General features: G+C 67.1%; 47 protein-coding genes, 1 pseudogene and 1 riboswitch (1 of these 49 running past the window's edge). Of the genes and pseudogenes, 16 read left to right on the forward strand and 32 right to left on the reverse strand.

Annotated elements, in window-relative coordinates:
* Nucleotides 1-111 (forward strand): annotated as a pseudogene (locus DI041_RS16875) (IS110 family transposase); the annotation flags it as partial.
* A gap of 28 nt (nucleotides 112-139) precedes the next feature.
* Here the strand turns inward: DI041_RS16875 and DI041_RS16880 are convergent.
* The 9 genes from DI041_RS16880 to DI041_RS16920 all read right to left on the reverse strand — a co-directional run bounded on the left by DI041_RS16880 (nucleotide 140) and on the right by DI041_RS16920 (nucleotide 8803).
* The gene (locus DI041_RS16880) at nucleotides 140-694 is read right to left on the reverse strand and encodes a hypothetical protein (protein WP_046983455.1); all 555 of its coding nucleotides are present in this window, start codon (nucleotides 692-694) and stop codon (nucleotides 140-142) included.
* Between the two features lie 107 nt (nucleotides 695-801).
* Nucleotides 802-1128: a low molecular weight protein tyrosine phosphatase family protein gene (locus DI041_RS16885; RefSeq protein WP_136639426.1), complete on the reverse strand. Its 327-nt coding sequence runs from the start codon at nucleotides 1126-1128 to the stop codon at nucleotides 802-804.
* A gap of 136 nt (nucleotides 1129-1264) precedes the next feature.
* Nucleotides 1265-3457: a DNA helicase II gene (gene uvrD, locus DI041_RS16890; protein WP_006402493.1), complete on the reverse strand. Its 2193-nt coding sequence runs from the start codon at nucleotides 3455-3457 to the stop codon at nucleotides 1265-1267.
* Nucleotides 3458-3466: 9 nt separating this feature from the next.
* Nucleotides 3467-4888 carry an FAD/NAD(P)-binding protein gene (locus DI041_RS16895; RefSeq protein ID WP_136639427.1) on the reverse strand — a complete coding sequence of 474 codons (1422 nt, stop codon included), beginning with the start codon at nucleotides 4886-4888 and terminating at the stop codon, nucleotides 3467-3469.
* A 45-nt stretch (nucleotides 4889-4933) separates the two neighbouring features.
* The gene (gene cls, locus DI041_RS16900) at nucleotides 4934-6352 is read right to left on the reverse strand and encodes a cardiolipin synthase (protein ID WP_136639443.1); all 1419 of its coding nucleotides are present in this window, start codon (nucleotides 6350-6352) and stop codon (nucleotides 4934-4936) included.
* A 203-nt stretch (nucleotides 6353-6555) separates the two neighbouring features.
* The gene (rpmG, locus tag DI041_RS16905; RefSeq protein WP_170272460.1) at nucleotides 6556-6723 is read right to left on the reverse strand and encodes a 50S ribosomal protein L33; all 168 of its coding nucleotides are present in this window, start codon (nucleotides 6721-6723) and stop codon (nucleotides 6556-6558) included.
* 10 nt (nucleotides 6724-6733) lie between these two features.
* Nucleotides 6734-6970, reverse strand: a complete 237-nt coding sequence (rpmB, locus tag DI041_RS16910) for a 50S ribosomal protein L28 (RefSeq protein ID WP_005411638.1) — start codon at nucleotides 6968-6970, stop codon at nucleotides 6734-6736.
* Between the two features lie 264 nt (nucleotides 6971-7234).
* Nucleotides 7235-7744 carry a DNA polymerase III subunit epsilon gene (dnaQ, locus tag DI041_RS16915; protein WP_136639428.1) on the reverse strand — a complete coding sequence of 170 codons (510 nt, stop codon included), beginning with the start codon at nucleotides 7742-7744 and terminating at the stop codon, nucleotides 7235-7237.
* Between the two features lie 165 nt (nucleotides 7745-7909).
* The gene (locus tag DI041_RS16920; protein ID WP_136639429.1) at nucleotides 7910-8803 is read right to left on the reverse strand and encodes a LysR family transcriptional regulator; all 894 of its coding nucleotides are present in this window, start codon (nucleotides 8801-8803) and stop codon (nucleotides 7910-7912) included.
* Nucleotides 8804-8911: 108 nt separating this feature from the next.
* Between DI041_RS16920 and DI041_RS16925 the strand changes: the two genes are divergently transcribed.
* From DI041_RS16925 to DI041_RS16945, 5 genes are all read left to right on the forward strand, one after another.
* The gene (locus tag DI041_RS16925) at nucleotides 8912-9310 is read left to right on the forward strand and encodes a RidA family protein (protein ID WP_046983449.1); all 399 of its coding nucleotides are present in this window, start codon (nucleotides 8912-8914) and stop codon (nucleotides 9308-9310) included.
* Nucleotides 9311-9471: 161 nt separating this feature from the next.
* Nucleotides 9472-9807 carry a hypothetical protein gene (locus tag DI041_RS16930; protein WP_006402574.1) on the forward strand — a complete coding sequence of 112 codons (336 nt, stop codon included), beginning with the start codon at nucleotides 9472-9474 and terminating at the stop codon, nucleotides 9805-9807.
* Between the two features lie 56 nt (nucleotides 9808-9863).
* Entirely contained in the window at nucleotides 9864-11117 is a 1254-nt protein-coding gene (locus DI041_RS16935; protein WP_046983448.1) for a TolC family protein, read from the forward strand.
* The gene (locus tag DI041_RS16940; RefSeq protein ID WP_046983447.1) at nucleotides 11114-12319 is read left to right on the forward strand and encodes an efflux RND transporter periplasmic adaptor subunit; all 1206 of its coding nucleotides are present in this window, start codon (nucleotides 11114-11116) and stop codon (nucleotides 12317-12319) included. Before DI041_RS16935 ends, DI041_RS16940 begins: the two co-directional genes overlap by 4 nt.
* A 10-nt stretch (nucleotides 12320-12329) precedes the next feature.
* The gene (locus DI041_RS16945) at nucleotides 12330-15539 is read left to right on the forward strand and encodes an efflux RND transporter permease subunit (protein ID WP_136639430.1); all 3210 of its coding nucleotides are present in this window, start codon (nucleotides 12330-12332) and stop codon (nucleotides 15537-15539) included.
* A gap of 133 nt (nucleotides 15540-15672) precedes the next feature.
* Here the strand turns inward: DI041_RS16945 and DI041_RS16950 are convergent, their stop codons facing one another.
* The 9 genes from DI041_RS16950 to DI041_RS16990 form a co-directional block, all read right to left on the reverse strand.
* The gene (locus DI041_RS16950) at nucleotides 15673-17445 is read right to left on the reverse strand and encodes a DUF885 domain-containing protein (RefSeq protein WP_169050356.1); all 1773 of its coding nucleotides are present in this window, start codon (nucleotides 17443-17445) and stop codon (nucleotides 15673-15675) included.
* A 313-nt stretch (nucleotides 17446-17758) separates the two neighbouring features.
* A complete protein-coding gene (locus tag DI041_RS16955; protein WP_046983511.1) occupies nucleotides 17759-18106 on the reverse strand; it encodes a lipid-A-disaccharide synthase N-terminal domain-containing protein in 348 nt (115 codons plus the stop codon).
* Nucleotides 18106-18828 carry a glycosyltransferase family 2 protein gene (locus tag DI041_RS16960; RefSeq protein WP_136639431.1) on the reverse strand — a complete coding sequence of 241 codons (723 nt, stop codon included), beginning with the start codon at nucleotides 18826-18828 and terminating at the stop codon, nucleotides 18106-18108. Before DI041_RS16960 ends, DI041_RS16955 begins: the two co-directional genes overlap by 1 nt.
* A gap of 89 nt (nucleotides 18829-18917) precedes the next feature.
* Nucleotides 18918-19883: an NAD-dependent epimerase/dehydratase family protein gene (locus tag DI041_RS16965; RefSeq protein WP_046983444.1), complete on the reverse strand. Its 966-nt coding sequence runs from the start codon at nucleotides 19881-19883 to the stop codon at nucleotides 18918-18920.
* A 46-nt stretch (nucleotides 19884-19929) separates the two neighbouring features.
* Nucleotides 19930-20661 (reverse strand): suppressor of fused domain protein, encoded by a 732-nt coding sequence (locus DI041_RS16970; RefSeq protein ID WP_046983443.1) that lies wholly within the window; start codon nucleotides 20659-20661, stop codon nucleotides 19930-19932.
* A 126-nt stretch (nucleotides 20662-20787) separates the two neighbouring features.
* The gene (locus DI041_RS16975) at nucleotides 20788-21711 is read right to left on the reverse strand and encodes a ParB/RepB/Spo0J family partition protein (protein WP_046983442.1); all 924 of its coding nucleotides are present in this window, start codon (nucleotides 21709-21711) and stop codon (nucleotides 20788-20790) included.
* On the reverse strand, nucleotides 21711-22508 hold the full coding sequence (locus DI041_RS16980; RefSeq protein WP_046983441.1) for a ParA family protein: 798 nt from the start codon (nucleotides 22506-22508) through the stop codon (nucleotides 21711-21713). The genes DI041_RS16975 and DI041_RS16980 overlap by 1 nt, the downstream gene beginning before the upstream one ends.
* 112 nt (nucleotides 22509-22620) lie before the next feature.
* Nucleotides 22621-23259, reverse strand: a complete 639-nt coding sequence (gene rsmG / locus DI041_RS16985; protein WP_032128471.1) for a 16S rRNA (guanine(527)-N(7))-methyltransferase RsmG — start codon at nucleotides 23257-23259, stop codon at nucleotides 22621-22623.
* A 39-nt stretch (nucleotides 23260-23298) separates the two neighbouring features.
* Nucleotides 23299-23898: a 4'-phosphopantetheinyl transferase family protein gene (locus DI041_RS16990; RefSeq protein WP_046983440.1), complete on the reverse strand. Its 600-nt coding sequence runs from the start codon at nucleotides 23896-23898 to the stop codon at nucleotides 23299-23301.
* Nucleotides 23899-23982: 84 nt separating this feature from the next.
* Here DI041_RS16990 and DI041_RS16995 point away from each other — a divergent pair, with 84 nt between their 5' ends.
* The gene (locus DI041_RS16995) at nucleotides 23983-24234 is read left to right on the forward strand and encodes a GlsB/YeaQ/YmgE family stress response membrane protein (protein WP_012512507.1); all 252 of its coding nucleotides are present in this window, start codon (nucleotides 23983-23985) and stop codon (nucleotides 24232-24234) included.
* 72 nt (nucleotides 24235-24306) lie between these two features.
* Here the strand turns inward: DI041_RS16995 and xth are convergent, their stop codons facing one another.
* The 4 genes from xth to DI041_RS17015 all read right to left on the reverse strand — a co-directional run bounded on the left by xth (nucleotide 24307) and on the right by DI041_RS17015 (nucleotide 30073).
* Nucleotides 24307-25074: an exodeoxyribonuclease III gene (gene xth / locus DI041_RS17000; RefSeq protein WP_136639432.1), complete on the reverse strand. Its 768-nt coding sequence runs from the start codon at nucleotides 25072-25074 to the stop codon at nucleotides 24307-24309.
* A 267-nt stretch (nucleotides 25075-25341) separates the two neighbouring features.
* Nucleotides 25342-26751, reverse strand: coding sequence for a coniferyl aldehyde dehydrogenase (locus tag DI041_RS17005; RefSeq protein ID WP_136639433.1), 1410 nt, complete (start codon nucleotides 26749-26751; stop codon nucleotides 25342-25344).
* Between the two features lie 154 nt (nucleotides 26752-26905).
* Entirely contained in the window at nucleotides 26906-28567 is a 1662-nt protein-coding gene (locus DI041_RS17010) for an MFS transporter (protein WP_136639434.1), read from the reverse strand.
* 78 nt (nucleotides 28568-28645) lie between these two features.
* On the reverse strand, nucleotides 28646-30073 hold the full coding sequence (locus tag DI041_RS17015) for a DcaP family trimeric outer membrane transporter (protein ID WP_046983432.1): 1428 nt from the start codon (nucleotides 30071-30073) through the stop codon (nucleotides 28646-28648).
* A 245-nt stretch (nucleotides 30074-30318) separates the two neighbouring features.
* On the opposite strand from DI041_RS17015, the gene acs reads away from it, so the two are divergent.
* From acs to DI041_RS17030, 3 genes are all read left to right on the forward strand, one after another.
* Nucleotides 30319-32262: an acetate--CoA ligase gene (gene acs, locus DI041_RS17020; protein ID WP_100469970.1), complete on the forward strand. Its 1944-nt coding sequence runs from the start codon at nucleotides 30319-30321 to the stop codon at nucleotides 32260-32262.
* Nucleotides 32263-32342: 80 nt separating this feature from the next.
* A complete protein-coding gene (locus DI041_RS17025) occupies nucleotides 32343-33008 on the forward strand; it encodes a response regulator transcription factor (protein WP_046982592.1) in 666 nt (221 codons plus the stop codon).
* A gap of 233 nt (nucleotides 33009-33241) precedes the next feature.
* Nucleotides 33242-33331: riboswitch (yybP-ykoY riboswitch) on the forward strand.
* Between the two features lie 88 nt (nucleotides 33332-33419).
* Entirely contained in the window at nucleotides 33420-33995 is a 576-nt protein-coding gene (locus tag DI041_RS17030) for a manganese efflux pump MntP (RefSeq protein WP_046982591.1), read from the forward strand.
* 156 nt (nucleotides 33996-34151) lie between these two features.
* Here DI041_RS17030 and DI041_RS17035 read toward each other — a convergent pair whose 3' ends face one another.
* From DI041_RS17035 to glyQ, 6 genes are all read right to left on the reverse strand, one after another.
* Nucleotides 34152-37598: a hybrid sensor histidine kinase/response regulator gene (locus tag DI041_RS17035; RefSeq protein WP_046982590.1), complete on the reverse strand. Its 3447-nt coding sequence runs from the start codon at nucleotides 37596-37598 to the stop codon at nucleotides 34152-34154.
* A gap of 135 nt (nucleotides 37599-37733) precedes the next feature.
* Nucleotides 37734-39881, reverse strand: a complete 2148-nt coding sequence (locus tag DI041_RS17040; RefSeq protein ID WP_136639435.1) for a S46 family peptidase — start codon at nucleotides 39879-39881, stop codon at nucleotides 37734-37736.
* A gap of 170 nt (nucleotides 39882-40051) precedes the next feature.
* Nucleotides 40052-43915, reverse strand: a complete 3864-nt coding sequence (locus DI041_RS17045; protein ID WP_136639436.1) for a translocation/assembly module TamB domain-containing protein — start codon at nucleotides 43913-43915, stop codon at nucleotides 40052-40054.
* Nucleotides 43912-45708 (reverse strand): autotransporter assembly complex protein TamA, encoded by a 1797-nt coding sequence (locus DI041_RS17050; RefSeq protein WP_136639445.1) that lies wholly within the window; start codon nucleotides 45706-45708, stop codon nucleotides 43912-43914. Before DI041_RS17050 ends, DI041_RS17045 begins: the two co-directional genes overlap by 4 nt.
* Before the next feature lie 256 nt (nucleotides 45709-45964).
* On the reverse strand, nucleotides 45965-48040 hold the full coding sequence (glyS, locus tag DI041_RS17055; protein ID WP_136639437.1) for a glycine--tRNA ligase subunit beta: 2076 nt from the start codon (nucleotides 48038-48040) through the stop codon (nucleotides 45965-45967).
* Between the two features lie 71 nt (nucleotides 48041-48111).
* A complete protein-coding gene (glyQ, locus tag DI041_RS17060) occupies nucleotides 48112-49023 on the reverse strand; it encodes a glycine--tRNA ligase subunit alpha (protein WP_006403404.1) in 912 nt (303 codons plus the stop codon).
* A gap of 83 nt (nucleotides 49024-49106) precedes the next feature.
* On the opposite strand from glyQ, the gene DI041_RS17065 reads away from it, so the two are divergent.
* From DI041_RS17065 to DI041_RS17075, 3 genes are read left to right on the forward strand one after another with little or no spacing between them, the layout of a single operon-like run.
* Nucleotides 49107-50942 (forward strand): GspE/PulE family protein, encoded by a 1836-nt coding sequence (locus DI041_RS17065; RefSeq protein WP_136639438.1) that lies wholly within the window; start codon nucleotides 49107-49109, stop codon nucleotides 50940-50942.
* Nucleotides 50914-51660 (forward strand): glutamine amidotransferase, encoded by a 747-nt coding sequence (locus tag DI041_RS17070; protein WP_046982584.1) that lies wholly within the window; start codon nucleotides 50914-50916, stop codon nucleotides 51658-51660. The genes DI041_RS17065 and DI041_RS17070 overlap by 29 nt, the downstream gene beginning before the upstream one ends.
* 51 nt (nucleotides 51661-51711) lie before the next feature.
* Nucleotides 51712-52623, forward strand: a complete 912-nt coding sequence (locus tag DI041_RS17075; RefSeq protein WP_046982583.1) for a BPSS1780 family membrane protein — start codon at nucleotides 51712-51714, stop codon at nucleotides 52621-52623.
* 14 nt (nucleotides 52624-52637) lie between these two features.
* On the opposite strand, the gene tatC is transcribed toward DI041_RS17075, so the two are convergent.
* The 4 genes from tatC to DI041_RS17095 form a co-directional block, all read right to left on the reverse strand.
* Nucleotides 52638-53387: a twin-arginine translocase subunit TatC gene (gene tatC / locus DI041_RS17080; protein WP_136639439.1), complete on the reverse strand. Its 750-nt coding sequence runs from the start codon at nucleotides 53385-53387 to the stop codon at nucleotides 52638-52640.
* Complete coding sequence (gene tatB / locus DI041_RS17085; protein WP_136639440.1) at nucleotides 53384-53881, reverse strand: Sec-independent protein translocase protein TatB; 498 nt, start codon at nucleotides 53879-53881, stop codon at nucleotides 53384-53386. The genes tatC and tatB overlap by 4 nt, the downstream gene beginning before the upstream one ends.
* Before the next feature lie 15 nt (nucleotides 53882-53896).
* Complete coding sequence (tatA, locus tag DI041_RS17090; protein WP_012512521.1) at nucleotides 53897-54124, reverse strand: Sec-independent protein translocase subunit TatA; 228 nt, start codon at nucleotides 54122-54124, stop codon at nucleotides 53897-53899.
* Nucleotides 54125-54199: 75 nt separating this feature from the next.
* Entirely contained in the window at nucleotides 54200-55093 is an 894-nt protein-coding gene (locus DI041_RS17095; protein ID WP_046982581.1) for a lipid-binding SYLF domain-containing protein, read from the reverse strand.
* Between the two features lie 165 nt (nucleotides 55094-55258).
* Between DI041_RS17095 and hemH the strand changes: the two genes are divergently transcribed.
* The 3 genes from hemH to DI041_RS17110 form a co-directional block, all read left to right on the forward strand.
* On the forward strand, nucleotides 55259-56221 hold the full coding sequence (gene hemH / locus DI041_RS17100) for a ferrochelatase (RefSeq protein WP_046982593.1): 963 nt from the start codon (nucleotides 55259-55261) through the stop codon (nucleotides 56219-56221).
* Nucleotides 56218-57072 carry an alpha/beta fold hydrolase gene (locus DI041_RS17105; RefSeq protein WP_136639441.1) on the forward strand — a complete coding sequence of 285 codons (855 nt, stop codon included), beginning with the start codon at nucleotides 56218-56220 and terminating at the stop codon, nucleotides 57070-57072. The genes hemH and DI041_RS17105 overlap by 4 nt, the downstream gene beginning before the upstream one ends.
* A 290-nt stretch (nucleotides 57073-57362) precedes the next feature.
* On the forward strand, nucleotides 57363-57671 hold the 5' end (the start) of the coding sequence (locus DI041_RS17110) for a methyl-accepting chemotaxis protein (protein WP_136639442.1). 1797 nt of this gene lie beyond the right edge of the window; only the first 309 of its 2106 coding nucleotides appear in the window; the start codon lies at nucleotides 57363-57365; its stop codon lies beyond the right edge, outside the window.

The following is a 57671-nucleotide window of genomic DNA, read 5'->3' on the forward strand; positions in this document are numbered from 1 at the left end:
GTCAAGCAGGGCAAGCCGGGCAAGGTGGCTTTGGTCGCGGTGATGCGCAAGATGCTGGTGATCCTCAACGCCCGCAAAAGGGATGCGGAGGCCCAGATGGCCTCCGCCTGACAAGACAGTTGCTACATCAAGCCTGCCCTCAGGCGATCTGCACCACGCGCGCGTTCTGGCACAACGGATAACTGCCGACGAATTCAGCGATCGCATCACGCATCGCCTCGAACGATTCGCCGTACATGTACAGCGCGGTCTCCGTCGGGCCCTGCCACCAGCTGCAGATCTCGCCGAGGCCATCGATGCGCTCGGACAGCTGCTCAAACACGTGGTTGGAATCGCACTGCTCGTAGACCTCGTCCGGCAGGGTCAGGCCATCCAGGTAGATGCCCAGGCCCTCGGTCACGCCGAAGCTGCGATCAGCCTCACCCGCACCCTGCAGCTGCGAGCCCTTCGGCGCGCCCAGCTGCTCCAGCAGGTCGATCAGCTTCGGCACGCCCGCAGCGTCCACCAGCGCCACTTCGATGTCGCCGTATTCGACCTCGCCCTCGTCGGACATCGCGGTGCCACCGCCAGTGATCCCGCCGACCTCGGCCGCCTGCAGCAGCGCGTCAAGCGGATCTTCGAACAGCTCATGGCGATGCTCGGGCTGCAGCTTGGCGTTCAACTTCACGGTGACGTGCAGCGTGGGTTCGGTCATCGGGGCGTTCCTGGAAGAAGTGCCGCCTATTGTAGAGCCGAGCCCATGCCCGGCTGCTCTTTCCCACCAGAAGCAGCCGAGCATGGGCTCGGCTCCACAACAGCCCGTCAACGCAGGAACGGCGCCACCTTGCGCTTGAGCAACTCCACCAGCACCGGGTCCATGTAGTCGTAGTCATCCGGGATATCCAGGCAGATCACCTGCTTGCCCTTCAGCCCTGCCTTATAGCGGCTGGACAGCCGATTGCGGTGGATCTTCTCCATCACGAACACCAGGTCGGCCCACTGCAGCAGCTCGGGGCTGAGCACTTCCTCGGCGTCGGCCAGCAGCCCGGCCGAGGCTGTTTCGATGCCCGGCCAATTGGCAAAGACCTGCTCGGCCGTCGGGCTGCGCAGGCGGTTCTGACTGCAGAGGAAGAGCACGTTGCGGGTCATGAGCGCAGCGTATCGGGGTCGGATCCCTTTTCCAACGGAGGCCGCGATTGCTGTAGAGCCGAGCCCATGCTCGACTGGGTTTTCCCGCAATGGCGTCAGAGCCCTCCCCGCGGGAGGGATCCGACCCCGGCAGTGATCAGATCACCGTCAGGTTGGCGTAGGCCATCACCAGCCACTTGCTGCCGGCGTCGGCGAACTCGACCTGCACGCGGGCGTGGGCGCCGTTGCCTTCGTAGTCGGTCACCATGCCTTCGCCGAACTTGGGATGGGTGACCAACGCGCCGAGCTTCAGCGGCGGCGCCTCGATCGAGGCATGGCCCATTACCCGGCTCGCGCCCATCGAGGCCGGCCGCGAGACCTGCACCTTCGGGCGCACTTCGTGCAGCAGCTCACGCGGAATCTCGCGCAGGAAGCGCGACGGCAGACTGTAATTGTCCTGGCCGTGGATGCGGCGCGACTCGGCGTAGCTCAGCACCAGCTTCTGGCGCGCGCGGGTGATGCCCACGTAGGCCAGGCGGCGCTCTTCTTCCAGCCGCCCGCTTTCCTCCAGCGAACGTGCGCTGGGGAACAGGCCTTCTTCCAGGCCGGCCAGGAACACCAGCGGGAATTCCAGGCCCTTGGCCGAGTGCAGGGTCATCAGCTGCACGCCTTCCTCGCCGGCCTGCGCCTGGCCCTCACCGGCCTCCAGCGCGGCATAGGCCAGGAACGCGACCAGCTCGTCCATGTCCTCGCCCACTTCCTCGATATCGTCGGCGCGGCGCACGAAGCGCGAGGCCACCGAAACCAGTTCATCGAGGTTGTCGGTGCGCGATTCCGAATCCAGCGCGTTGCGGCTTTCCTTGCTCCAGTGCTCGCGCAGCTGCGAGCGGGCCAGCACGTGGTCCACGCGCTCGGCCAAGGTCATGTGCAGGGTCTGCGCCTGCAGCTCGTTGACCAGCACCAGGAAGCCGGCCAGCGCGTTGCGCGCGCGTGCGGCCAGCGCGCTGCCCTGGGTGACCAGCATGGTCGCTTCCCACAGCGAGATACCCTGCGCGCGCGCCTCGCGGCGCACTTCGTCCAGCGTACGGTCGCCGATGCCACGGGTGGGCGTGTTGACCGCGCGTTCGAAGGCGGCGTCATCGTTGCGGTTGGACAGCAGGCGCAGGTAGGCCAGCGCGTCCTTGATTTCGGCACGCTCGAAGAAGCGCATGCCGCCATACACGCGGTACGGCACCTGCTCGCTCAGCAGTGCTTCTTCCAGCGCGCGCGACTGCGCGTTGCTGCGGTAGAGCACGGCCACTTCGGTGTAGCTGCCACCATCGCGCACCCACTGGCGGGCACGCTCGACGATGTAGCGCGCTTCGTCCATCTCGTTGTACGCCGCGTACAGGTCGATCGGCTCGCCGTCGCCGCTGTCGGTCCACAGTTCCTTGCCGATGCGGTCCGGGTTGTGCGCGATCACCGCGTTGGCGGCGCCTAGGATGTTGGCGGTGGAGCGGTAGTTCTGTTCCAGGCGGATGGTCTGCGCGCCTGGGAAATCGCGCAGGAAGCCCTGCACGTTCTCGACCTTGGCACCGCGCCAGCCGTAGATGGCCTGGTCATCGTCGCCGACCACGAACACGTGGCCGGAATCGCCGGCCAGCACGCGCACGAAGGCGTACTGGATGGCGTTGGTGTCCTGGAACTCGTCCACCAGGATCTCGCGGAAGCGCGCGCGGTAGTGCGACAGCAACGCCGGGTTGTCACGCAGCAGTTCGTGCGCGCGCAGCAGTAGTTCGGCGAAGTCGACCAGGCCGGCGCGGTCGCAACGCGCCTGGTACTCGATGTAGGCCTGACGCATGGTTTCCAGCCATGCATCGTGCGGTTCCGGCTGGATGTGCTGTGGGCGGCGGCCTTCGTCCTTCTGCGCGTTGATCCACCACGCGATCTGCTTGGCCGGGTACTTGCCGTCATCCAGTTCCAGCGCCTGCACCACGCGCTTGACCAGCCGCAGCTGGTCGTCCGAATCCATCACCTGGAAGCCTTCCGGCAGCTTCGCGTCCTGCCAGTGCAGGCGCAGCAGGCGGTTGGCCAGGCCGTGGAAGGTGCCGATCCACATGCCGCGGCTGCCGTTGGGCAACTGTGCGTCGATGCGGTGGCGCATTTCGCCGGCCGCCTTGTTGGTGAAGGTCACCGCGAAAATGCCGTGGGTCGGCACGCCATCGACTTCATGCAGCCAGGCGATGCGGTGGGTAAGTACGCGGGTCTTGCCGGAACCGGCACCGGCCAGCACCAGGTGGTGGCCGGGGGGAGCGGAGACGGCTTCGCGCTGGGCCGGGTTCAGGCCATCAAGCAGGTGGGAGACATCCATGCCCCCATTTTACGGCATCGCCGTCGCGGCTCCTGCGACCACCTGGGTTGCAAGTGCGTGTGCCTGCTGACGCAGTTCAGGCACCGCCAGGCTTTCCCACAGGCTGCCGATGCGCAGGCTGCCGAGCACGCCCAGCCGTGCCTGCGGCTGGCCACCGGCGGCACGCAGGCGGTCGCCCGGGACCGTGCTGTCCAGGCCCAGCCCATGCGGTCCGGGGCGTGCCATGCCGTCCACCTGCAGCTGCTGCAGCAACGGATTGCGCAGCGCGCTGGCGCGGGTTTCCACGCCGGTGGCGTTGATCACCCCGCTGATCGTCCACTGTTGTTCATTGCCCGAGGCATCGCGGCCGGACAGCTGCAGCGCATCGCCGTCGCGCCAGACGCGTTGCAGGCGGGACCGGTGGATACGCAGCTGGCCGCTGTCCTGTAGCGCCTGCAGCTGCGCATCCACTTCTTCGGCGATGCGGTGGCGATGCACGTCCCAATAGCGCACCACATGGCGCAGGAAGCGACGCTGGTCGGCCTCATCGAGGCTGCACCACAGCGCCTGCCCGTGCGGACGGATGCGGTCCATCACGCCCTGCCACGGCAGACCGTCGGTCTGTGCCTGGCGTGCGAACCCGCGCAACGCGCGCAGGCGCTGGCGCAGGTTCATCGGCAGCAGTAAAGCCGGATCAAACGTGGGCAGACCCCCGTGCGCATGCGGCAACGGCAGCAGGCCATGGCGCGAGATCACATGCAGCGGACCGGTGTGACCGGCGGCGACCAGCGCCAGCACGGTGTCGGCCATGCTCAGGCCGGACCCGACAATGGCGACAGTCTGCTCGCCGGCCAGGGTGCGTACGCCGTCGTAGTCCCAGGCCTCGATCACGTCATCGGCGGGTAGCGCCTCGGCACCGGCCACCGGCAGCGGGCGCATGCTGTTGCCGAGGGCCAGTACCGCCTGCGCGGCGTGCAGCGCAGCGCCATCACCCAGCTGCAGCCGGTAACCATGGTCATCCGGCTGCAGGCCCAGCACCGGCTGCGCGATCACCTGCAGCTGCGCGGGGCTGGCTGCGGCAGCTTCCTGCAGCCGCTGCTGCAGGTAGGCGGCAAAGAAGTGGCGGCACACATAGCGCTCGCCCAGCACCTCGCGCGCCTCGCCCGGGTAGGCGTTGGCAGCCATCAGGTAATCGAGGAAATCACCGGGTTGGTCGGCAAATGCACTCATCTTCGCCGCCGGCACGTTCAGCAGATGCTCCGGCCACGGCGTGGCATAGGCGATGCCCTGGGCCAGCTGCGAGGCCGGTTCGAAAATGGCCAGCGCCAGCGGCGCGTGGGCCTGGCGCAATACCTGGATCGCCACCAGCACCCCGGCCGCACCACCACCGATGATTGCCAGGTCCAGTTCGCCATTACGCGGTGAATCAGTCATGTGCCGATTGTAGGCCATCGGCGATGACAGGCCGGATTGCCGAAATGGGCGGCCGGCATTGCCTTACATCAACGCATCGGCCAGCCGTGCGATGCCCTCGCGGCTGCGCCGCCACGTGGGGCGGCTGCGCCACTGCTGCAGATCCAGCTGCCGCGACTCACGCAGATAGCCATCCTCGATCTCGCACAACTGCTTCACCAGCGCGCGGTCGTAGCAGATCAGGCCGATTTCGGCGTTCAGCGCGAACGAGCGGATATCCATGTTGATCGAGCCGAGCACGGCGATATCCTCGTCCACGCTCATGTGCTTGGCGTGCAGGAACTGTGGTTCGTACAGGGCGATGCGCACGCCACAGCGCAGCAGTTCGTCGTAGTACGCCTCCTGCGCCCATGAGGTCAGCCGCTGGTTGTTGCTGGCCGAGAGGATCAGCTGCACCTGCACGCCGGACAAGGCCGCAATGCGCAGTGCGCTCAGCGTGGCTTCGTCGGGCACGAAGTATGGCGTGACCATCACCAGCCGGCGCCGCGCCAGGTGGATCAGTGCCGCGACCGCATCACGCGCGTTGCTATAGGGATATGCCGGGCCGCTGGGCAGCAGCTGGGTGGCGATGTCGTCGCTGCACTCGGGCACATCGGCGATCACGTCCAGGCGCTGGCCGGTTTCCATGTACCAGTCGCTGGCGAACACGGCTTCCAGATGCGCCACCGCCGGGCCACGCACGCGCGCCACCAGCTCGCGGTTCGGGTGGCCGGGCACGAACTGCGGGCCTGCCAGGTTCTGCGAACCGACATAGGCCACTTCGTTGTCGATCACCGCGATCTTGCGGTGGTTGCGCAGATCCATGCGTCCGCTGCGGCGCCAGCGCAGGCCGCCGGGCAGCATCGCGCGCACTTCGATGTCGCGCGCCTGCAGGCGCTTGCGATAGGCGCGCAGGCCGCGCTTGGCACCCACCGCGTCGAGCAGCACCCGGCACTGCACGCCACGCGCCGCTGCACGCTGCAGTGCCTCGACCACCGCCTCGCCCACCGCGTCGTCAAACATCAGGTAGTACAGCAGGTGCACGCGGTCTTCGGCCTGGTCGATGTCGGCGATCAGCGTGTGCAGCGATTCGTCGTAGTCGGTCAGCAGGTCCACCGCGTTGCCGTGTACCGGCATGAAGTCGCCCTGGCGCTGCACCAGCGGTACGATCTCGGCACAGGCGGTATCCGGCCACGGCGTCCAGCGCAGGCGGTGCTGCAGCGCCTGTTCCTCGCGGATGACCTGCGAGGCTTCGGCCTGGCGGCGGATGCGCTCGCGCGACAGCCACGGGTGGCCGAACAGCAGGTACAGCGGCAGGCCCAGCAGCGGCACGAAGCCGACCAGCAGCAGCCAGCTGCGCGCCGCACCCGGCGTGGTGCGGGTGGGGATCCAGCACAGCGCGACCAGCCGGATGAGCCAGTCGATCAACAGCAGGTAGGAACCCAGCAGCCACTCGAACAGCATCGCGTCGCCCGTCGGGAGGTGATGGGCCATTCTGCCCAGCCTTCCGCCAACGTGCCAACCAAGGTTGGCACCTACCGTGTGTTGGAAGAGCGTGCCGACCAACGGTCGGCACCCACCACGGGAACACCGGGCATGAATACCGGGCATGAAAAAACCCGCCACAAGGGCGGGTTTCTTCGGAGGCGATCAGCAATCCTTGCGGATTACTTGATCTTGCCTTCCTTGTACGGGACGTGCTTGCGCACAACCGGATCGTACTTGGAGAATTCCATCTTCCCCGGGGTGTTCTTCTTGTTCTTGTCGGTCGTGTAGAAGTGACCGGTACCAGCGGTCGAAATCATACGGACCTTATCGCGCTTGCCTGCCATGATCGTCTACTCCTCAGACCTTTTCGCCGCGCGCACGCAGCTCAGCCAGAACGGAATCGATACCGTTCTTGTCGATGGTGCGCAGTGCATGCGCGGAAACACGAAGCTTCACCCAGCGGTTTTCGCTGGCAACCCAGAAGCGGCGCTCGTGCAGATTCGGCAGGAAACGACGACGGGTCTTGTTGTTGGCGTGCGAGACGTTGTTACCCGTCTGCACTCGCTTGCCGGAAACCTGGCATACGCGGGACATTGCGCACCTCGATAGTAAGTTGTGTCAGCCCGTAGCCCGGGAGACGGCGGCCTCGATGGTTGCCCACCACACGTCAAGAGAATCAAAGGGTTACGCTGGCGTTGGGCGGCCGGGGACGTGCTCCCGGGGGCGCCGCCCGGTAGAAAACCGGACACAGCGAGCCGCGCATTATGCACGGGTTCAAGCACTTGCGCAAGTTACCCACAGGCTGGGGCTGGACGCGACGGCCGCTCCCCCTGTAAAGCCGGGCCGGGCCGGGCCGGCTCAGCGCAGGTGCGAAACCACCTGGGCAAGCAGGTGCGCGTCCTTCAACGCGCCATGCAGGCCCCGGTTGCTTGGGATGCGCAGGCGCACAAGCAGGTCGTCCAGCTTGTTGGGCATGCCGGGCCAACGACTACGCGCCAGCTTCAGGCTGCAGGTAATGCGGCAATGCTGGGCCAGACTGGCGGAGATGCCGGCCAGGCGCAGCTCGTTGTCCAGGAAGCCCACATCGAAGGTGGCGTTGTGCGCGACCATCTCGCTGCCGCGCAGGAAATCCAGCAGTTCGGCGGCCTTGCTGGAGAACAGCGGCTTGCCCACCAGCATTGCGTCGCTGATGCCGTGCACGCGCTGCGCGCCCCAGTCCACCTTGCGCTGCGGCTGCAGATAGGTGTGGAACTGGCGACCGGTCAGCTGGCCATCGATCAGTTCGACGGCACCGATTTCGATGACCCGGTGCCCCAGGCGGTGGGAGATGCCGGTGGTTTCGGTATCCAGTGCGACGATGCGACTCATGAGTAGCGATGTTTCCTGTTGCGTGCCGTGATGATTTTCGCATGCCTGCAGCAGGAAGCCCCCTAAAGAGCCGAGCCCGCGCTCGGCTGGCGCGCGAAGCGCGGGCCCTGAACGTTGCAGCCAGAAGCAGCCGAGCGTGGGCTCGGCTCTGCAGACAAGCGGATTTCACCCCAATACCTCCACCACCCAATCGATGAACACCCGCAACCGCTGGCTCATGTGCCGGTTCGGCGGGAACATCACGTGCATCGGCATCGGCGGCAGCTGCCAGTCCTGCAACACCGGCATCAACTCGCCACGCGCCACGTGCGGATCGGCCATGTAGCTGGGCAGCGCGACCACGCCCAGCCCTGCCAATGCAGCCGCCAGATACGCATTGCCGTCGTCGAAACCGACCGTGTAGCGGCCCTGCACCTCGATGCGCTCATCGCCACGCTGGGCGTTGAACACCCGGGCGCGGCCACTGCGCGGGCTGAGGAAGCCGACCATGTGGTGATCCGGGCCTTCCAGCGCGCGCGGGTCGGTCGGCATGCCGAAGCACTGCACGTAGCCGGGGCTGGCATGAAAACCGATCGGCAGTGCAGCCAACGGCCGCGCCACCAGCGCCGGATCGGCCGGGGTGCCACCACGAATCACGCAATCGACGTTGTCGGCGATGACATCCACCTCGCGGTCACTCACGCCGATGTCCAGCTGGATCTCCGGGTAGCGTGCCTGGAAATCCGGCAGCGCCGGCACCAGCCGCAGCCGCGCGTAGGGTCCAGGCACGTCCACGCGCAGGCGCCCACGCGGCCGCGTGGCGGCATCGCCCAGCCCGCCCTCCACCTCTTCCAGCTCGGCCAGCAGGCGAGCGATGCGCGGGTAGTAGGCCGCGCCATCGGCGGTGACGCTGACCCGGCGCGTGGTGCGGTTGAGCAGGCGCAGCCGCAGATGCGCCTCCAGCTGCTGCACCAGCTGGGTGACCGTGGTGCGGCTGACCTGCAGGGTGTGCGCGGCATGGGTGAAGCTGCCGGTTTCCACTACCCGGGCAAACGCCCGCATCGCCTCGAAGCGGTCCATGGTGGGCCATGATTGTTTGGAATTTACAATCAATCTAGGCCGATCATCGCCGTTTATCCAGACAGCGTTGGCGCGGAGGATGGCATCCTCTCCCACGGGATCTTCTCCATGTCACAGCGTGATGTCGTTTTCCCCGCCGGCCGCCAGGCCCTGTACGAGCGCAACCGCTACTCGCCGGCGATCCGATCCAACGGCTTCCTGTTCGTCTCCGGCCAGGTGGGTAGCCGCGAGGACGGCTCGCCCGAGCCGGACTTCGAAGCGCAGGTGCGCCGCGCCTTCGACAACCTCAACGCGGTGTTGGCTACCGCCGGCTGCACGTTCGATGACGTGGTCGACGTGACCGTGTTCCTGGTCGATCCGGAAACCAACTTCGAGAAGGCCTGGGCGATCGTGCCCGAGTATTGGGGCGAGGCGCCGCACCCGACCCTGACCGGCATCGGCGTGACCTGGCTGTATGGGTTCCAGTTCGAGATCAAGGTGATCGCGAAGCTGCCTGCAGACCGGTAGTGCCGGCCGCTGGCCGGCAGCAATGTGCCGGGGTCAGAGCCCGTTCCAGAGGAACGGGATCCGACCCCACGCCCGGCCCACCTGAACGGGAGGTTCCGACGAATTCCCGAGGTGGCCATTGATATTGTATCCGGCGAAAACCGCTTGCTAGCCTCCCCTCCATGCGCCGGATCACCCGCCAACTGCGTACGTACCTGATGATGCTGCTGATGGCGGCATTCGTGGTCGTGCCGGTGGCCGACGCACTGGTGTGTGCGGTGGAACCGCATGCCAGCAGCGCCCATGTCGAATCCCTCGCGGACGACGCAGGCGGTGACAGCGACAGCAAGCACACCGGTGCCTGCACGCATAACCACTGCCACCACTCCACGCTGAGCCTGCCAGCGAACGATTTCGCCGCCTTCGGTACGCCGCTGCCGGCGCGCTGGATGAATGCCGGCGACGTGGCGACCTATGCGGTCGCCCAGGATGAATTGACGCGTCCCCCCCGGGCGTGAGTTGAGCGCGTCCCGCAATCGCGGGCTCCCGTTTCACTCACAACCGGAATCCCCCTATGTCGATCCTGACACCTCGGTCGCCGCGTGCGGCCGGGCTGGTCGTCGCTGTGTTGCTGGGCCTGGCCCCGGCGGCATCGGTGATGGCGCAAGCCGCCCCTTCCTACGACACCCTGCTTGAACGCCTCGACCAGCTGCCCGGCACCCGTGTCGGCGCGGCGCTGGCCGAAGCCGCCGACGCCCGTGCCGACCAGGCCCGTGCGTTGCCCAATCCTTCCCTCTCCTACTCCGCCGAGAACGCGTGGGGCACCGGCTCCTATGGCGGCATGGGCAAGGCCGACACCGTGCTCACCCTGTCCCAGCCCCTGGAGGTATGGGGCCAGCGTGGCGCGCGCGTCCGTGCCGCCCGCGCCGAGGCACAGGCGGCCAACCTGCGTGGCGCCCAAAGCCGCAGCGATGTGGCCAGCCAGTTGGCGGTGGTCTATGCACAGGCGGAAAGTGCACTGCGCCGCTACAGCCTGGCCGAAGAAGCGCTGACGCTCACCCGCGACGACGCCAACGCGGTCAATGCGATGGTCAAGCAGGGCCGCGAACCGCAGTTGCGCGCGGTGCAGGCGCAGAGCGAAGTGGCCAACGCCAGCGCCGCGCTGGATGAGGCGCAGGCCTTCCGCGACGCCGCGTTGGCCCGCCTGGCAGGTGCCGCGCTGCTGGATGCACCGGTGCAGTCGATCAACGACAGCCTGCTCGACCGTGCTCCGCCGCTGCCGCGTGGCGCCACCGATGCTGCGCTGGCGGTGCGCATCGCCGAGGCCGAAGCCGATGCAGCAGGCAAGCTTGTTGACGTTGAGCGCAAGCGCGCCCTGCCCGACCTCAGCGTCACTGCCGCACAGACACGCTTCCGCGAAGGCGGCGAGCGCGCCTACAACCTCGGCGTCAGCCTCAGCATCCCGCTGTTCGACCGCAACCGCGGTGGCATCCGCGCCGCCAATGCCGACCAGCGCGCGGCCGAAGCCCGTCTGGACCAGCAACGCCGCGACAGCGAGGCCGCGCGCCTCTCCGCCGTGGCCGGATTGAAGGCGGCCGGCAGCCGCACCCGTGCCTCCGACGAAAGCGTGGTCGCCGCCGAGGAGGCCTATCGGCTTGCCCGGGTCGGCTTCGACGCAGGACGCATCTCGCAGCTGGAACTGCGCAGCACCCGCAGCGCCCTCATCGCCGCCCGCGGCACCGCCGTAGACGCGCGCCTCTCGCGCGTCGGCGCCGAAATCGATCTTGCGCGCCTTGAAGGACGCGCCCCCTTTGTGGAGGCCCCATGACTCTCTCTCGTACTTTTCCGCTGATCGGCGGTGTCCTGCTGGCCGTGTTCCTGGCCGGCTGCGCCGGCAACGCGCAGACGCCGGAAACGGCCGATGCGACCACCGCCAAGGCCGGCACCGACGATGGCCACGGCCATGCTGCCGACAGCAAGGAAGCCAAGGCGGAAACCGCCAAGGCTCCCGCCGACGCCGATGAAGGCGTGGTGCAGCTGACCCCGGAACAGATCAAGGCGTCCGGTATCGAGGTGGTCGCCATCGGCCGTGGTGGCGGTGGCTCCACGCGCCTGTCCGGCCGCGTTGAACCGTCGGTGGGCGCACGCGCGTCGGTGGCCTCGACCGTGACCGGCCGCGTCGAACGCGTGCTGGTGGCACCGGGCACGGCGGTGAAGCAGAACCAGGCGCTGGCCATCGTGGTCAGTGGCGAGGCGGCAGTGTTCCGCGCCAATGCGCTGGCCGCATCGGCCGAAGCCGAGGCCGCACGCCTGGCCTACGGCCGCGACAAGGCGCTGGTCGACCAGGGTGTGGTTGCGCGCCAGGAGCTGGAAGCCTCACGCGCACGTTCGCTGGCGGCACAGGCCCAGGCGGCCGCCGCGCAGGCCCAGGCCGCCGCCAACGGTGCACCCGATGCCAGTGGCCGCGTGCGCATCACCAGCCCGGTGGCCGGCATCGTCGGCAACGTGCAGGTCACCCCGGGCGGCGTGGTCGCCGCCGGTAGTGCGGTGGCCGACGTCGCCGATCCGAGCATGAACGAACTGGTGTTCACCGCGCCGCCGGCGCTGGCCGCGCAGGTCACGCCCGGCATGAAGCTGGAAGTGAGCGTGCCGGGTGGCAGCTTCACCGCCACCGTTACCGGTTCGGCCGCCGATGTCCGCCAGCAGGGCGGCGTCGCGGTGATCCGTGCCACGCCGGTGGACGCCTCCTTGCCGCCGGCCGGTTCACCGGTATCCGCCGTGGTGGTCACCGAAGGCCAGGATGGTTCGCTCAGCGTGCCGGCCGATGCGGTGCAGAACGTCGATGGCAGCAGTGCGGTGTTCATCGCCGTCGAAGGCGGCTTCAAGGCGCAGCCGGTCCTGGCCGGACGCCGTGCCGGTGACCGCATCGAGATCCTCGGTGGGCTGACCGGCAGCGAGCGCATCGTTGGCAGCAACGCCTTCCTGCTCAAGGCCGAACTGGCCAAGGGCGAAGCCGAGCACGGCCACTGAGGAGGCGACCATGTTCAAGCTGATCATTGAAACAGCGGTTCGGCACCGCTGGCTGGTGGTGTTCATGGCGGCACTGATCGCCGCGGTGGGCCTGTTCCAGCTGGGCAAGCTGCCGATCGACGCGGTGCCGGACATCACCAACCGCCAGGTGCAGATCAACACGGTGGCACCGGCGCTGACGCCGGAGCAGATCGAGCGGCAGGTGACCTACCCGCTGGAGACCGCGCTGGCCGGCATTCCCGGCCTGACCACCACCCGTTCGCTGTCGCGCAATGGCTTCTCGCAGGTCACCGCGATCTTCACCGATGCCACCGACATCTACTTCGCCCGCCAGCAGGTGGCCGAACGCATGCGCGAAGCATCGGAAGACCTGCCCGACGGTGCGTCGCCGATGCTGTCGCCGGTCACCACAGGCCTCGGCGAAGTGCTGATGTGGACGGTGGACTTCACCGCGTTCGATCCAGCCAAGCTGGCCAAGCCGGGTGAAGCCGGCTGGCAGGCCGGTGAGGTCTACCGCACGCCCGAAGGCAACCTGCTGCGCACGCCGGAAGAACGTGCGACCTACCTGCGCACCGTGCAGGACTGGATCATCGCGCCGCAGATGCGCTCCAGCCCCGGTCTGGCCGGCGTCGATACAGTCGGCGGCTACGTCAAGGAATACGGCGTACATCCGGACAGTGCAAGGCTGGCCGCGCACGGGCTCGGCCTGGCCGACCTGGTCACTGCCCTGCAACGTTCCAACGTGCAGGCCGGTGCCGGTTTCGTACAGCGTGCCGGCGAAGGCCTGGTGGTACGTGCCGATGGCCTGGCGCTGACCACCGACGATCTGGCGCAGGCCCCGGTGGCCACCCGCAATGGCGTGGTGGTGCGCGTGGCCGATGTGGCCGACGTTGACCTGAGCCGCGCACCGCGCCTGGGTGCGGCCAGCCGTAACGGCCACGAAGCCGTGCTCGGCACCGCGCTGATGATCGCCGGCGGCAACAGCCGCACCGTGGCGCAGGCAGCTGCGGCGCGCCTGGAACAGGTCAACAAGTCGCTGCCGGCGGACATCGTGGCAGCACCGGTGCTGGACCGCAGCGTGCTGGTCAATTCCACCATCAAGACCGTGGCCAAGAACCTCACCGAGGGTGCGCTGCTGGTGGTGGTGGTGCTGTTCCTGCTGCTGGGCAACCTGCGTGCAGCGACGATCACCGCGCTGGTGATTCCGCTGTCGTTCCTGTTCGCCGTGATCGGCATGAACCGCTTCGGCATCAGCGGCAACCTGATGAGCCTGGGTGCGCTGGACTTCGGCATCCTGGTGGACGGTGCGGTGATCGTGATCGAATCGACGCTGCTGATGCTGGGCCAGCGCCGCGCCGAACTGGGCCGTGCGTTGACCGCGATGGAACGCCTGCGCGTGGCCGCCGATTCGGCGCGCAAGATGGCACGCCCGGCCGCATTCGGCCAGCTGATCATCCTGCTGGTGTTCGCGCCGATCCTTACCCTGGAAGGCGTGGAGGGCAAGACGTTCCACCCGATGGCGGCCACCTTCATGCTGGCCCTGATCGGTGCCTTCATCTTCTCCTTCACCTTCGTGCCGGCGATGGCCGCGCTGCTTGTGCGGGAACCGAAGCTGAAGGACGGCGATGCGCATGCCGATGATGGCGAGCACGAGACCAAGCTGATCCGCGTGCTGCGCGCGCGCATCGAACCGGTGATCCGCAAGGCCGTGGACCATCCGCGCACGGTGGTGGTAGGCGCGGTGATGATGGTGGTGGTGGGCATCGGTTCGTTCTCGCTGCTGGGCCGCGAGTTCATGCCGACGCTGGACGAAGGCAACGTGGCGATGCAGGCCCTGCGCGTGCCGTCGACGTCGCTGGAGCAGTCGCTGGCGATGCAACTGGCGCTGGAAAAGGCGATTGCCAAGCAACCGGAAGTGGAGACCGTGTTCTCGCGCACCGGTACCGCCGAGGCGGCGATCGATCCGATGCCGACCAACATCTCCGACAGCGTGATCGTGCTCAAGCCACGCAAGGACTGGCCGGATCCGAAGCTGGGCAAGGATGCACTGGTGGCACGCTTCGAAAAGCTGGCCGGGCAGCAACTGGGCAACAGCTTCGAGTTCAGCCAGCCGATCGAGCTGCGCTTCAACGAGCTGATCTCCGGCGTGCGTACCGACCTGGCGGTGATGATCTTCGGCGATGATTTCAGCCAGCTGCAGAAGGTGGCCGACCAGGTGGCGCTGAAGCTGCGTGCGGTGAACGGCGCGGCCGACGTGCGGGTGGAACAGATCTCCGGCCTTCCCACCCTCAACGTGGCCATCGACCACGTGGCGGCGGCGCAGTACGGCCTGACCGCGGCCGATGTAAGTGACGCGCTGGCCACCGGCATCGGTGGTACCGCCGCCGGCAAGATCTTCGAAGGCGATCGTCGCTTCAACGTGGTGGTGCGCCTGGACGATGCCTCGCGCAATGATCCGGACCAGCTGGCCTCGCTGCCGATCGCCACGCCCGCGGGCCTGGTGATTCCGCTGTCGTCGGTCGCGCGCATCACAGTGAGCGAAGGACCCAACCAGATCAGCCGCAACAACGGCAGCCGCCGTGTGGTGGTGCAGGCCAACGTGCGTGGCCGCGATCTGGGCGGTTTCGTCGGCGAGGCACAGGCGGCGGTGGCTGATGTTGCATTGCCGCCGGGCGCCTACCTGACCTGGGGTGGCCAGTTCGAGAACCTGCAGCGCGCGGAGAAGCGGCTGGCAACGGTGGTGCCGGTGGTGTTCCTGCTGATCGGCAGCCTGCTGTTCATGGCCCTGCGCAGCGGCAAGGAAGCCGTGCTGGTGTTCAGCTGCGTACCGTTGGCGCTGGTCGGCGGCATTCTCGCGCTGCTGCTGCGGGGCATGCCGTTCTCGGTGTCGGCGGCGGTCGGCTTCATCGCCGTCTCCGGCGTGGCCACGTTGAACGGCCTGGTGCTGATGCAGGCGATCCGCGAGCGCCTGGATGCCGGTGACCTACCGATGATGGCGGCGATCAACGGTGCGTCCAGCCGCATCCGCGCGGTGCTGACCACCGCGCTGGTGGCGATCGTCGGCTTCATTCCGATGGCGATTGCCAGCGGTTCCGGCGCGGAGGTGCAGAAGCCGCTGGCCACGGTGGTGATCGGCGGGTTGATCACCGCCACCGTGCTGACCCTGCTGGTGCTGCCGACCTTCGCTGCGCGGGTGGCCAAGCCAAGGGCGGTGGGGTGAAACATGACGGGGTCGGATCCTGCGATCCGACCCCGTTTTCCGATCCCCGGTAGTGCCGGCCGCTGGCCGGCAATGTCGAACGATTGCAGTGCGTGCAGGTTGCCGGCCAGCGGCCGGCACTACCTTGGAACGGTCAGGCCTTCTTGCGTTCGGCGATGTAGGCCTGGATCTGCTGTTCCAGCACCGGCAGCGGCACCGAGCCCTGCTTGAGCAGGGTGTCGTGGAAGCCCTTGATGTCGAACTTGTCGCCCAGCTCCTTCTCGGCCTGCGCGCGTAGGCGCACGATGGCGATCTCACCCAGCTTGTAGCTCAGTGCCTGGCCCGGCCAGGAGATGTAGCGGTCCACTTCGGTGGTCACTTCATGCTCGCTCAGCGCGGTGTGGTCGCGCAGGTAGGCCAGCGCCTGCTCGCGGGTCCAGCCCTTGCTGTGCACGCCGGTGTCGATCACCAGACGCGTGGCGCGCCACATTTCGTAGGTCAAGCGGCCGAAATCCTCGTACGGGGTTTCGTAGATACCCATCTCCACGCCCAGCTTCTCGCAGTATAGCGCCCAGCCTTCGCCGTAGGCGGAGATGTAGGCGTTGCGGCGGAACTCGGGCAGGTTCTTCTGCTCGGCGGCGATGGCACCTTGCAGCGCGTGGCCCGGATCGGATTCATGCAGGGTCAGCGCCGGCAGGTTGTACAGCGGGCGCGACGGCAGGTTGTAGGTGTTGAGCCAATAGGTGCCCATGCCACCGCGACCGGCGGTCCAGAACGGTGCGATGTCCGGCGGCACCGGCACGATGGTGAAGCGCGCGCGCGGTAGGGTCATGTACTTGCCCAGCTGGCCATCGGCCCGCTTGGAGATCCATGCGGCGCGCGACAGCAGTTCTTCCGGCGTCTTGGCATAGAACTGCGGGTCGGTACGCAGGAAGGTCAGGAACTCGGCAAAGCTGCCCTTGAACTTCACCTGCTTGATGATGTCGTTCATTTCCTTCTGGATGCGTGCCACTTCATCCAGACCGATGCGGTGGATCTCGTCCGGCGACAGGTCCAGCGTGGTGTACTCGTGGATCTGCTGCTTGTAGTACGCCTTGCCGCCCGGCATCGCTTCGGCGGCCAGCGTGGTGCGCGCCTGCGGCACGTATTCGTTGACGAAGAAGGTGCGCAGCTGCTGGAACGCCGGCACTACCTTGCCGCTGATCGCTTCACGCGCCTGCGCCTGCAGCCTGGCCTGCTCTGCGGCCGGGATGCTGTTGGGCAGCTTCTTGAACGGCGCGTACAGCGGCGATTCGGTCGGGTCTTTCAGCTCGGCGACGGTGGCGATGGACACCTCGCGGCCATCGAGCACCGCGCGCGGCACGCTGAAACCGCGCTTCAGGCCGGCGCGCATGTTCCCGGTCTGCTGGTCGAAGTAGCGCGGCACATCATTCAGGCGGGCGATGTAGTTCTGGTAGTCCTGCACGGTCTTCATCTCGCGCCGGGCCATGAAGGACAGGTTGGACCAGAACGACGAGTCGGCGTTGAACGGCATCTCGTAGCCACGCAGACGCGTCTCTTCGGCCAGGTTGAACACCTGGTCACGGTAGATCGCGTAGTTGACCTGGTTGTCGGGCGACAGGGTCTTCGGGTCGATTTTCTTCAGCGCAGCGAGGGTCTCGTCCCACACCTTCAGGCGCGCCTGCTGCGCGGCCGGGCCGACGTCGGGCATGCGCCTGGCATTGGCCGGAGCGTCCTCGTCCTCACTGGCCTCGCCGCCGCCATCCTGGCGCCACTTCCATTCCTTCTCGTACAGCGCGCGGAAGGCGGCGTCAGCGGGCGATTCGGTGGCCACGCTGGCCGGAGCCGTAGTGGCGGGAGGTGCGGCCAAGGCCATGGCGGGGGTGGACAGGGCGATCAGCAGGGCGACAGCAAGACGAGTTTTCACGAGCACAGGTTCCCGGGAAGGCAGACCCCGATCATGGCACCGCGCATCGCCCGTGGCATGGGACGAAGGTCCTGCCTGAGCCGTGTCCTGGTAGCTGCCAACCTTGGTTGGCAGGCGGGAGACCCAGCGCCGAAGGCGCGCGGTAGCGCGGGGCCATGCCCCGCGAGCGCGCAGCGCGGCCGATGTTGGCCGCCATCCCACAGCCGCCGGGCATGGCCCGGCGCTACCGATGCACGGCCACTCTGGTAGCTGCCAACCTTGGTTGGCACCCGGCGAATCCCAGCGCCAACCAAGGTTGGCATCTACCGAAGACCTAGTGGCTGGCCTTGTCCCGCTTCCAGCCGCGGTGCTTGATGTCCAGCTGCAGGCTGTACAGCGCGGTGAACGCCGGGAACAGGTTCTGCAGCACGCCCACCGAGTCCTGCTTGGCCGAGAACAGGAAGTAGCTCAGCGTCATCAGGCTGCCGACCACGCTCATGTACCAGAACAGGCGCGGGATGACCGGCTTGCCGGCGCGCTTGGAGGCCACGAACTGGACCAGCCAGCGCCCACCGAACATCAGCGCACCGGTGTAGCCGATCAGCTTCCAGCCGGTCACATGCAGGCCGGTCCAGTACAGCCAGGTCAGCGGCTGGTCGAGCCAGTGCAGGGCCAGTGCCATCATCGTTCTTCCACCGCGGTGCGCTTGCTGCGGGTGATCAGCCAGGCCACACCGCGCAGATCGCGGATGCCGACCAGCGCACGGCCCAGGTTGTTGTACTTGGACACGCCGGCGGTACGGTGGCGGTGATTGACCGGCACGCTGGTGGTCTTCCAGCCGGCGCGCTGCATCAGCGCCGGCAGGTAGCGGTGCATGTGGTCGAAGTACGGCAGGTCGAGGAATGCGCTGCGCTCGAACAGCTTGATACCACAGCCGGTGTCTGGGGTGTCATCGCGCAGCATGCGCGCGCGGATGGCATTGGCCCACTTGCTGGCCCAGCGCTTGCTGCCGCTGTCCTGGCGGTTGACGCGCCAGCCGGCGAACAGCTTTACCTGCGCCGCTGCGGCGTCACGGGCAGCCAGCAGCTTGGGAATGTCGGCCGGATCATTCTGGCCATCGCCATCGAGGGTGGCGATCCACGGCGCACGAGCGTGCTTGACGCCGGTTCGCACAGCCGTGCTCTGCCCACTCTGGTTCACGTGGTGCAGCACCCGCAGTTCCGGGGTGGTGGCCTTCAGGCCCTGCAGCACCGCCAGGGTGTCATCGCGCGAGTGGTCATCGATGTAGACGATCTCGAACGGCAACCGGCCACGCAGGGCAGCGGTGATCTCGGCCACCAGCGGTGCGACGTTGTCGCGCTCGTTGAACACCGGGACGACGACGGAAAGCTCGGGTTGGCTCATGGGGGACTCGGCCAAGAGGGAACAAAGACCGCGCATTCTCCGAAACCAAGGTTATCCGAAGATGAATCCGGTTGTGTGAGGATCCACTCTCAGGCGCGGTCGCCAAAATACTCGCGGCACCACTGCACGACGGGCGGCAGCCCCGCTTCGATCGGGGTGACCGCATCGAAGCCGAATGCGTCATGTGCACGCCGGGTATCCGCCATCGTGCGCACCATGTCGCCCGGCTGCATCGGCTTGTAGACCTTCTGCGCAGGGCGGCCGGCAGCCTGTTCGATCACGCTGATGAAGCGCTCCAGCTCGACCGGCGTATGGTTGCCGAGGTTGAACACCCGGTGCGGCACCGGACCATCGGCCGGATGCGCGAGCGCGCCGAGGATACCGGCCACGATGTCGGAGACATGTGTGAAATCGCGCTGCATGCGGCCTTCGTTGAACACATCGATCGGCCGTCCGGCCAACACCGCGCGCGAGAACAGCAGCGGTGCCATGTCCGGCCGGCCCCACGGCCCGTACACGGTGAAGAAGCGCAGGCCGGTGGCATGCAGACCGTAAAGCTGGGCGTAGGTGTAGGCCATCAGCTCGTTGGCCGCCTTGGTCGCCGCGTACAGCGAGCGCGGCTGGTCCACGCGCTGGTCTTCGGAAAACGGCGGGGTGGCCGAATCACCGTAGACCGAGCTGCTCGACGCATACACCAGGTGCTGCACGCCACGGTGGCGGCACAGCTCGAGGATGTTGACGAAGCCGACCAGATTGCTGTCGACGTAGGCCTGCGGGTTTTCCAGCGAATAGCGCACGCCCGCCTGTGCAGCCAGATGGATCACCGCCGTCGGCTTCACCTCGTCGAACAGCGCGGCCAGGCCCTGCTGATCGGTCAGGTCGAGGGTGCGCAGGTCCAGCGTCGGGCACAGTGCGGCCACGCGGTCGCGCTTGATCTGCGGGTCGTAGTAGTCGTTGAAGTTGTCCAGGCCGACCACGGGCCGACCCGCCTCCAGCAGCGCGCGGGCGGTGTAGGCACCGATGAAGCCGGCAGCGCCGGTAAGCAGGATGGTCATGGCAGGGGCCCGGAAGCAGAAATTCAGACCCCTGATGTTACCGGTCTCAGAACAAACCGAAACGCTTCCTGGCCACGTTGACGCGCCCGGGCTCGATCACGTCCTGGATGTTCTTCGCATCGAAGCGGTCGAGCAGCGCTTCGGCGCCCTTCTTCAGCTTCAGGTCCATTTCTTCCGGATACAGCGGGATGATGGTCATGAAACTGATGACCTTGCCGTCCTCCAGCGCCAGCTCGGCGAAGTCTTCCGGGGGGGTTACCGGCGGCAGCACGATGGCGCCATCGAAACCCACGCCCGGTGCGTAGGGCTCGCTGGGATGGCCATTGGGAATGGTGTGGCCGAAACCCAGCCAGGTGTCGTACTCGTGCGGCAGCCGTGCCAGTCCCTTCAACAGGCGCACCGGCCAGTAGTTGCGCTCATCCTCGAAGGCGTCCTGCGAGATCGGCCAGTCGGCCGGCAGGGTCACCATCAGTTCCATGTAGCGCGGCACGTCCGCGTCCACCTCGTCGGGCACGGTCATCGGCAGGTCGCTCATGCCCGAGGTCACCAGCCGCAGATACGGAAACTGCTCAGTGGCCGGCACCACGTGCACGTCGATGTGCACCAGGTCGGAGATGATTTCGTGGAAGACACCGGACACCGGGCCGAGATGGCGCTCGATGTGCGCGCCGATCGCCTCGATGTGCTCTTCGCCCTGCGGCGGAGTGAAGTCCTTCTCGCGGCTGTGCACCATGATCGGGCTGCCGCCCGGGCTGACGTCGTCGAATGCGTTGCTCATGTCCTGCTCCCTGGATGAGACCACGGGCCGGAGAGCAGTGCATCCCACGGCGCGCGCGGCGGTGCGTTCCCTGTCAATTGCAGGACACGGCAGGAACAGGCCGCGCCCCCCGTCGCGACGCCGGACTCAGGCCTGGCGGGCGCGCAGCTTTTCCAGCACGCCGTCCAGGGTATCCAGGTCGGTGTAATGGATGATCAGCTTGCCCTTGCCACCGCGGCCGTGGCTGATCGCCACCTTGGCACCCAGCGATTCGGACAGCTCGGTTTCCAGCGAAGCGATATCGGCCTGCTGCACCTTCGGCGTGGCCACCGGACGGTTGCTCGGCACCTTGCCGGCGGCGAAGGCCTGCGCACGGCGCTCGACCTCACGCACCGACCAGCCTTCATCGGCCGCTTCCTGCGCCAGCTTGCCGGCCAGTTCGGGGGCCAGGGTCAGCAGTGCACGGGCGTGGCCCATTTCCAGGCGGCGGGTTTCCAGCAGCAGGCGGATCGCCACCGGCAGCTCCAGCAGGCGCAGCAGGTTGGACACCGCCGCGCGCGAGCGGCCGACGGCCTCGGCGGCCTCGGCATGGGTCAGGGTGAATTCGCTGATCAGGCGCTGCAGCGCCTCGGCTTCTTCCAGCGGGTTGAGGTCTTCGCGCTGGATGTTCTCGATCAGCGCCATCGCGATGACGGTGCGGTCTTCCAGCTCGCGCACCACCACCGGCACTTCGTCCAGGCCGGCCAGCTGCGATGCACGCCAGCGGCGTTCACCGGCGACGATTTCGTAGTTGCCTGCCGGCAGCTGGCGCACCAGGATCGGCTGGATCACGCCCTGCGACTTGATCGAGTCGGCCAGCTCGGACAGCTTGCCCTCGTCCATCTCGCGGCGCGGCTGGTACTTGCCCGGCTGCAACTGGCCCACGGCCAGCTTGCGCAGCACTTCACCCGGCAACGGTTCGATCACCGCGGTGCTGGCCTGCACCTGGCTGACCGCACCCTTGGGACCCAGCAGGGCATCCAGGCCACGGCCGAGGCCTCGCTTCTTGGCTGCCGGCTTGCTGCTGGTCATCAGACGATCTCCACGGCCTTGCCGGCCTTGTTGCGTTCGTTGTTGCGGCGGATGATCTCGCCGGCCAGGCCCAGGTAGGCGACGCCACCGCGCGAGGCGCGGTCGTAGCCGACGATGCTCTGGCCATGGCTGGGCGCCTCGGCCAGGCGCACGTTGCGCGGCACGATGGTGCGGAACACGCGGTCGCCGAAGTGCTCGGTCAGCTCGGCCGAGACCGCGTTGGCCAGGTTGTTGCGCACATCGAACATGGTGCGCAGCACGCCTTCGATCTCCAGCGCCGGGTTGAGGTTGGCACGCAGCGCCTCGATGGTTTCCACCAGCGCGCTCAGGCCTTCCAGTGCGTAGTACTCGCACTGCATCGGCACGATCACCGAGTCGGCGGCGGCCAGCGCGTTGAGCGTCAGCAGCGACAGCGCCGGCGGGCAGTCGATCAGGATGTAGTCGTACTCGTCGCGGATCGGCGCCAGCGCACGCTTCAGGCGCTGCTCGCGCTCGCTCTGCGCCATCAGCTGGATCTCGGCCGCAGTCAGGTCGATGTTGCCCGGCAGCAGGTCGTAGCCTTCGGCAGTCTGCACGCGCACATCGGCGGCGCTGGACTCGCCCAGCAGCAGATCGTAGGTGGAGGAGACCAGCTCGCGCTTGTCCACGCCACTGCCCATGGTCGCGTTGCCCTGCGAATCCAGGTCGACCAAGAGCACGCGCTTGGGTGCGTTGGCCAGGGAAGCGGCCAGGTTGACGGCGGTCGTGGTCTTGCCGACGCCACCCTTCTGGTTGGCGATGGCGATGATGCGGGCCATGCGGGTGTGCCTCGTCGACGTGTGCTGGGACCGGTCATTATGCGTACAACCGGCCCCTTGCGGAAATCGTGAATCGCCAACCCGTTGTTCCACAAGGGGCTGGCGACGGGAATCAGGGACCTGTAACGGTGACCAGGTGGCGTTCGCCGGCCAGGCCGGGCACGCTCAACGGGGTCACCTCACGCACCTGCCAGCCAGCCGGCAGGTCCGCGATCTCCTCATGCGGGTAGACGCCCTTCATGGCCAGCAGCACGCCACCGGGGCGCAGCAGGTGGCCACCAACGCGGACGATGCCGGCCAGGGTGTCCATCGCGCGCGCGGTCAGCTGGTCGTAGTGGCCAGCTTCGTCCAGCGCCTCGGCGCGCGATTCGGCCACGCGGGCATTGCCCAGACCGAGCTGGCGCACGGCCTCGCGCATGAAGCGCGCCTTCTTGCCGTTGCTCTCCACCAGGGTGACCTGCAGGCCCGGGCAGGCGATCGCCAGCGGGATGCCGGGCAAGCCGGGACCGGTACCGAGGTCGGCCAGGCTGCCATCAGCCACGAACGGCTGCATCGCCAGCGAGTCGAGCAGGTGGCGGGTGACCATCTCCTGCGGGTCGCGGATGGCGGTGAGGTTGTAGGTGCCGTTCCAGCGGTGCAGCAGGGCCAGGTATCGCAGCAGCGGCGGCGCCAGCGCGGCGTCCAGGCCCATGCTGGCCAGGCCCTGTTCCAGCGTGGCAGCCACGCTGGCGGGAAGTGGGTGTTCGCTCATGCCGACATTATCGCCGGTTTTGCGCGCTGATTCCCCGCTTCAGTGCGGATACCAGGCCAGAGCAGCGCGGAATTGCCCGGTGGCCTGCCATTCGTGCAGATGCCAGCGCGCGGCCACGCCCAGTTCCGGGTCACACCAGCGCAGGTGCAGGGCGCCATCGGCCCCCGGGGCCAGCTGCAGGCGGTGCAGGCCGAACGAGATGCCCTGCCCGTGTGCCTTCAGCATGGCTTCCTTGGCGCACCACACGCGGAAGAACCAGTGCTCGCGCCCGGCCTCGTCCAGGCTTTCCAGCCAGGCCACTTCCTCGGGGTGGAAGAAGCGCTGCACGATCTCCAGCAGGCGGGCCCGCGGCCGCAGCAGCTCCAGGTCGACGCCCAACCGCACGCCCTCGCCCAGTGCCACAAGCAGCACCTCGCCACTGTGGCTCCAGCCAGTGCCGTAGTGGGCCAGCGCGCCGCTCAGCTCCGGCCGGCCCTTGTCATCGCGAACCAGTGGCAGCGTCTCCGGGTCGGTGCCCAGCGCCTGCGCCAGTACCTGTCGCGCCTGCGGTTCGCCGCGGTGGCCCGGCACGTGCGGGCGCCGCCAGACCGTTACCGGGCCGAAGCGCCACGGGCCGTCGAGGGTGGCTGGCAGGCTCATCCGCACGCGCCCATCACGCAATTGCACGACGGGTTCACAGCCATGCGCGTCAACTGGTCACAGTTCCCCACCGGAGGTTCGATCATGGGCATCATCGTTTGGCTGATCGTCGGCGGCATCGTAGGCTGGCTGGCCAGCATCATCATGAAGCGCGATGCCCAGCAGGGCATCATCCTCAACATCGTAGTCGGCATCGTCGGCGCGCTGATTTCCGGCTGGCTGTTCGGCGGCGGCATCAACGAAGCGATCACCATCCGCACCTTCCTGTTCTCGCTGATCGGTGCGGTGATCCTGCTGGCGATCGTCAACCTGTTCACCCGCAAGAGCATACGCTGACGCGGCAGTCGAGCCGGCCGCTGGCCGGCAGACGCATCACAACGGGCCCGGCATTTGTCGGGCCCGGTTCGTTCAACCGATCTGCACCCACGCTGGCGCATGATCGCTGGGGCGTTCCCAGGTACGCGGCTCGCGGTCGATGCCCGAGGCCACCGCACTGCCCTTCAGCGCGTCGGAGACCAGGGTCAGGTCGATGCGCAGGCCCAGGTCGCGGCGGAAACCGGCGGCACGGTAATCCCACCAGCTGAACACACCAGCCTCGTCGTTGTGCAGGCGGAAGCCATCGTGCAGGCCCAGCTGCAGCAGCTTGTTCAATGCACCGCGCTCGGCGGTGGAGGTGAGGATGTGGTTTTCGTTCCACACCTCCGGGTCGTGCACATCGCGCGCATCCGGGGCGATGTTGAAGTCGCCCATCACGATCAGCTTCGGGTGCCGCTGCAGTTCTTCGGCGATCCACGCATGCACCGCTTCCAGCCAGCGCAGCTTGTAGTCGTACTTGTCGGTGCCGATGTCCTGGCCGTTGACCACGTACAGGTTGATCACCCGCAGGTCGCCGAAGGTACCGGCGATGACGCGCTTCTGCTCGTCCTCGAAGCCGGGAATGCCGATCTGCACGTCCTGCGCCGGCTCACGCGACACCAGCGCGACGCCGTTGTAGGTCTTCTGCCCGGCGAACACGCTGCGGTAGCCCGCGGCGACCAGCGCCGAATCGGGGAACTTGTGGTCCTCCAGCTTGGTTTCCTGGATGCCGACGATGTCCGGGCCGAAGTCCTTGAGCCACTGCTCCAGGTGCGGCAGGCGGACATTGAGCGAATTGACGTTCCACGAGGCGATTTTCATGCGGGCATTCTACCCGGGTGGGCTTTGGTAGAGGCCGACCTTGGTCGGCGCCATGCTTCCCGCTGTTGCCTTGGTAGAGGCCGACCTTGGTCGGCGCTTGGGGTTCACGCGTGCCAACCAAGGTTGGCCCCTACCGGAACGGGTCGCGCGGGTTGGCACCCAGTGGTAGTGCCGGCCGCTGGCCGGCAGGTGCAGGTCCCCGCCGGAGGGTCATGAAGTTGCCGGCCAGCGGCCGGCACTACCACTGGGTGCACGCCCTGCCTGGATTCATCGCAGCAGCAGTTTCAACAACCCCGCAATCTTCGAGTACGGCGGCCGCAGCCGGTCACTGGCCGCCCAGCGCGACTGCCACAGCACCGGCAGCCGCTTGCTCATCGCATCGAACCCGGCCCGGCCGTGGTACGCGCCCATGCCGCTGGCCCCTACCCCGCCAAACGGCAGGCCATCGGCCGCGAAGTGCAGCAGGGTGTCATTGACTGTCACCCCGCCGGCCACCACCTGGCCGAGGATGCGCTCCACCGTCGCCCTGTCGTGGCTGAAGGGATACAGCGCCAGCGGCCGGTCGCGGGACAGCACGTCGGCCAGCGCAGCATCCAGATCCGGGTACGCCCGCACCGGCAGGATCGGCCCGAAGATCTCCTCGCGCATCAGGTCCAGGTCGTCCGGCGGGTCCAGCACCACGGTGGGCACCAGCAGACGCTCGCGGTCGGCGCGCGCATCGTCCACCTGAGCCAAAGGAATCACCGGCACGCCGCGTTCGCGCGCCTGCGCCAGATAGCCCTGCAGGCGCCGGTACTGGGCCTCATTGATGATGCGCGTGTAATCGTCGGCATCGCTGAAATCGCCGTAGCGTTCGCGCACCTGCTGCTGCAGCGTCTGCACGAACTCGCGCTGGCGCGCGGTATCGATCAGCACGTAATCCGGCGCGATGCAGGTCTGCCCGGCGTTGAACCACTTGCCGGTAGCCAGCCGTGCAGCGGCCTTGTCCAGCGGGAAATCGCGGCAGACGATGGCCGGCGACTTTCCGCCCAGTTCCAGCGTGACCGGCACCAGATGCTCGGCGGCGGCAGCCATTACCTTGCGGCCCACCGCGGTGGAGCCGGTGAACAGCAGATGGTCCAGCGGCAGCGATGACACCGTTGCGGCCACATCCGTCCCACCCTGCACCACCACCACGCGATCGGGCGGAAACACGCTGGCCAGCAGGTCGGCCAGGAACGCACTGGTGCGTGGCGTGTGTTCGGAGGGCTTGAGCAACACGTGGTTGCCGGCGGCGATGGCGGTGGCCAGCGGCACCAATGCCAGCGTGACCGGGTAGTTCCAGGGCGAGATCACCCCGACCACCCCCAGCGGCGTCGGCCGCAGCTGCGCGCGCGCCGGCCACAGCCGCCAACCGGCGCCCACCCGCTGCGGCTTCGACCAGCGCCGCAGGTGGCGGCGCAGGTGGTCGATGGCCGACAGCACGCTCATGCCATCGGCCAGCTTTGATTCGACGTGGGCGCGGTGGCCGAAGTCCTCGGCGATGGCCTGGGCCATTTCGTCCAGGCGTGGCTTCAACGCCTCGCGCAGGCGGCGCAGGTCAGCTTCGCGCTGATCGAGCGTGGGCCGCTGCGACTGCCAGGCGCTGCGCAGGGTGTGCAGGATGGCGGGAAGGTCGGCTGGGGTGACGGTGCTCATGGGCCGACTATACGGGTGCGACACGTCTCGATGGGGTCAGATCCCTTTCGCAAGCGAAAAGGATCTGACCCCAAAAACAGGGAAACAAAAAGGCCGCGGTCTGCACCGCGGCCCCTGAAACCCGGTGGGTGCCGACCGTTGGTCGGCACACCGGTTATTTGGTGATATCCACGTCCTTGGTTTCGCGCAGGAACAGGCCGCCGATCACCACCGACATCAGCGCGATGATGATGGGGTACCACAGGCCGTAGTACAGGTTGCCGGTGCCGGCCACCAGCGCGAACGAGATCGCCGGCAGGAAGCCACCGAACCAGCCGTTGCCGATGTGGTACGGCAGCGACATCGAGGTGTAGCGGATGCGGGTCGGGAACAGTTCGACCAGGTAGGCGGCGATCGGGCCGTAGACCATGGTCACGTACAGCACCAGCAGCCACAGCATGAAGATGGTGCCGGCGATGTTGATGCGTGCACCATCTGCCTTGGCCGGGTAACCAGCGGTGGTCAGGGCGGTCTTCAGCTCCGCACCGAACGCATCGGCCTTGGCCTTGCCGTCTTCCTTGGTCAGGCCGGCGGCCTCATACGAGGTGACGCTGGCGCTGCCCACGTTCACCATCGCCAGCGAGCCGGCGGCTGCGGGCTGCACGTCGTACGGCACACCGGCCTTGGTCAGCGCGGCGGTGGCCACGTCGCAGGAGCTGGTGAACTTGCGCAGGCCGACCGGATCGAACTGGAACGAACAGGTGTTCGGATCGGCAACCACCAGCGCCGGCGAATTGGTGCGGGCTTCTTCGATGGCCGGGTTGGCGAAGTGGGTCAGGCCCTTGAAGATCGGGATGTAGGTGACGGCGGCCAGCAGGCAGCCGGCCAGGATGATCTTCTTGCGGCCGATACGGTCGGACAGCCAGCCGAAGAAGATGAAGAACGGCACGCCCAGCGCCAGCGCGGCGGCGATCAGCAGGTAGGATGTGGTGGCATCTACCTTCAGCATGCTGCTGAGGAAGAACAGCGCGTAGAACTGACCGCCGTACCACACAACCGCCTGACCGGCCGCAGCACCCAGCAGAACCAGCAGCATCAGCTTCAGGTTGCCGCCCTTCAGGCTGTCACGGAACGGCGTCTTGGAACCCTTGCCCTCGGACTTCATCTGCTGGAACAGCGGCGACTCGCTCAGCTGCAGGCGGATCCACACCGACACACCCAGCAGCACGATCGAGACCAGGAACGGAATGCGCCAGCCCCAGGCTTCGAAGGCTTCGTTGCCGAGGAAGTAGCGGCAGGCCAGGATGATCAGCAGCGACATGAACAGACCGAGCGTGGCCGTGCACTGGATGAAGCTGGTGTACAGGCCACGCTTGTCGTCCGGCGCATGCTCGGCCACGTAGGTGGCGGCACCGCCGTACTCGCCGCCCATCGCCAGGCCCTGGGCCAGGCGCAGGATGATCAGGATCACCGGTGCGGCGAAACCGATCGAAGCGTAGTTGGGCAGCACACCGACCAGGAAGGTCGAGATGCCCATGATCAGGATGGTGACCAGGAAGGTGTACTTGCGGCCGATGCGATCGCCGAGGCTGCCGAAGAAGGCCGCGCCGAACGGGCGCACGAAGAAGCCGGCCGCGAAGGCCAGCAGGGCAAAGATCATGCCCGTGGTTTCATTGACACCACTGAAGAACTGCTTGGCGATGATCGCCGCAAGCGAGCCGTACAGGAAGAAGTCATACCACTCGAACACCGTGCCGAGGCTCGACGCGAAAATGACCTTCTTGTGGCCCTGGGTCAGGGTGCCCGCTTTGTGTGCGGTGCTGGGTGTGCTGGACATGGGACGCTTTCCCTCTGTAGATGCCGACCGTTGGTCGACACGCAATTCGGTAGGTGCCGGCCGTTGGCCGGCACGCTCTTAGAAGCTGTACTTCGTGGTGAACTGCAACCGGGTGATGTCACCCTTGTTGCCGTTCTCCACTTCGCGACGGCCATACATCAGCTCTGCACCGATATCGACCTTGGGCAGCGGCGAGTAGAAGATATTGCCGCGGATGCTCTGCACGCTCTTGGTCACCAGCGGGCCGAGGATGCTGTCGTTGTCGTAGTCGCTGCGCGCGTAGATCAGGTTGGTGCGCAGCTTCGGCGAGAACGCGTGCCGCCAGCCCACGTAGCCGGCAAGCACGCCGGTCGGGTTGAGCTCGTCGCGGGCCACGTCGTAGGCACTGTCGGCGGTGATGCCCAGGCCGATGTAGCGGGCGATGCCTTCGCCGCCGGTCAGCTGGTAGTGCAGCGAATCGCTGTCACCCATCACCCACTTGCCGCCCAGGGTCAGGCCGCCGGCCACCTTGTCGGCCTTGGCGCCGGTGGCCTGGTTGTCGACCTTCAGCTGACGGACGATGCCGCCGACGCCGAAGGTGCCCCAGTTGCCCTTCCAGCCGTAACGCATCGTCAGATCAGGCAGGCTGCCACGATCGGAGTTGGCGCTGGCATTGGTCCACGCACCGGTAACCGGGTTGCGGGTACCGGTGAGGGTGGTGGTTTCCGGGTTTTCCAGCGCGACGCTGAAGCCGCCCTGGGTGTAGCGCACCTGCGCCTGACGCACGAAGATCACGCCGTCGGTGGGGCCGACGAAGTCGACCGCTTCCGGCAGTGCGGCCGCGTCCATGAAGTTGGACCAGGTCTGGCCCGCCATCCAGTTGTTCCAGTACATGTAGGCGTGGCGCAGGGTCACACCGTAGGTATTGGTCGCGGTCTGGTTGCCCAGCGAATTGCCGAAGAAGTCCATCTCGAAGAACGCACCGGCCTTGTTGCCCGATTCGCTCACGTTGTCGATGCCCAGGTTGAAGCGCGAGAACTTGGCATGGGCGTTGAAGTCAGTGCCCGAACGCTTGCCGCTGCCGCCGGCGCCTTCCACCGGCGTCTGGCCCGGCAGATACAGCGAGCGGCCGGTGGCGTCGTCGGCCAGCTGGCCATCGCTGGTCTGGGTGGCGAGGAAGTCGGCCTTGATGAAGCCGCCGATCTTGACCGTGGTGCCCGGCGCGGCGCCTGGGGTGATGGTGGTGACCTGGATCGGCTGCTTGCCGGTCGGCACCGAGGCGACCGGCTTCTGCTCGGCCTGCACGGTGCGGACTTCGGTTACGGCCTGCTGGGTCTGGCTGATCTGGGTCTGCTGTTGCTGTTGCGAAGACAGCAGCGCCTGGACCTGGCGTTCCAGTTCGGCAACGCGTGCTTCCAGCGCTTTCTCTTTGGCGGTCTCTGCGAACGCCATGCCCGGTGCGACCAGGGCGACCAACAGGCAGGCCGCCAAAGGTTTGCGCACGGCTTTCAACGTACGGTGGCTCATGTTGCCCTCTCTCCCAAGTGGCAAGGTGATGCCGCGCGTGGGGCACGGTCGAGCCGAGACTGCGGGGCGTTCACGCACACCGGCTATTCGCCATTGGTCGAACCCGGCCCTGCAGGACGCTCACTTTCGACCATGGTCTAAGCAAGGTGGTGACGCGGGCGGGGGTGGATGGGGCAAACTGAGGGGGATCGGTCGCTGCGATGCTGCGACCGCACATACAAAGTCAACGTGCAAGTGAGGGTGCCATGGCTGATATCTACCCCGTCGATCCGCAGTTCGCCGCCAAGGCACGCATCGACAAGACGTCCTATGAACAGCAGTACCAGGCTTCGGTGACCGACCCGGATGGTTTCTGGGGCAAGGCCGCCGAGCGCCTGGAGTGGATGCGCAAGCCGACGAAGATCAAGAACGTCAACTACGACCTGTCCGACTTCCACATCAAGTGGTTCGAGGATGGCGAGCTCAATGCCAGCGTGAACTGCCTGGACCGCCAGCTGGAGAAGCGTGGCGACAAGACCGCCCTGCTGTTCGAGCCGGACGGTCCGGACGCACCGGCACAGCACGTGACCTATCGCGAGCTGTACGAGCGCACCTGCCGCCTCGGCAACGCGCTGCGCAACCTCGGCGTCAAGAAGGGCGACAGGGTCACCATCTACCTGCCGATGATCGTCGACGCCGCCGTGGCCATGCTGGCCTGCGCGCGCATCGGTGCAATCCACTCAGTGGTGTTCGGTGGCTTCGCACCGAACTCGATCGCCGACCGCGTCAGCGACTGCCAGAGCAAGCTGATCATCACCGCCGACGAGGGCCTGCGCGGTGGTCGCAGGATTCCGCTGAAGGCCAATGTTGATGCCGCGCTGAAGCTGCCCGGCACCAATACCGTCGAAACCGTGCTGGTGGTGCGTCACACCGGCGGCGCGGTGGACATGCAGGCACCGCGCGACCGCTGGTTCCACGACGTGGTGGACAGCCAGCCGGCCAGCTGCGAGCCGGAACGCATGAACGCGGAAGACCCGCTGTTCATCCTCTACACCTCCGGTTCCACCGGCAAGCCGAAAGGCGTTCTGCACACCACCGGTGGCTACCTGCTGTATGCGGCCTACACCCATGAAGCGGTGTTCGACCTGCGCGAGGACGACATCTACTGGTGCACCGCCGACGTCGGCTGGGTCACCGGCCACAGCTACATCGTGTACGGCCCGCTGGCCAACGGCGCGACCTCGCTGATGTTCGAAGGCGTGCCGAACTATCCGGATACCTCGCGCTTCTGGAACGTGATCGACAAGCACAAGGTGTCGATCTTCTACACCGCGCCGACCGCCATCCGTGCACTGATGCGCGAAGGCGAGGAGCCGGTGAAGAAGACTTCGCGTGCCTCGCTGCGCCTGCTGGGCAGCGTCGGCGAGCCGATCAACCCGGAAGCCTGGCGCTGGTACTACGAAGTGGTCGGCGACAGCCGCTGCCCGATCGTCGATACCTGGTGGCAGACCGAGACCGGCGGCATCCTGATTTCGCCGCTGGCCGGCGCGATGGACCTCAAGCCGGGTTCGGCCACCCTGCCCTTCTTCGGCGTGCAACCGGCGCTGGTCAATGCCGATGGCGAGATCAAGGACGGCCCGACCGAGGGCAACCTGATCATCCGTGATTCCTGGCCGGGCCAGATGCGCACGGTGTACGGCGACCACCAGCGTTTCATCGATACGTATTTCCGCACCTACCCGGGCAGCTACTTCACCGGTGACGGTTGCCGCCGCGATGAAGACGGCTACTACTGGATCACTGGCCGCGTGGACGATGTGATCAACGTCTCCGGCCACCGCATCGGTACTGCCGAAGTGGAAAGCGCGCTGGTCTCGCACCCGAAGGTGGCCGAAGCCGCCGTGGTCGGGTTCCCCCACGACGTGAAGGGCCAGGGCATCTATGCGTACGTGACGCTGGTGGCCGAAGAGGCGCCAACCGATGAGCTGCACAAGGAGCTGATTGCGTGGGTGCGCAAGGAAATCGGCCCGATCGCCACGCCGGACCACCTGCAGTGGGCGCCGGGCCTGCCCAAGACCCGCTCGGGCAAGATCATGCGCCGCATCCTGCGCAAGATCGCCGAGAACGCACCGGACCAGCTCGGCGACACCTCGACCCTGGCCGATCCGTCGGTGGTGGCGTCGCTGGTGGACGAGCGCAAGGTGCGATGATGCATCACCCGGGGTCAGAGCCCTTTCCGCCGGGAAAGGGCTCTGGCCCCATGTAGCTTCCCCCACGGTTCCCCCCGACCATGACCACCCTCCTGATTGCCGATGACCACCCGCTGTTCCGCGAAGCCCTGCGAGGGGCTGTACAGCGGGTCATCCCCGGCGTGCAGCTGTTCGAAGCCGACAGCGTGGAAGCGCTGTACGCGCTGGCCGACCAGCACAACGATGCCGACCTGGTCCTGATGGACCTCAACATGCCCGGTGCACAGGGTTTCAACGCACTGGTACACATGCGCTCGTTGCATCCCCACCTGCCGGTGGTGGTGGTGTCCGCGCGCGAAGAAGCGACGGTGATGCGCCGCGCGCTCGACCACGGTGCGCTGGGCTTCATTCCGAAATCCGCCGATTCGGACACCATCGGCCATGCGCTCGGCACCATCCTCGATGGTGAGACCTGGGCACCGCCGGAAGCGCACAACGTGCCGCCCACCGGCAGCGAGGAACGCGAAGTCGGCCACCGCCTGCGCGAACTGACCCCTCAGCAGTTCCGCGTGCTGCAGATGCTCGGCGCCGGTCGCTTGAACAAGCAGATTGCCTACGACCTCAACGTCTCCGAGGCGACGATCAAGGCACATGTCACCGCGATCCTGCGCAAACTGGGCGTGACCAACCGCACCCAGGCCGTGCTGATGGCCGGCAAGCTGGCCATCGACGACGACGCTATCGTGCTGCCGCCGGAAGAAGACTGAAGGTAGTGCCGGCCGCTGGCCGGCATTGGCCTGAAACGCGCGACATCATCTGAACCCGCATTGGTAGGTGCCAAGCTTGCTTGGCACGCTTTTGACGTTGCACCTGCCGGCCAGCGGCCGGCACTACCAGGCACCGCTGCGCTCTCGATATAGCCATCGCTATACAAACCAGCCCTGCCTGCGCGTTTCGCTGGAAATGTGCCACGCGCGAATCGCGATGCTAAGCTTCGCGTCCCCTTGGGGAGTAGCCGGATTCCTTCGCAGGAATCGTCCACGTCAACATACTCGGCCAGTGCGCCGTGGCGTGGACAACCATGATGGTTGGCGAGACCAGCGGCCCGCGCGCGCAACGTCAGGTTGGGCGCGAGCGCAGGCCGTGCGTCCGCCCTAGCCCGACCTCAGCCGCCGCCCATGTCCCCCATTTCGATCCTCCTGATCGGCTTTGCCATGTCCACCGATGCCTTCGCCGCGGCGATCGGCAAGGGTGCGGCCATGCGCAAGCCGGTGTTCCGCGACGCACTGCGTGCCGGCATCATCTTCGGCGTCATCGAGGCGATCACGCCCATCATCGGCTGGCTGCTCGGCCGCGCCGCGCTGCAGTACGTCGAAGCCTTCGACCACTGGATCGCCTTCGGCCTGCTCGGCGCGCTGGGCATCCACATGATCTACAACGGCCTTCGCCCGGACAATGCCGAGGATGACGAAGACCCCTCGCAGCACCACGGCTTCTGGAAGCTGGCGCTGACCGGTTTCGCCACCAGCATCGACGCAATGGCGGTGGGTATCGGCCTGGCCTTCATGGATGTGCATATCGGCGTGATGGCTGCGGTCATCGGCCTGTGCACGCTGACCATGGTCACCGTCGGCATCATGCTCGGTCGCGTGCTGGGCAGCATGGTCGGCAAGCGCGCCGAGATCATCGGCGGCGTGATCCTGGTGATCATCGGCGCGACGATCCTGTACGAACACCTGCATGGCGTGGGGTAACGCACCCGCGATTACGTGGTTGCCGGCCAGCGGCCGGCACTACCAGGCATCACATCCACGCATGGCGTGGATCTACTGCCAGGCCGATGAAGCTCTGGTAGATGCCAGGCTTGCCTGGCATGGTTTCACGTTACGGTTGCCGGCCAGCGGCCGGCATTACTGCGCATCACGCAGCGCGCCGAGGAAGGCGCGCAGCGAGGCCGGCTTGATCGGCTTGGTCAGCACGCGGTATCCCCGTTCGCGTGCCATCCGCTTCAGCTCATCGCGACCATCGGCAGTCAGCAGCGCGCCGGGTAGCGGATAACCCGCCGCCTCGCGCAGCGCCACCAGTGCATCCAGGCCATCCATGCGGTCGTGCAGGTGGTAATCCACCAGCATCACCTGCGGGCGCTCGGCGATCTTCTCCAGTGCCTGGTCGACGGTGGCGGCGGTGATCACCTGCACCTGCCAACGGCCCAGCAACGCGCGCATGCCGTCGAGGATCTCTTCGTCGTTGTCCACGCACAGCACGCGCAGGCCCGCCAGCGAATCGCTGCGCACTGGCGCGGCTACGGTCTGTGCAGGTGTGGCCAGCTCGGTATAGCCCGGCAGCGGTGCCACCCGCGGCAGGATGATCGAGAACATCGAACCACTACCCACGCGGCTGCGTGCGTTCAACCGATGATCAAGCAGGCGCGAGATGCGCTGGCAGATCGACAGGCCCAACCCCAGCCCCTGCTCACCCCAGTCGAACGGTTGCTGGTAGCGATGGAACTCGTCGAAGATCTGCCGCATGTGGTGCTCGGGAATACCCGGGCCGGTGTCCCACACCTGCAGTTCCACCTCGTCACCGCGGTGACGCACCGCCAGCACGATGCGTCCCTGGCGCGTGTAGCGCAGCGCATTGGCGAGGAAGTTCTGCAGCACGCGGCGCAGCAGGCGCCGGTCACTACGAACCCACGCCGGGCGTGCGAACAGGTCCAGGCGCAGGCCACGGCCAGCGGCGACCGGGGTGTACTGCGCGGCCAGCTCGCGCATCAGCGCGCTCACATCGAACTCGCCGATCACCGGGTGCAGGCCACCGGCATCCAGACGTGACACGTCCAGCAGGCCATCAAGCAGTTCTTCGGCCGCACGCAGCGAAGCATCCACGCGCTCGGCCAGATGCTTCTGCTCGTCACTCACATGGTCGCTGTCGCGTAGCGCCGACGCAAACAGCCGCGCGGCATTCAGCGGCTGCAGCACGTCATGGCTGATCGCGGCCAGGAAACGGGTCTTCGACTGCTGCGCGACCTCGGCTTCATGCGAACGCTCGGCCACGCGCTGTTCCAGCGTTTCATTGGCTTCCAGCAGCGCGCGCTCGGCATGCTTGTAGTCGGTGATGTCGTTGTAGCTGGTCACGTAACCGCCGCCGGGCAGCGCCTGGCCACGCATCTCGATCACCTTGCCGTCGCTGCGGGTGCGTTCGAACACGTGCGGTGAACCGGCCCGCATGTAGCCGATACGGCGGTTGATCTGGATTTCGATATCGCCCTCGCCCAGCTCACCACGTTCGGCGTTGTAGCGGATCAGGTCAGCCACCGGCCGGCCGACGTAGAGCATGCCGTCGGGGTAGCCGAACATGTCCTGGTAACGGCGGTTCCATGCAGTCAGGCGCATGTCCGGGTCGACCACGCTGACCCCGGCGCTGATGTTCTCCAGTGTGGTCGAGAGGATCTCGCGGTTGAAGCGTAGCTCCTGCCCGGCTTCATCCAGCACCGCCACCACTTCGCCCAGGTCCATGCCCGAACCACGCAGCAGGCTGGTCAGCAACAGGCGTGCCGATGCCGCGCCGATCGAGGCAGCCAGCAGGCGCTCGGTGAACTGCACCCACGGCCGGTCGGCCGGTGCCGAGGATTGCAGCTCACGGCCCAGTGACTGCGCCTGTTCGAAGAACGAGCGCCGTGCATGGCGTTCACCCACGACGCGCGAGGCCAGCGCCAGCAGGTCGCCCACATGCACGTGACCGGGCCAGCCACCGGCCACCGACGGGCGTTCGGCATACGGGTCGAGGAACGGTGCAGCGCGCAGGCGCTCGTCCACGCCGGGACGCCAGCGCGCGGACACCAGCATCATCGTCGCCGCGTTGACCAGCAGCGACCAGAACGTGCCGTGGGTCAGCGGATCCCAGCCGGTCATGCCGAACAACTGCTGCGGGCGCAGCCAGGCAATACCGAACGGGCCGTTCTGCACCCAGCCGTCGTCCATCCAGCCGGCGATGGTCATCGCCGGCAGCAGCAGTGTGTAGAGCCAGGTGGCGAAGCCCAGCAGCATGCCGGTCTCGACACCGCGGCGGCTGGCACCACGCCAGTACAGGCCACCGATCAGGCCCGGCGCGAACTGGGCCACCGCGGCGAAGGCCATCAGGCCGTACGAGGCCAGCGTGCTGTCGTTGCTGCTGCTGCGGTAGTAGCTGTAGGCCATCAACGCCAGCAGCAGGATCGCCAGGCGGCGGATCCACAACACCCGTGAAGCGACGTCGGCCGCTTCCTGGTGATCACCACTGCGGCGCAGCAGCACCGGCATCACCAGGTCGTTGCTGACCATGGTGGCCAGCGCGATCGAAGACACGATGACCATGCCGGTAGCGGCGGAGAATCCGCCGACGTAGGCGATCAGCGCCAGGGCGTTACGCCCCTCGGCCAGCGGCAACGCCAGCACCATCGAATCATCGGCGACGCTGCTGCCGGTGCCGAACAGGCTGACACCCGCGGTAGCGATCGGCAGCACCATTGCCGAAATCAGCACCAGGTAACCACCAAACATCCAGCGCGCGCGGCGCACATCGCGCACGTCACCGCATTCAACCACGGCCACGTGGAACTGGCGCGGCAGGCAGATGATGGCGAGGAAACTGAGCAGGGTCTGCGAGATGAAGCCTACCGGCGGCAGCCCGGTGAACAGCGTATGCACCGACTCCACCACCGCCTCGTTGCGGTCGCTGAGCCACACATAGGCGAACACGCCCACCGCCACCATCGCCACCAGCTTGATCACCGATTCCAGCGCGATGGCCAGCATCATGCCGTGGTGGTGCTCGGTGGCATCGACCTGGCGGGTGCCGAACAGGGTGGCGAACAGCGCCATCAACAGCGCCACGTACAGCGCCGGATCGCTGAAGAACCCGGTCGGGCCGGTGTTGCCGGTCAGTACCTGCAGGCTCATTGCCACCGCTTTGTACTGCAGGGCCAGGTACGGAATGATGCCGATCAGCGCAATGATCGCCACCAGCGCCGCCAGCCGCCGTGAGCGGCCGAAACGCGAGGAGATGAAGTCGGCGATCGAGACCACGTTCTGGCTGCGCGCGATCAGCGCCAGGCGTTCGATGATGCGCCAGCCGAACAACAACAACAGCAACGGGCCGATATAGATCGGCAGATAACCCACGCCGTTGCGCACGGCGGTGCCGACTGCGCCGTAGAAGGTCCACGACGAGCAGTACACGGCCAGCGCAAGGCTGTAGACCACTGGCCGCAGCCAGGGTCTATCCGGATACATCGGCCGACGGTCGCCCCACCACGCCACGCCGAACAGCAGCGCAGCATAGGCAACCGAGACCAGCAGCAGGATCCAGCTGGAGACCACGCGCGCGTTTCCGTCGGAAGAACCCGCAGTGTAGGCCAGGCGTGGCCGGGTGTACGGGCTCGTTGGGGGCAACCACCCCCACCAAGGTGGGGGCTTACGCGGTGCGGGCCACAACCGTTGGTCGTGGCCGGCTTCTTATTGGGCCGGAACGCCCATTTCCTTCAGCAGTTCAGGTGCCGGGTAGACCTTGGCCAGCAGCCAGCGCAGGTAGCGCATGTCCACGTGCACGGCGCGCTTGTAGCGGGGGTCGAACCACCAGCTGGCACTGACCGACTCCCAGTTGCTGTCGAAGTTCAGGCCGATCAGTTCGCCCTTGGCGTTGAGCACCGGCGAGCCGGAGTTGCCGCCGGTGGTGTCCAGGTTGGTCAGGAAATTGACGGTCTGGGTCTTCAGTGCCGGATCGGCGGTGCTGCCGAAGTCACCCTTGGCAATCGCAGCCAGCAGGGGCTTGGGGGCATCGAACGGATAGGCGTTGGTGTTCTTTTCGACGATGCCGGCCACGGTGGTCACCGGCGAATAGGTCACGCCATCACGCGGGTGCAGCGCTTCCACCTTGCCGTAGCTGATGCGCAGGGTGCGGTTGGCATCCGGGTACACCGCACGGCCCTGCTTGGCACGCCAGGCGAACAAGGCCTGCATGTAGGCCGGGCGCAGGCGCAGCTGTTCGCCTTCGCGGGTCTTGCTCTCGTTTTCGATGCGCAGCTGCGCGGCCACCAACGGGCCGGCCACGGCAATCAGCGGATCGGCGGCCAATGCCTTGCCTTCGCGCGCAGCAGCGAAGCGCGACAGGCGCTGCGCCTCGTCACCCAGCTGGGTGCCGGCGTACAGGGTGTCCAGTGCCTTGGCCAGCTGCTCCGGGGTACGGCCGAAAGCGGAGTCGAACTCTGCCACGCGCTGCGCGTCCGGCAGCTGCTGGTAGCGGGTCAGCAGGGTGGTCAGCAGCGCCTTCTCGACCTCGGGCGCGTAACGTCGCTGGACCTGCTTGAGCACGCCTTCGATCATCGCCTGGTCGCGCTGCTGGAAACCGCTCTCGCGCTGCGCGTCCGGCTTGGCCGATTCGATGCGCAGGCGTTCCAGCAGCAGCGCCGAGCGCAGCAGCTGGCTCTGTGCGGCCATCTGCTCCAGCAGCAGGTCACGCTCGCCCACCGCCGCGCCCTGCGACAGGTTGGTCAGCAGCGCCTTGATGTCGCCCTGGTACTTGCGGTCGGTGGCCGCCAGCATCGCCGTCTCGTCGGCGGCACGCTGGGCCTTGGCGTCGCTGCGCAGCAGGCCTTCCAGCTCACCCGCGGCGCGCTTGCGGTTGTTCTTCAGCGACTGCAGCTGCGAGGCGTAGCGGGTGCGCGCCTGCGCGTCCTTGGCGCTGGCGGCCTCGATGGTGTCGATCATCTGCTGGAACACCGACACGCGGCGCGGCAGCACGGTATCGATCTGGCCGGCGAATTCGGCGGCGGTGCGATGGCGATAGGTGATGCCCGGGTAACCGGCCAGCATCGCGTAGTCGCCCTCCTTCGGGCCTTCCACCGACATCTGCAGGTGCGCCGGGGCCTGGTAGGGCACGTTGTCCTTGCTGTAGGCGGCCGGCTTGCCGTCCTTGCCGACATAGGCGCGCAGCAGGGTGAAGTCGCCGGTGTGGCGCGGCCACATGAAGTTGTCGATCTCGTCGCCGTAGTTGCCGATCGCACGCGGTGGCGCATAGACCAGGCGCACGTCGCTCAGCTCAAGCTGGGCGATGCGGTAGAAGTCGGTGCCGTAGTACATGTTGGCCACCGAGCAGCGCACGCTGCCGTCCTTCTCGCACTCGGCCACGATCTGCTTGCTGGCCGCATCCACGGCATCGAAGTAGGCACGGCCGGTCTTGCCCTTGGCCTGTGCCAGCACCTGGTCGGTTACCTTGTCGAAGCCGACGGTGACCAGTACGCGGAAGTCCGGGTTGGCCGGGCGCTCGTCGGCGCGGCCCTTGGCGATGAAGCCGCCGTTGATCAGGTCGTGCTCGGGCGAGCTGTTGTACTGGATCACGCCCATCGCCACGTGGTGGTTGGTCAGCAGCAGGCCGTCAGCAGACACGAACGAACCGGTGCCGCCACCGGCACGCACCACGGCGCTCAGCGGCGGCGCGGTGACGTTGGCCAGATCGGCCGGATTGCCCTTGAAACCTGCTGCCTGCAGCGGCTTGGCCAGTTCCGGCAGCTGCGTCGGCATCCACATGCCTTCATCGGCGTGGGCGCCGGCGGCGAGGGTCAGGCCCAGGGCCAGGGCGGTGGGAAGGGCTTTGCGTGGTGACATGTGGCAATCCGGTACGACAGAACAGCCCGGGACCATAGCCGCTGGGGCCGGATGGGGCAACGGCCGATGGTTGGGTCGACGTGCACGGTAGTGCCGGCCGCTGGCCGGCAACCCACGCAACTCCGGAGATACGGTGCAGTTGCCGGCCAGCGACCGGCACTACCGCATCGTTACTTCTCCCGCCGCCAGTTGATCGATCCACGGTTTTCCACCGTGCTCGATTCCACTTCCACGTCGAAGCCACGACGCAGCAGGTACTTCAGCGTGATCACCGAGCCGGCACCCACCAGCGACACGCCGTAGCCCACGTACAACTTGGGCGAAATGTACTTGCCCACACCGATCACCGAGCCGCCCAGCGCGCGCGACTGGCTCACGCCGGCATCGTCCAGGCCCAGTTTGGCACCGAGCTGCGACGCCAACAGGCCACTGCCTGCCGACAGCGCCGCCGAGGCGGCGTTGACCTGCTGCGTCTGGTCACTGCTGGCGCCGGTCAGGCTGCGCCCCAGCACCAGGTAACCCAGTGCCTCGGACTGCGACATCGCCGGCTCGGACCACACATCCGCACGCGGCTGCTGCGCCCGCCCGGTCACGTCGATGCCCGCGGTGACATCACCGATCCGGCGCTCGGCGCGGATGTTGATGCGCGGGTCGGACACCGCGTTGTAGTTCCAGGTGAGGTTGCCGCGGGTGATGGTCAGATCCTGGCCATAGGCCTTGTAGCGACCGCTCACTTCCAGCCCGCCATTGGCGGTCATCTCGCGGCCGGGCTTGGCCCAGACCTGCATCTTGCCGGTCAGCGCGCCCTTCAGGCCGAAGCCCGTCATCTTCACCTTGTCGCCGAGGCTGACGGTCAGGTCCATGTCCAGCGGCGAGGTGCGCGACTCTTCCGGATCGGCCGGATCCAGCACCACCACGTCTTCGGACACCGAGGTGCCGCGGTCCAGGCGCTCCAGATCGATGTCGGCCTCGGGTACATGCACCGTTCCGCGCAGTTCCATCGCGGCCTTGGCCAGGGTGAAGTCGAGATTGGGATTGGCGACGATGCGCAGCTCGCTGGTGTTGGACAGCAGCACGTTGTCGCCGTGGATCTTCAGCTGCAACGGCTGCGCATCGCCGAACCACGACAGGCCGCCATCGACATACAGCGTGCCCTGGCCGGAATTGGCCTGTGCGGTGATCTTGGCCGACCCATCGGGCTGGGCGACGAAGCTGCCCTTGCCCTGGTCGAAGGTCAGGCCCAGCGCCGGGAATTCGCCCTTGAAATTGCTCAGCTGTGCGTCGCCGCCCAACGACGGCTGGCCACGGGTGCCGCGCAGGCTGACGTGGCCTTCGATCAGGCCGGTCGGGCGCACGATGTCCGGCGAGAACAGCTCCAGCCAGTACAGCCGCGACATGTTGAGGTAGAGCTCGCCATTCAATGGCGCGCTGGCTTCCCAGCCGGTCTGCATCTTCGCATCGACGAAGCCGTTGCCCTGGAAGCCCATGCCCAGGTAGCCCTTGATGCTGGCCGGGGTCATGTCCAGCTTGAGCGAGAACTGGTCGTAGCGCACCAGTTCGCCACGCGTGGTGTCCCCCGCCGTGTTGCGGTTCTCGCCCAGGCGCACGCCGCCTTCCTTCGAGCGCACTTCCACATGGCCTTCCCAGGCGTTGCCGCGCGGTCGGATCTGCGCGTCCAGGCTGACATCGCCGCGCAGGTAGATGCGACGGCCGGACTGCGGCGGCAGCCACGGCTGCACCAGCGCCAGCGGCAGCGCATCACTGCGCACCACCAGGCCCTCGCGCGGCCAGTTGGCCTGTGCGCACAGTGCGCCGCTGCTGGCAGCAGCCAGGCAGGCTTCGCCCAGCGTGTAGGTGCTGCCGTTGATCGCAAACGCCGCCGGTGCACGCAACGACCAGGCATCGCCCTTCACCGGTGCGATGCGCAGCGATGCCAGCTCGCCACGCCACTGCGCGCCCTGCTGGCGGACACTGCCCTGCAGTTCGACCGCGCCCAGCTCGTTGCGGGTCTGCGCGGCCAGGCGCAGGTTGGAGACACTGCCCTGCGCGTCGATGTTCAGCCGCTCCAGCAGCATGCCGGCATTGACCTGCTGGCCCTGGATCGCCAGCGTGCCGCTGTCGCCGCGCCACGGCAGGCGGCCCTTGATGCTCACGCTCTCGGCGCCGTAGCCATCCCAGTTGAGGTTGTTGCCGACCAGGTCGGCGGTGATGTCCGGCGCATCGCGCGGGCCCTTCACCTGTACCTGGCCACGCAGGCCACCATCGGCGCCCGGCAGCAGGTCACTCAGCTGCAGCGGTTCGAAGCGCGCGTCGATGTCGAGGCGATCGCCAACCTTGCCCGAAGCGGTCACCCGGCTGCTGCCCAGCGACAGTTTCAGGTCGCCCTGGCCCTGCTCACCCTGCAGCGCGAACTTGCCCTGCGCATCGAGATTGCGCTGGCGCAGGATGCCCTTCAGCGACGGCAGATCCACCGTGGCTTCCAGCGTGCCGGCGGTGCCCGGCGGCGCATTGGCCGGCGCCGGCAGCTGGCGGCCCTTGGAAGCCAGATTGCCCGACAGGCGCCCGTCCCAGCCTGGCGCGAAGTAGCCGGGATCGAAATCCTTCAACGTGGCCTTCGCGTCCCAGTCCAGCTGCGGTGCCCAGGCCACCTTGCCTTCCACCTGCAGCTGCCCGCCCGGGGTCTGCGCCTGCAGTTCGCGGATCTCAGCGGCCTGGTCATTGCCACGCACGTCGAAGCGCAGCTGCGCTTTCTGCTTTTCGCGCTGGACATCGGCACGGCCGATCGCCGCCCAGGCCTTCAGGGTACCGGCCAGGCCGAAGCGTGCTTCCTTCAGGGTCACCGGTACCGGCGCACTGCCGGCCGTGTTCGGATCCGCTGCCGGCACGTAGGTCAGGTCATGCGCGACCACCGAGAAGTTGAGCTTCTGCTGGTCTTCCTGGCTGAAATCGGCGGTGCCTTCCAGGCGCGCTTCGCCGCCGAAGCCCTTCACAAGCAGCGGCGAGACCTTCAGCACCTGGTCCTGCAGCGATACCACCGACGGCGCCAGCTCCAGTTCCTGGTCGCCCTGCTTCACCTTGCCGCGCAGGTTGGCATTGCCCCCCTTGCCGGCGGCGGTGAAATCCAGCGCCAGCGGGGCGATTGCCGAGCTCGCCAGTGCCGGTGACAACAGCGCCAGATCCAGCTCGTCGCTGCGCACGCTGGCGCTCCAGCTCGGATCGGTGCGGCCATCGAACACCAGCATCGCGTGCAGCGGCTTAGGCGCACGCCCGGCCACCGCCACCTCCATGTGCGACAGGTCACCGCGCGCGACCAGGCCCAGGGTAGCGGCGGTGCGGCCACGTGGCGCCGGCAGCACCGCAGTGACGGTCACATCGGTGTCGTAGTCCTTGGCCGGGATGTAGCGGCCCTGGGCAGTGAAATTGCCCATGTCGCTGTCCACTACCAGCTTGTGTGCCTGGAACTCGCCATTGGCGATCTCGATGCCGCCGCGCACGCGGCTGATGTCGATCACCGGCTCGTTGGCCTGGCTGATGCGGAAACCGTCGATGGCGATGGCATCGGCCTGGATCGCCAGCGGCATTTCGATCTGCGGCAGCGAATCGGGCCACGACGGCAGCTTGAACGGCTCGTCGCTCTTGGCCAGGTTCAACGTCGCGTTGGTCAGTTCCAGCTTGTCCAGCAGCAGCTTGCGGCCCAGCAGCGGGCGCAGGTCCGGCTCCAGGTGTGCACGCTCGGCATGGAAATGGATGTCGTCGTAGCGGAAGTCGACGTTGTACAGGGTCAGCGGGCCGGCCACCGGACCGTCCACTTTGTCCCAGGTGAAGCTGGCACCCACCGGCAGGCGCGCCACCACCTGCGCCAGCAGCACATCGCGGCCGGCCACGGTCTGCAGCAGCCAGTAAACGGCCAGCAGGGCGACCAGCACCAGGCCGACCACGCCCGCGCCGGACCATGCCCAGAAGCGGCGACGACGGTAGAAGCGCACGCGGCGCGGCGGCGTGTTCGGCGACGGAGTCGGTGCGGGCGTGCTCACAGGTCCGCTCCGATGTTCAGGTACAGCTGGAACTGCGAATCCGGGTTGTTCAGGCCATGCGCGATATCCACGCGCACCGGCCCCACCGGCGACTTCCAGCGCACGCCGAAGCCAACGCCGGTATGCAGGTCAATGGTGTTGTCGAACGCGCTGCCGGTGTCAACGAACACCGCCGCGCCCCACGGACCGCCATTGAAGTAGTGCTCGTACTCGGCCGAACCGATCACCAGGTTCTTGGCACCCAGCGCGTACTTGTCCGGCGCCGGGGTCCGCGGGCCGACCTCGCGATAGGCGTAGCCGCGGATGCTGCGGTCGCCACCGGCGAAGTAGCGCAGGCTGGGCGGCATCGCCACCAGATCGCTGGTCCAGGTGGTGCCGCCTTCGCCGCGCAGGATCAGGCGGTTGCTTTCACCCACCGGGATGTACCAGCGCAGCACGGCGTTGGCCTGCACGAAGCTGGTGTCCGAACCCACGCCTTCAATGCCGGTACGCATCGTCGCGGTGCCGCTGATGCCCTTGCGCGGGAACATCTCGTCGTCGACGTTGACGTAGTCGGCCACCAGCTGCGGGTAGACCAGCGTCGAGGTGTTGTAGACCGCGTCGGTGAACTCGGTACCCGAGGCATAGCGCCAGCGCTCACGCAGCGCGTTGATCGAGGCGATCGCGGTCCAGTGCTCGTTGATCTCGCCGCTGCGGCTGGCGATCAGCTTGAAGTTGCGCAGGTCGATGTAATCGGTCTGCTCGTCGTAGGCACTGGCGGCGAAGGTGTACCAGCCATCAAGCCACTTGAAGGCGGGAATACGGTAGCTGGTGACCAGGCTCTTGCGCCTCTGTGCATAGTCCAGCTGCGTGTTCATCTTGTGGCCGCGGTTGTTCAGCCACCGCCGCTCAATGCCACCGCGCACACCCGGGCCACTCTCGCTGCCGTAGCTCAGGCCGGCGGTGTAAATGGTGCGCTTGGCGCGGGTGAGCTTCACGTCCACCGGCACTTCGCCGTTCTCATCGGCCTGGTCCGGCCGCGGCTGGATGTCGATCACGCTGAAGTAATCCAGCTTGGTCAGCGACTCGCGCAGCCGGTCCAGCTTGCCCTCGTGGAAGTAGCTGCCCTGGTCCCAGTACACCAGCGGGTCGAACAGCTTGTCGACGAAGTAGTCCTGCTCGAAACGCACCGGGCCCATGTTGTAGCGGCGGCCGCTGTCCCAGGTCAGGTCGATGTCGGCAGCGTTGTCGGCGCGGGTGATCTGCACCTGGCGCTGGGTGTAGTCGGCGTCGAAGTAACCGCGCTCGGCCAGGCGGCGGGTGACGGTGATCTTGCTGGCCTCGTACTGGGTATGCACGAAGCGCTGGCCCTTGCGCGGCTTGAACTTGGCCAGGTCGTCCTGCAGGTACTGGTCGTACATCGCCGGGCCGGTGATGTCGATGTGCTCGCGGCGCACGGTCACCGGGGTGCCCTTGTCGACGTGGATCAGCACGCGCACGTGCTCGTCCTCGCGCGGCGCCTCGACCTTGATCACCGGGTTGTAGTACCCGAACGGCTCCAGCGCCTGGCGGGTCTGCCGCTCGGCCTGGGACAGCAGGTACTCCAGGCGCGATTCGCCCTGTTCCTTGCCGATCGTGTCGTACAGCGACAGCGATTCCTGGATGTTCTCGATGATTGCGGCGTCGTCGCCCTTGTCCAATCCCTTGATGTCCACCTTGTCGATGGTGCCGCGCGCATGGGCCACGGAGGTGGCGGCCAGCGTCAGGACCATCAGCGGCAGGGCGTATTTCTTTGGCTGCATGCGGCACAGCATACCGACCGGAGGTGACGATGCGAAATGCATCACGTCATTGGGGATCGGTTGTTAAGTGGCGGTCAAAATACGCGCCTTTGTGGCGATCATCGCAATTGAAGGCGAGGATGCCGGCATCGTGCGCGATGCCGGCAATGACCCCGATGGACATCCGCCGGCGATGTTCCAGCAGTGCCGGCCGCTGGCCGGCAACCCACACATCGATTCGAAACGCGGTGGCAACGCCGGCCAGCGGCCGGCACTACCGATACGGGCGTCAGCTCGACAGATGCTCGATCGCCGCGACCTTGCCCAGGCGCTCGCCCAGCATCGTCAGCAGCGCCAGGCGGTTGCCACGCAGGGCCGGATCTTCCGCATTGACCATCACGCCATCGAAGAAGGCATCGACCTGCGGGCGCAGGCGCGCCAGGCGCGCCAGCACGGCCACGTAGTCCTTCTGCTGCAGGCTGGTGCCGGTGTCGTCGATGGCCGCGGTGACCGCTTCGGCCAGCGCGCGCTCGGCGTCTTCCTGCAGCAGCGCCGGGTCGATCTGGCCCGGGATGTCGCCTTCTGCCTTGCGCAGGATGTTGCGGATGCGCTTGTTGGCCGCAGCCAGCGCCTCGGCTTCCGGCAGCGCGGCGAAGGTGCCGATCGCATCCAGTCGGCGGTCGAAGTCGTACAGCGAGGCCGGCTTCAGCTCGGCTACGGCGTTGAAGTGCGTGGCCGGCACGCCCTTGTCAGCGTAGTAGCCCTTCAGGCGGTCGAGGATGAAGTCGTACAGTTCGCCAACGTCGGCCTGCACGTTGCGCGCAGCCAGGCCGGCGTTGGCACTGGCCAGCAGCGCGCGCAGGTCCAGCTCGAAACCGCTTTCGATGATGGTACGGGCCAGGCCCAGCGCGTTGCGGCGCAGGGCGAACGGGTCCTTGTTGCCGGTCGGCTTCAGACCCGCGGCGAAACCACCGGCCAGCGTGTCCACGCGTTCAGCAATGGCCAGCACCTTGCCCAGCGGCGACAGTGCGATGTCATCGCCACCGAAGCGCGGCTGGTAGGCCTCGTCGATGGCCAGCGCCACATCCTCCGCTTCGCCACCGGCCACGGCGTAGTGGCGGCCGGCGATGCCCTGCAGTTCCGGGAACTCGTTGACCATGCGCGACTGCAGGTCGTTCTTGGCCAGCTCGGCGGCACGCCGGGCCTGTGCGGCGTCGGCGCCGACCTGCGGTGCGATCACCTCGGCCAGGGCCGCCACGCGCGCCACCTTGTCGGCCACGCTGCCCAGCTTGGCCTGGTAGGTCACTGTCTTCAGGCCGTCACCCATCGACACCAGGCCCTGCTTCAGGTCCTCGTCGAAGAAGAACTTGGCATCGGCGAAGCGCGGGCGGATCACGCGCTCGTAGCCCTTGGCCACTTCAGCCACGTCCTTCGATTCGATGTTGGCGATGCCGATGAACTTCTCGGTCAGCGTGCCACTGTCATCCAGCACCGGGAAGAACTTCTGGTTGATCTCCATCGTTTCGATCAGCGCTTCCTGCGGTACCGCCAGGAACGCACGCTCGAAGCTGCACAGCACCGCCGACGGCCACTCGACCAGGTTCACCACCTGCTCCAGGTTGTCTTCGGTGATGCGCGCACTGCCACCGGCCTTGGCCGCGGCGGCCTCGACCTCGGCGACGATGCGCGCGCGGCGCTCACTCGGGTCGACCAGCACGAAGGCGGCGCGCAGGGCTTCAACATAGTCCTGCGGCTGTGCCAGCGACACCGCCTGGTCGTGGTGGAAGCGATGGCCACGGCTGACGCGGCCGGCCTGCAGGCCGAACAGCTCGGCTTCAACCACGTTGGCACCGTGCAGCAGCACCAGCCAGTGGGCCGGGCGCGCGAAGCCCCAGGCGTGATCGCCCCAGCGCATCGGCTTGGGAATCGGCATCGCCGCAATTGCCTCGCGCAGGATCTCCGGCAGCAGGCTGGCGGTGCTCGCGCCCGGCGTCACCGCGCGGTGCACGAAACGCTCACCCTTGTTGTCGGTGGTCTTCTCCAGCGCAGTCCAGTCGATCCCGGCCTTGGCGGCGAAGCCCTGCAGGGCCTTGGTCGGCTGGCCTTCGGCGTCCAGCGCGATGTTCAGGTACGGGCCCAGCACTTCGCTGTGCTGTTCCGGCTGCTCCAGGCCGACGCCCGGCAGCAGCACGGCCAGGCGGCGCGGGGTCGACAGCGGGCGTGCATCGCCCAGTTCCAGCGCGACGCCGCGCTTGCGCAGGCCGTCGACAACGCCATCGAAGAAGGCCTGGGCCAGGCCCGGCAGCGCCTTGACCGGTAGCTCTTCGGTGCCCAGTTCGATCAGCAGGGGGGACAATTGGCTCATCGTTTCAATCCTGTGGTGGGGGCGCAGCGCGCGACGCGTCCGGCGCCCCGGAGTAAGGGGGAGAGCGGCCGTCAGGCCTTCTTCGCGCCCGGGAAGCCCAGCTTCTCGCGCTGCTCGTAGTACGCCTTGGCCACCGCCTGGGCCAGCGCGCGCACGCGCAGGATGTAGCGCTGGCGCTCGGTCACGCTGATCGCGCGGCGTGCATCGAGCAGGTTGAAGGTATGGCTGGCCTTCATCACCTGTTCGTAGGCCGGCAGCGGCAGGTTCACTTCCACCAGCTTCTGCGCTTCACGCTCGCAGGCATCGAAGCGGTGGAACATTTCTTCCACGTCGGCGTATTCGAAGTTGTAGGTGCTCTGCTCAACTTCGTTCTGGTGGTACACATCGCCGTAGGTCACCGGCTGGCCGTCCGGACCGTAGGTCCACACCAGGTCGTAGACGTTGTCGCAGTTCTGCAGGTACATGCACAGGCGTTCGAGACCATAGGTGATCTCGCCCAGCACCGGGCGGCACTCCAGGCCACCGGCCTGCTGGAAGTAGGTGAACTGGGTCACTTCCATGCCGTTGAGCCAGACTTCCCAGCCCAGGCCCCAGGCGCCCAGCGTCGGCGATTCCCAGTTGTCCTCGACGAAGCGCAGGTCGTGCACCAGCGGATCGATGCCCAGCGCCTTCAGCGAATCCAGGTACAGCTGCTGGATGTTGTCCGGCGCCGGCTTCATCGCCACCTGGTACTGGTAATAGCGCTGCAGGCGGTTCGGGTTCTCGCCGTAGCGGCCGTCGGTCGGGCGGCGCGAGGGCTGCACGTAGGCCGCGTTCCAGCTTTCCGGACCGATCGCACGCAGGAAGGTGGCCGGGTGGAAGGTACCGGCGCCCACCTCCAGGTCGAGCGGCTGGATGAGCACGCAGCCCTGCTGGGCCCAGAACTGGTTCAGGGTCTGGATCAGGCCCTGGAAAGTGATCGGAACGGTCGGGGTCGCGGACATGCGTACGAGTCTTGGCCGGCAAGGGGGTGCGCTAGTATAACGGCCGACCTGCGGGGCATTCCGTACCCGGGAGGAGCAGGCAGATGGAACATCGGCTGCCGGTGGGCACGCCCGGCGAGGCTGGCGGCGTACCGCTGCCGTGGGGTCGCCTGCAGTTCGAACAGGTGGGCGCGGCCCTGATCGCCGATGGCCTGGTGGCCGAGCAGGACCGGGAACGCATGCGGTTTTCCGCACAGGGCGCGCGCAATGCCAGCGAAGTGCACCCGCTGGTGCTGCTGTCCAACCTCAAGCTGGCGGCCAGTGGCGGCGGCGAGCTGACCCTGGAGCGCCTCACCGAGTGGCTGGCGCGGCGCACCAGCAGCCGCTACCTGCGTATCGATCCGACCCGGGTCGACGTTGCCGCCGTCACCGCACTGGTCTCCCACGCCTACGCCCGCCGCCACCGCTTCCTGCCGCTGGCGGTGGATGCCGAGCGCGTACTGGTGGCCACCAGCGAGCCGCTGGTGCAGGAATGGCGCCGTGACCTGCAGCACCTGACCCGGCGCCGGATCGAGCTGGCGGTAGTCAATCCGCTGGACCTGCACCGCTACACCATGGAGTTCTACGGGGTGACCCGCTCGGTGCGCGGGGCCCGTGGCGACGTGCGCGGCGAGGCCAACACCACCCTGCCCAGCTTCGAGCAGCTGGTCGAGTTGGGCCGCACCGGCGACGTCAACGCCGACGACCAGCACATCGTGCATATCGTCGACTGGCTGCTGCAGTACGCCTACGAGCAGCGCGCGTCGGACATCCACCTGGAGCCGCGCCGCGAGATGGGGCGCATGCGCTTCCGCATCGACGGCGTGCTGCACAAGGTGTTCGAGGTGCCGCCGGCGGTGATGACCGCCGTGGTCAGCCGCATCAAGGTGCTTGGCCGCATGGATCTGGCCGAACGCCGGCGCCCGCAGGATGGTCGCATCAAGACCCGTTCGCCCGGCGGCCGCGAGGTCGAGATGCGCCTGTCGACCATGCCCACCGCCTTCGGCGAGAAGTGCGTGATGCGCATCTTCGACCCCGATGCCGCCTTCAAGAGCATCGACCAGCTCGGTTTCAGCCCGCAGGAGGCCGCTGGCTGGAATGCGCTGGTGGAGCGTCCGCACGGCATCGTGCTGGTCACCGGCCCGACCGGCTCGGGCAAGACCACCACCCTGTATTCGACGCTGAAGCGCCTGGCCACGCCGGACGTGAACGTGTGCACGGTGGAGGACCCGATCGAGATGATCGCGCCCGAGTTCAACCAGATGCAGGTGCAGACCAACATCGACCTGGACTTCGCCAGCGGCGTGCGCACCCTGCTGCGGCAGGACCCGGACATCATCATGATCGGTGAGATCCGCGATCTGGAAACCGCGCAGATGGCGGTGCAGGCTTCGTTGACCGGCCACCTGGTGCTGTCCACCCTGCACACCAACGACGCGCCCTCGGCGGTCACCCGCCTGCTCGACCTGGGCGTGCCGCACTACCTGCTGGCCAGCACCCTCAACGGCATCCTTGCCCAGCGCCTGGTACGCACGCTGTGCCCGCACTGCAAGCAGCCACACAGTCTCGGCGCGGCCGATTGGGCGGTTCTGGCTGATAGCCATGCTGCATATCCAGATGCCGCCACGCCCTGTCGGCCGGTCGGTTGCCTGGAGTGCCGGCGCACCGGATTCCTGGGCCGCATCGGCCTGTATGAGTTGCTGCCATTGGGCTCGCGGCTGCGCGGGCAGATCCGCGCCGACATGGATCTGGCCGGTTTCACCCGCGCCGCGCGGGCTGAAGGGCTGCGAACCCTGCGCCAGGCCGGGCTTGAAAAGGTGGCGCAGGGGCTGACTACAATCGAGGAAGTCCTGTCAGTCCTGCCGCCCCCGGATGAACCCAGCCCCATTCCTGATCCTTGAAACCGGCCGCCCGGTTCCGTCGCTGCGCCGCTACGGGCGCTTCCCGCACTGGATCCGCGTTGCCGCCGGGCTGGAGGATCACGAGACGGTGGTGGTCGATGTCGAACACGGTGGCGCCCTGCCCGACCCGCATGCCTTCGCCGGCGTGCTGGTGACCGGCTCGGCTGCCTTCGTCACCGACCATGCCGAATGGAGCGAACGCAGTGCGGCGTGGCTGCGCCAGACCGCCCACGACGACCTGCCGGTGTTCGGCATCTGCTACGGCCACCAGCTGCTGGCGCACGCGCTGGGTGGCGAGGTGGCCTACAACCCGGCCGGCCGTGAGTCCGGCACGATCGAGCTGGAACTGCAGCCGCAGGCCGCGCAGGACCCGTTGTTCCAGGGCCTGCCGCAGCATTTCGCCGCCCATGCCACTCACCTGCAGACGGTGCTGCGCGCGCCGGACGGTGCCGAGGTGCTGGCGCGCTCTCCTCTGGACGGCTGCCACGCCTTCCGCTGGGGGCGCCAGGCCTGGGGCGTGCAGTTCCATCCCGAGTTCGCCACCCACCACATGCGCGGCTACGTACGTGCCCGCGCCGACTGCATCGGCCGCCACGGCGGCTGCGCCCGCAGCATCGAGCGTGCGGTCAGTGCCGCGCCGCTGGCCCGCCAGCTGTTGCGCCGCTTCGTCCGCCAGGCGCGGCTGTCTTCAGCCCAGCCGGCGACAAAACAGGGATAATCGGCGGCACGGGTGACTGCCCGGCCCCCTTTCTGTCCCTCCCGGATGTCCATGAAAGAGATTCGCAAGCTGCCGGCCTCGGCGGGTGCTCAATGGTTGCTGGATACGTTCTCCCTGTACCGGCGTGCGCCGCTGCAGCTGGCCCGGATCGGCCTGACCTGGCTGCTGGTGAGCTGGGTGGTGACCCTGCTGTCGACGCTGATTCCCGGTGCCGCCGGCATGGCCGTGCAGCTGATGACCCTGGCCATTTCGCCGATCATGTTCGGCGGCATGCTGTATGCCGTGGGCGAGATCGACGAAGGCCGCCCGGGCCTGGCTTCGCACCTGCTGCAGCCGATCCGCGACCACCGCGTCAGCCACCTGCTGGTGCCGCTGGCGATCCAGGTGCTGGCGGTGCTGCTGCTGGGCGCGCTGCTGTTCATGATGATCGGCCGCGAGGGCTTCACCGCCTTCAGCGAGGTCATGACCAAGATGGAAGAGATCAGCCGTAGCGGCCAGCAGATCAAGCCGGATGACGCAGCCGCACTGGTCGCCAACCTGCCGGCCAAGCGCATCGCGCTGTGGATGCTGCTGGTGTTCCTGAGCGCGGTGGCGCTGTCGCTGGCGATGTTCACCCAGCCGGCGCTGGTGGTGTTCGACAAGCAGAGCGGCATGCATGCGCTGCGCCTGAGTCTGCAGGGCTGCATCGAGAACATCGGCGCGATGATCGTGTTCGCCGTACTCGGGCTGATCGCCGCGTTCTGCATGTACATCCTGTTCGTGATCGTGATCCAGATCGCGATGCTGATCGGTGGCCCGCTGGCGGCGGCCTTCATCGCCCAGCTGGTACTGACCACGGTACTGATGCCGCTGTATGTCGGCGCGGTCTATGCCGCGTGGAAGCAGATGTTCGTGCACCGCGGCAGCCGCGCGGCCCCGCCGATTCCGAGCACGCCGACCTCGAGCGACGTGTTCCACGCCTGACCGGCGCTACCGCATCATGCGGCGGGTTTCTTCACCACCGACGACGGCACCAGCCAGCGTGCGGCGTGGATGCCCAGCTCGTACAGCAGGCACATCGGGATCGCCAGCATCAGCTGCGAGACTACATCCGGCGGGGTCAGCACCGCCGCCACCACGAAGATGCCGACGATCGCGTAACCGCGGCCTTCCTTGAACTGCTGCGGCGTCACCCAGCCCAGCAGCACCAGGATCACCATCGCCACCGGCAGTTCGAAACTGCCGCCGAAAGCGAAGAAGATCGCCAGCACGAAGTCCAGGTAGGCGTTCGCATCCGGGGTGATCGCGATCACGTCCGGGCTGAAGGTGGTGAGGAAGTGGAACACCGCCGGCAGCACCAGGAAGTAGGCGAAGGCGCAGCCGGCGTAGAACAGCAGCACCGACGACACCAGCAACGGCACCGCCAGGCGCTTCTCGCGCGCATACAGGCCCGGGGCCACGAACGCCCACAGCTGGTACAGCAGCCACGGCACCGCCACGAACAGGGCGACGAAGAAGGTCAGCTTCAGCGGGGCGAAGAAGGCGCCGGCCGGGTTGGTGGCGATCATCGTCTGCCCGTTCGGCAGCTGCGAGACCAGCGGTTCGGCCAAGGCGTTGTACAGCTTCTGGGTGAACGGCAGCAGGCCCAGCAGCACTACGCCCAGACCCATCAGCGCGCGTACCAGGCGTCCGCGCAGTTCCACCAGATGTTCAACCAGCGAGCTTTCGCCGAAGTCCTGTTCACTCATGGATGACGCTCCGTGCTCTGCGTCGGCGGCGTCGGGCCGGCTTCAGGGGACGTGGCAGGAACGGCCCCTGAAGAAACAGCGCCTTCCGTAGCAGCCGTGGTCGAAACCGGTCCGCCATCCTGTGCCGGCGCTTCGGCCTCGGCCGGCTGGCCCAGGTGTGGCGGCAGATCGGCCTGTGCGGGTGTACGCACGTCCTGCACCAGGTCATCGCCCTGCTGCTGCGCCTGCTGCGCTTCGCGGCGGATTGCTTCACCGCTGGCACGCAACTGGTTCTCGGTGTCCTGCATGCCCTGGCGCACGTCCTGCATCTGCCGCTTGATGTCCTCGGCCTGCAGTTCGCGCTCCAGTTCCTGTTTCACCGAATCCCACTGATTGCGGGCACGACGTACCCACAGGCCGGCAAAGCGGGCCGCCTTGGGCAGGCGCTCGGGACCGAGCACCACCAAGGCAACCACCGCAATCACCAGCAGTTCGCTGAAGCCGATATCAAACACCGCAACCGCTCCGGATCAGCGTGGGGTGCGGTCGTGCTCGTCCTGCGCGGTGCGCGAGGCATCCTGGCTGCGCGATTCATCGCCCAGCTGCGCGTTCGGCTTGTCCTCGTCGCGCATGCCCTTCTTGAATTCCTTGACCGCCGAACCGAGATCCTTGGCGCCGCTGGTCAGGCGCTTGGTGCCGAACACCAGCAGGACGATGGCCAGCACGACCAACCAATGCCAGATGCTGAAACTGCCCATAAAGACGCTCGTTACGTTAGTGATCAGGCTGTCGAGCATAGCGCACCGGGTGTTAGCCGGCGCGCGTGACGAAAGTCAGTTTCCGCCCAGCGTTTCCGTGCGGATTTCACCGTCGGTGACCGGCTGGAAGCCCTGCTGCTGCGGCGGCGGGGCCTGCGGCACGTTCTGCAGCGGCGCGGTGGTGGCTTCGGCCGGCGCGGCGGGCGCTGCCTGAACAGGCGCCGGCGCAGCGGCCGGGACTGCTGCCGGCCGCGGGGCGTTGCCGCCGTTGCCGTTGCGGTTGTTGCGAGCGGCGTAGGTGGCCTCTTCCAGGCGGTCGCGGAAGGCGACCACATCCATCGACGGCGAACCCGACGCACGGCCTTCGAAGATCATCCGCGGCGTGGTGTTGCTGCCGTAGGCGTCGAGGTTGGCGGCATCGTCGATCTGCAGCACCGCACCATCAAGGGCAACACCGGCGAACAGGCCACGAGCGCGGGACCACGACCAGATCTCGGCCTTCAGCTGGCCGTCGGTCGCAGCAGCGGCATTGCGGCCAACCGGGCCCGCCGCGACACCGGCATCGGCGCCAAGGGTGAACTTGCCGTTGACCAGATTGTCCAGGCTGCGGTCGTTGCGGAACACCAGCACCACGTCGGAGGACTGCACACCGGCCTGGAAGCCGATGCTGCCACCAGTGAGCTTGATGAACACCGGGTTGGACCAGGCGCCGTTGGGCATGCGCACCGACATCAGGCCATGTCCACGGCGACCACCAATGACCAGACCGGCCTTGATCGTGTCGGGAATGACGATGACGGCGCGGCCTTCGTCCAGCAATTTGTCAGGAATACCCTGTTCAGGGATTCCCTGGATTTCGGCCAGCACACGTACCGCATTGCGGGCGCGTTGGTCTTCCTGCGGTCCGGCCATGGCCTGGCTGGACAGCAGAGTGGCGGCGATCAGCAGGGCTTGGATCGGGCGACGCATGGCAGGCTCCAGAAGTCAGTCCATAGAAAGATATAGCAAGTGACTGAAATTAATAGTGTTGCCATGAATCGCCAATGAGCGTTGCCCACCCACATTGACGTGGGCTATGCCTGCAATCCGAACCCTGCATCCCGGCGCGGCATCGGATCGGCGACAATAGCCACCATGCTCGACGCACCCGATACCGCCGTGTTGGCGGTCAACCTAGGCACGCCCGAGACGCCGACGGCTCCTGCCGTACGCCGTTACCTGGCTGAATTCCTGTCCGACCCCCGCGTGGTCTCGATCCCGGCGCTGCTGTGGCAGCCGCTGCTGCGGGGGCTGATCCTGCCGCTGCGCAGCAGCCGTTCGGCGGCCAAGTATGCCCAGGTCTGGCTGCCCGATGGCTCACCGCTGATGGTGTATACCCGTCAGCTGGCGCAGGCCATGCAGGCGCTGCTGCCGTCGCTGACGGTACGCCATGCGATGCGCTACGGTGAACCGGCACTGGGCAGCGAGCTCGACCGCCTGGCCGCCGAAGGCGCGCGCCGCATCGTGGTGCTGCCGCTGTATCCGCAGTACTCGACGACCACCACCGCCTCGGTCGAAGACCGTGTCGATGCCTGGCAGCGCCGCAACCCGGGCGTGACCGTCAGCCTGGTCCGCGACTATTCAGTCGATCCGGGCTGGGTCGAGGCGGTTGCCGGCTCCATCCGGCGCTACTGGGAGCAGCATGGCCGCGGCCAGAAGCTGATGTTCTCCTTCCATGGCATCCCACAGCGCCTGGCCGATGGCGGTGACCCGTATCCGCAGCGCTGCGAGGCCAGTGCACGTGCCATCGCCAATGCACTGGGCCTGGCCAACGACGAGTGGCAACTCGGCTACCAGTCGCGCTTCGGCCGCGAACGCTGGCTGCAGCCGTACGCCGAGCCCAGCCTGTGGGCGCTGGCCGAATCCGGCGTGAAGCAGATCGACGTGGTCTGCCCGGGTTTCGCCACCGACTGCCTGGAAACATTGGAAGAAGTGGCGATGGGCTTCACCGAAACGCTGGCCGAACGTGGCGCGAAGATGCGCTACATCCCGTGCCTCAACGCCGAACCAGATCACGCGCGTGCGCTGGCACGGCTGGCCGTGGCGTCACTGGCATGAGCCTGCAGCCGTTTGAACTCGAGGTGGGTGGCAGCCGCGTCGCCGGCCTGCGCAACCACGGCGACGGCCCGCGTGTGCTGGCCCTGCATGGCTGGCTCGACAACGCGGCCAGCTTCATGCCGCTGGCACCCCACCTGTCATCGTTGCAGCTGGTGGCAATCGACCTGCCCGGCCATGGCCACAGCGCGCATCTGCCGGCCGGTGCCAGCTACACCACCGCAGCCGCGATCTGCCACGTGCTCGATGTCGCCGATGCACTGGGTTGGGACCGCTTCACCCTGCTCGGCCATTCGATGGGCGCCGGCATCGCCAGCCTCACCGCGTCGGTCAGCGACCGCATCGAACGGCTGGTGGCGATCGAAGCACTCGGTGGCCTGCGCGGGCCCGAAGAAGAAACCGCCAACCGCCTGCGCGAGCATGTGAATGCCACACGTGGCCTGGCCCGCAAGCAGCTGCGTGTATTTCCCGACCTGGCCGCACCGATCCGCGCGCGGATGATGACCAACCAGCTCAGCGAAGGCTGCGCACGGCTGCTGGTCGAACGCGGCGTCGAACCCGTGGAAGGTGGCTACCGCTGGTGCAGTGATCCACGCCTGATGCTGCCCACCGCGATCCGCCTCAGTGAAGGCCAGATCGACAACCTGCTGCAGGCCATCGCCTGCCCGACACAGGTGATCTATGCCACGCCGGCGCAGTCCTACTATCCGGAGCCGATGCGTAGTGATCGCCTGCGGCACCTGCGTGATGGACGGCTGGCGGTGTTTCCCGGCAACCACCACCTGCACATGGAAGACCCGGCACGGATCGCCGAAGTGATCCTGCGCTTCTTCAACAACGACAACGCCGGCTGAGTCCGGACCGACGCGCACTTCACTCTGCGCGCTTGCGGCCGATACACCAGTTGTGGGCCCCTGCGCCCGCGGCACGCGGGTCCGGTCGGGCCTGCGGCGTGTGTCTGGTTCTGCAAGGAAGTCCGCATGCCCGCTTTACTGCACCGTCACCCACAGGATGGGGTCACGGCGCGCCGTCGCTGCGGCGTTGATTGCGCCGCATTCCCCCAATTCCCGGTCCATGCCATGAGCACGCCGTTGCGCGTGCATCAGGGCGTGGCCGTTGTCGTTTGTTGATCCAGGAGTCGCCGATGTCCGCTGCATTCTCCCGTCCCCCCGATACCGCCCGCCTGCCGCATCTGCAGCAGCTCGCGCGCAGTGCTGATCGTCGCCTGCTGCTTGGCAGTGCGGCCCTGGCCGTGGCCGGCCTGCTGCTGGCCGTGCGCGGCCCGCAGGTGCTGAGCGCCTCGTTGGCCGCCGTCGCGGTATTGCCTGCCATGTGGCTTGCTGGCCCGCAGGCGGGTCAGGTCATCGCCCGCAATGGCCTGGCGCTGCTGTTGTCACTGCAGCTGACGCTGTTGTGTGCGATCACCGGTCTGTCGCCGGCGCTGCCGATCGCA

The sequence above is a fragment of the Stenotrophomonas maltophilia genome (genome assembly GCF_004920835.1).
GTDB lineage: Bacteria > Pseudomonadota > Gammaproteobacteria > Xanthomonadales > Xanthomonadaceae > Stenotrophomonas > Stenotrophomonas maltophilia_AQ.

Excerpts from the sequence above, each read along its gene's own strand:
- DI041_RS16880 (WP_046983455.1), bottom strand. The coding sequence starts at position 694 with ATGACCGAACCCACGCTGCACGTCACCGTGAAGTTGAACGCCAAGCTG.
- DI041_RS16885 (WP_136639426.1), bottom strand. The coding sequence starts at position 1,128 with ATGACCCGCAACGTGCTCTTCCTCTGCAGTCAGAACCGCCTGCGCAGC.
- uvrD (WP_006402493.1), bottom strand. The coding sequence starts at position 3,457 with ATGGATGTCTCCCACCTGCTTGATGGCCTGAACCCGGCCCAGCGCGAA.
- DI041_RS16895 (WP_136639427.1), bottom strand. The coding sequence starts at position 4,888 with ATGGCCTACAATCGGCACATGACTGATTCACCGCGTAATGGCGAACTG.
- cls (WP_136639443.1), bottom strand. The coding sequence starts at position 6,352 with ATGCTGTTCGAGTGGCTGCTGGGTTCCTACCTGCTGTTGATCGACTGG.
- rpmB (WP_005411638.1), bottom strand. The coding sequence starts at position 6,970 with ATGTCCCGCGTATGCCAGGTTTCCGGCAAGCGAGTGCAGACGGGTAAC.
- dnaQ (WP_136639428.1), bottom strand. The coding sequence starts at position 7,744 with ATGAGTCGCATCGTCGCACTGGATACCGAAACCACCGGCATCTCCCAC.
- DI041_RS16920 (WP_136639429.1), bottom strand. The coding sequence starts at position 8,803 with ATGGACCGCTTCGAGGCGATGCGGGCGTTTGCCCGGGTAGTGGAAACC.
- DI041_RS16925 (WP_046983449.1), top strand. The coding sequence starts at position 8,912 with ATGTCACAGCGTGATGTCGTTTTCCCCGCCGGCCGCCAGGCCCTGTAC.
- DI041_RS16930 (WP_006402574.1), top strand. The coding sequence starts at position 9,472 with ATGCGCCGGATCACCCGCCAACTGCGTACGTACCTGATGATGCTGCTG.
- DI041_RS16935 (WP_046983448.1), top strand. The coding sequence starts at position 9,864 with ATGTCGATCCTGACACCTCGGTCGCCGCGTGCGGCCGGGCTGGTCGTC.
- DI041_RS16940 (WP_046983447.1), top strand. The coding sequence starts at position 11,114 with ATGACTCTCTCTCGTACTTTTCCGCTGATCGGCGGTGTCCTGCTGGCC.
- DI041_RS16945 (WP_136639430.1), top strand. The coding sequence starts at position 12,330 with ATGTTCAAGCTGATCATTGAAACAGCGGTTCGGCACCGCTGGCTGGTG.
- DI041_RS16955 (WP_046983511.1), bottom strand. The coding sequence starts at position 18,106 with ATGGCACTGGCCCTGCACTGGCTCGACCAGCCGCTGACCTGGCTGTAC.
- DI041_RS16960 (WP_136639431.1), bottom strand. The coding sequence starts at position 18,828 with ATGAGCCAACCCGAGCTTTCCGTCGTCGTCCCGGTGTTCAACGAGCGC.
- DI041_RS16965 (WP_046983444.1), bottom strand. The coding sequence starts at position 19,883 with ATGACCATCCTGCTTACCGGCGCTGCCGGCTTCATCGGTGCCTACACC.
- DI041_RS16970 (WP_046983443.1), bottom strand. The coding sequence starts at position 20,661 with ATGAGCAACGCATTCGACGACGTCAGCCCGGGCGGCAGCCCGATCATG.
- DI041_RS16975 (WP_046983442.1), bottom strand. The coding sequence starts at position 21,711 with ATGACCAGCAGCAAGCCGGCAGCCAAGAAGCGAGGCCTCGGCCGTGGC.
- DI041_RS16980 (WP_046983441.1), bottom strand. The coding sequence starts at position 22,508 with ATGGCCCGCATCATCGCCATCGCCAACCAGAAGGGTGGCGTCGGCAAG.
- rsmG (WP_032128471.1), bottom strand. The coding sequence starts at position 23,259 with ATGAGCGAACACCCACTTCCCGCCAGCGTGGCTGCCACGCTGGAACAG.
- DI041_RS16990 (WP_046983440.1), bottom strand. The coding sequence starts at position 23,898 with ATGAGCCTGCCAGCCACCCTCGACGGCCCGTGGCGCTTCGGCCCGGTA.
- DI041_RS16995 (WP_012512507.1), top strand. The coding sequence starts at position 23,983 with ATGGGCATCATCGTTTGGCTGATCGTCGGCGGCATCGTAGGCTGGCTG.
- xth (WP_136639432.1), bottom strand. The coding sequence starts at position 25,074 with ATGAAAATCGCCTCGTGGAACGTCAATTCGCTCAATGTCCGCCTGCCG.
- DI041_RS17005 (WP_136639433.1), bottom strand. The coding sequence starts at position 26,751 with ATGAGCACCGTCACCCCAGCCGACCTTCCCGCCATCCTGCACACCCTG.
- DI041_RS17010 (WP_136639434.1), bottom strand. The coding sequence starts at position 28,567 with ATGTCCAGCACACCCAGCACCGCACACAAAGCGGGCACCCTGACCCAG.
- DI041_RS17015 (WP_046983432.1), bottom strand. The coding sequence starts at position 30,073 with ATGAGCCACCGTACGTTGAAAGCCGTGCGCAAACCTTTGGCGGCCTGC.
- acs (WP_100469970.1), top strand. The coding sequence starts at position 30,319 with ATGGCTGATATCTACCCCGTCGATCCGCAGTTCGCCGCCAAGGCACGC.
- DI041_RS17025 (WP_046982592.1), top strand. The coding sequence starts at position 32,343 with ATGACCACCCTCCTGATTGCCGATGACCACCCGCTGTTCCGCGAAGCC.
- DI041_RS17030 (WP_046982591.1), top strand. The coding sequence starts at position 33,420 with ATGTCCCCCATTTCGATCCTCCTGATCGGCTTTGCCATGTCCACCGAT.
- DI041_RS17040 (WP_136639435.1), bottom strand. The coding sequence starts at position 39,881 with ATGTCACCACGCAAAGCCCTTCCCACCGCCCTGGCCCTGGGCCTGACC.
- DI041_RS17050 (WP_136639445.1), bottom strand. The coding sequence starts at position 45,708 with ATGCTGTGCCGCATGCAGCCAAAGAAATACGCCCTGCCGCTGATGGTC.
- glyS (WP_136639437.1), bottom strand. The coding sequence starts at position 48,040 with ATGAGCCAATTGTCCCCCCTGCTGATCGAACTGGGCACCGAAGAGCTA.
- glyQ (WP_006403404.1), bottom strand. The coding sequence starts at position 49,023 with ATGTCCGCGACCCCGACCGTTCCGATCACTTTCCAGGGCCTGATCCAG.
- DI041_RS17065 (WP_136639438.1), top strand. The coding sequence starts at position 49,107 with ATGGAACATCGGCTGCCGGTGGGCACGCCCGGCGAGGCTGGCGGCGTA.
- DI041_RS17070 (WP_046982584.1), top strand. The coding sequence starts at position 50,914 with ATGAACCCAGCCCCATTCCTGATCCTTGAAACCGGCCGCCCGGTTCCG.
- DI041_RS17075 (WP_046982583.1), top strand. The coding sequence starts at position 51,712 with ATGAAAGAGATTCGCAAGCTGCCGGCCTCGGCGGGTGCTCAATGGTTG.
- tatC (WP_136639439.1), bottom strand. The coding sequence starts at position 53,387 with ATGAGTGAACAGGACTTCGGCGAAAGCTCGCTGGTTGAACATCTGGTG.
- tatA (WP_012512521.1), bottom strand. The coding sequence starts at position 54,124 with ATGGGCAGTTTCAGCATCTGGCATTGGTTGGTCGTGCTGGCCATCGTC.
- DI041_RS17095 (WP_046982581.1), bottom strand. The coding sequence starts at position 55,093 with ATGCGTCGCCCGATCCAAGCCCTGCTGATCGCCGCCACTCTGCTGTCC.
- hemH (WP_046982593.1), top strand. The coding sequence starts at position 55,259 with ATGCTCGACGCACCCGATACCGCCGTGTTGGCGGTCAACCTAGGCACG.
- DI041_RS17105 (WP_136639441.1), top strand. The coding sequence starts at position 56,218 with ATGAGCCTGCAGCCGTTTGAACTCGAGGTGGGTGGCAGCCGCGTCGCC.